Here is a 56,099-nt window from a genome sequence, read left to right on the forward strand (position 1 = left end):
CGCAGCCTGATCGACCAGTACCCGGGCCGCCTGGATCTGGCGCTGGCCGCCTACAATGCGGGCCAGGGCGCGGTGCAGAAGTACGACGGCATTCCGCCCTATGCGGAAACCCAGCAGTACGTGCGCGACGTGATCGCGCTGTATGCGCGCTACAAGGCCGGATGGTAGGCGCGGGGCGCTGGCCGACGAGAGTTGAACCGAAGGTGATGCATGCATGGTTTCTGGATGGCGGTGTCCGCCATGGGCGAGTCCCGCCTGGTCTTGCCGGCCGCGCTGGTCGCGATGGCGTTCGTCGCGATGTCCGAACGTCCGCCGGTGTTCCATTGGCTGTGGGCGCTGGCGATCGCCGGTACGGCGGTGCTGGCGTCCAAGCTGGCCTTCCTGGGGTGGGGCATAGGCTGGGCCGCCATCGACTTCACCGGGTTCAGCGGCCATTCCATGGTGTCGGCGGCGGTGTATCCGGTGCTGGGCTATGCGATCGGCAACCGCCATTCGCGTCGCGTGGCCATGTTGCTGGCTTGCGCCGGCGCGCTGTTCGCGCTCTTGATCGGGGGCTCGCGCCTGGTGCTGGGCGCGCATTCCGTTTCCGAAGTGATATCGGGCCTGGCGGTGGGCGCGGCGGTGTCGGGGGTGGTGCTGGCGCGCTGGCCCGTCGGGCGGCTGGGCTTGCGCCTGGGCGCCGTCGCGCTGGCGTTCCTGCTGTCGACGATGGCCAGTTATTCCGTCGCGCCCAAGGTGCGCACGCACGATGTCGTGATTGCACTGGCGCTGGCCCTGTCGGGGCAGAACACACCCTACACGCGCGACCATTTGCACCGCGCTGCGCACACCGGGGCATGAGGCCGGCGCCTTGCTGACCGGATCCTGAACGAAAGGCGGGGGCGGGGGATGTCATAATCTCGCTCCATCGCAGACTCGCCAGCGTTTTTCCGCCATGCCGCTCGCCCTCGGTGCATTCATTGTCCCGCTTATCGTGGCTTGCGCGTTGTTCATGGAGAACGTCGACGCTACCGTACTGGTAACCGCGCTCCCTTCGCTGGCGCGCGACCTGGGCCAGGATCCCATTACCTTGAAGCTGGCCGTGACCAGCTATGTCGTCGGCCTCGGTGTCTTTATTCCGATCTGCGGCTGGGTCGCGGACCGCTTCGGCCCGCGCACCGTGTTCCGTGCCGCCATCGGCGTGTTCGTCGTCGGTTCGCTGCTGTGCGCGGCCTCCAACTCTTTGTTCACCTTCGTGCTGGCGCGTTTCGTGCAGGGCGTGGGCGGCGCCATGATGGTGCCGGTCGGGCGCATCATCATCTTTCGTTCCGTGGCCCGCGCCGACTTCGTGCGCGCCGTCAATTACCTGACGGTACCGGCCCTGCTGGGGCCCGTCGTCGGGCCGTTGCTGGGCGGCTTTATCACGACGTATCTGCATTGGCGCCTGATGTTCTTCATCAATGTGCCCATCGGCCTGCTGGGCATCTACCTCACGAACCGGCACATCGACGATGTGCGCGATACCGAGCCCGGCCACCTGGATTGGCCGGGGTTCGTGCTGTCGGCGGGTGGCGCCTCGCTGTTCATGCTGGGGATGTCCCTGGTCGGTAGCGATGTGGTCAGCGAGCGCGCGACGGCGGCGATGTGCGTGCTGGGGCTGCTGTTCTCCGGGCTGTACGTGCTGTATGCACGCAAGGTACGCAACCCCTTGCTGGATCTGCGCTTCCTGCGCATTCCCACCTTCCACACGAGCGTGCTGGGCGGCTCGCTGTTTCGCATCGGCCTGGGCGCGGTCCCTTTCCTGCTGCCGCTGGCCCTGCAGGAAGGGCTGGGCATGACGCCGTTCGAGGCGGGCATGATCACTTGCGCCTCGGCATTCGGCGCGCTGTTCATGAAGACGATGGCGCAGCCGTTGCTGCGGCGCTTCGGCTTCCGGCCCGTACTGATGGTCAACGCCGCCCTATCGGGCGTGGCGCTTGCCAGCTATGGCATTTTTCACCCGGAGATGTCGCGCGTGGCGATCTGGGTGATCGTCCTGTTCGGCGGGATTTTCCCGTCCCTGCAATTCACGGCGCTGAATGCGCTGGCCTATGCGGAGATCGATAGCGCCGACGTCGGCCGCGCGACCAGCGTGGCCAGCGTGATCCAGCAGATGTCGCTGGGGCTGGGCGTGACGGTGGCGGGCATCGTGTTGCAACTTTCCCATTATGCGCAAGGCCATGCGCAAATCGTCTGGACGGACTTCTGGCCCGCATTCCTGGTACTGGGGTTGTTTTCCGCCGCTTCCATCCCGGTCACCGCGCGCATGCCGCGCGGCGCGGGCAAGGAACTGACACGCGGGCGTTGACGGCGGCGCTGGGGCCCGGCGTCGTTGCCGGCGTGGACGGCGCGGTGAGCGCCGATACTGGCGGGTGGCGTGGCATTATGCCGTCGCCTTTCCCGAAGGCAAGGCAGCCGCGCTTGCTACAGGAAGGACTTGGCCTGCTGCACGACCGCGTCGCAGGCCTGTTCGGCCATGGCGGCTTTCAGGCCGCCACCCAGGTCGACGCTATTGCCCGTACCGGTTTGCAGGATGCCTTTCGCGCCGGACAGATAACCGCTGTCTTTCTGCGGGGCCTGGCCGGTGCTGGCGCCGAGCTTGCTCATCAACTGGTCCTTCAGCGACGAGGCGCTGCCATCGGACAAATACTTGTTCTTGATGCAGTATTCCAGGATGCCGGCGGCGTTGCCCAGGCTGCCGGCACTCAGGGCGCCGGTGTCCGCGCCCGATCCCCCGCCCAATCCGCCCAATCCGCCCAGGCCTCCCAGTGCGCCCTTGAGGTCCAGCCCCTGGGCCGGCGCGGGCGCGCCGAACCCCGTCATCAGCATGCCCGCGAGCACCGCCGCGCCAGCATGGTTGCGTATCTTCATTGCTATCACTCCTGTCTATATGTCCTTGCACCGTCGGCGCCCCGGCGTTCCGCCGGGTTCGCGCGATAATGACGGCGCCCGTAGCCGCGGCGCAGCCTGTTGCCGACAGCCGCGCGCGCGGCTCGGCGTGATCGACGCGGTCGCTCCGCAGCCGGCGTAAGGATAGGCGGATGGGGAGCTCTTCCAGGTAACGATAGGTGCCATAACACTAGTCATCATGACGATACGTATCTTGCTTTCCCGCAGTACCGCCGAACGCCTGCGCGAACCCATCGCGCGGGTCATGAATGGCCGCCCATACGAGTTGCGCCTTGCCGAGCCCACGCTCGGCCACGCGCATGCCGACATCGATGTCGCGTTCATCTCGCGCGACGTCACGGGCGCTTCCACCAAGCACCGGGTGACGGAGTCCCTGGAGGCCTTCTACGAGTCGCTGCGGGCATCGCAGGGCCTGCGCTGGGTGCACGTGCATTCCGCCGGTTTGGACAGGCCGATATTCCCCGAACTGAAGGCGCGCGGCATCGCGGTCAGCGCGTCGGCCGGCGCCAATTCCGAACCCGTCATGCAGACCGCGCTGGCGGGCCTGCTGGCCCTGAACCGCCGCATGCACGTCCTGATGGATGCGCAACGCCAGGGCCGCTGGCTGAAAGCGACGGAACTGACCGTGCCGCGCGACCTGGCCGGCCAGGTCGCGGTGATCGTCGGCTGGGGAAGCATCGGGCAGCGCCTGGGCGCCGTGCTGCGCCTGCTGGGATTGCGGATCGCAGTGGTACGCAGCAGCGCGGAGCCGGTCGACGCCGACACGCAGACCGTGGCCTTCGAGGATATCGGCACGCTGTTGCCGGGCGCGGACTGGCTGATCCTGGCCTGCCCGCTCAGCGATCGCACGCGCGGGCTGATCGATGCGCGCGCGCTCGCGGCCCTGCCCAAGGGCGCACATCTGGTCAATGTGGCGCGCGGCGAAGTCGTCGTGGAAGCGGACCTGATCGCCGCCTTGCGGTCAGGGCACCTGGGCGGCGCCTATCTGGATGTCTACGAGCACGAACCGCTGGATGCGGCCTCGCCGCTCTGGCACATGCCCAACGTCATCGCCACGCCGCACGCCGCCGGCCATTCCGACGGCAATGCCAGGCGGGTGGATGCGATCTGGCTGGAAAAGCTGGAGCAGTGGCTGGCCGAAAACGCGTAAACCGGCGGGGCGGCAGGGCGGCGGGCCCTGCCGCGTCCGCCGGGGAAGTCCTTCGACGGACGCATGCAAGCCGGCGCCGGCGCTATTCCTGCAGCGTGATGTGGGTTTGCTCGATCACCTTGGCGAACTTCGCCGTTTCCGCGCGGCGGAAGGCGTCGAAATCCTGTCGCGACGAGGGGGCGGGCTCCGCGCCCTGGTCCTTCAGGGCCTGCAACAAGCGCGGGTCGCGCATCGCCGCGAGCGCGGCCTGGTTCAGCTTGTCCAGGATGGGCGCGGGTGTGGTACCGGGGGCGAACAGGCCGAACCAGTTCACGACTTCGTAGCCGGCCAGTTGCGGCGTTTCCGTCAGCGCCGGCACATCCGGCAGGGCTTCGACGCGATGGGCGGAAGTCACGGCGATGGGGCGGACCTGCCCGCTCTTGATGAAGGGCATGGCGGCGGCCACGCTGGTGAAAGTCATGGTGACGTGCCGGGCGACGACGTCGGCGATTTGCTGCGCCGCGCCCTTGTACGGGATGTGGCGGATATCGACACCTGCCATGCGATCCAGCAGTTCGCCGCACACGTGCTGGAGGTTGCCGATGCCGCTGGACGAAAACGTCAGCTTGCCTGGCTGCGATTTTGCATAGGCCAGCAACTCGGCAGTGTTCTTCGCCGGCACCGACGGATTCACCACCAGCACATTGGGAATGCGTGCAACCAGCGTCACCGAGGCCAGCTCGCGTGCGGGGTCGAACATCATTTTTTCCTTGTACAGGGAAGGGTTCACCACGATCTCGCCGGCCGCCGACAAAAGGATGGTGTAGCCGTCGGGCTTGGCCTTGGCCACGTAGTTGGCGCCGATCATGCCGCTGGCACCGGGCTTGTTCTCCACGATGATGGATTGCCCCAGCGTATCGTGCAGGCGTTCGGCCATCAGGCGCGCGATCAGGTCGACGCCGCCGCCGGCGGTGTAGGGCACGATCAGGCGCACGGGCATGGAGGGGTAGCCATCGGCGGCATGGCCGCTGAACGGAGCCACCGCGAGCGCGGCGGCGGCGATGCCCAGCGCGGCGCGCAGGCGTAGGGTCGGGGATGTCATCGTGGTCTCCTCACGGTTGGTGTTCACATCGGGCGCTCGTCGTGTCTTGCATCGAGGCCGTGGCGGTCGGCGCGCTCTCGGGCGTGTTCAGGGCGTCATCAATGGTCAGGGCGCGATCGGGGCGCGAAATACCATGCATACCGGACTGCCGGTTTCGGCGGCCGTGCAGGCCCGCGCCAGTTCGCCGCTGTCCGCATCGACGTGAAAGGCGACGATGGTGTCGCTGTCTTCGTTGGCGGCATACAGAAAGCGCCCGGCGGGGTCCAGGGTGAAAAAGCGCGGGGTGCGTCCGCCGCTGGCATAGGCGCGCACGAAGCGCAGGCGGCCGCTGGCGCCGTCGACGGCGAACAAGACGATGCTGTCGTCGCCCCGGTTCGAGGCGTATACGAAGCGTCCGCCCGCATCGACCACGATCGCCGCGGCGCGGCTGTTGCCGGTGCAGCTATCCGGCAGCGAGGGCAATACCTGGAAGGGTGCCAGCGCGCCGGTGGCGGCGTCATGGCGATAGGCGGTGACCGTGCTGTCCAGTTCGTTGACCGCATAGGCGTAAGGCGCGCGCGGGTGGAAGGCGATATGCCGCGGTCCCGCGCCTTCACGCGCCGCCACGACGGCGTGGGGTTCCGGCGTGAGGCGGCCGTCGCGGAAGGCGAAGCTGAAAATCCGGTCCAGGCCTTTGTCCGGCACGATGACGTGGCGTCCGGCCGGATCGAAGGGATTGAAGTGCGGCTTGGCGTGCTGCTGTTCGACGCGGTGCGGTCCGCGCTCGCCCGGCAGCGGCACTTGCTGGCTGACGGGCAGCAGCGCGCCGTCCTCCGCCAGCGGCAGGACGGCCAGGCTGCCGCTCAGGTGATTCGATACGATGATGTGGCGGCCGTCGGGCGCCAGCGCCAGATGCACCGGATTGCGGCCTTCCGTGCCGCGCCGGTTCAGCGGGCTCAGGCGGCCGCTATCCGGATCGATGCGGAAGGCGCTGATATCGCTGGCGTCCCCATGCACGGCATAGAGCACCCGCCCGCCGGGACCGAGTGCCAGGTAGGAAGGATTCACCAGGCCGTCGACTTCCTGCACCAGGCGCAGTGCCCCCGTCGATGCATCGCGGTGCCAGGCCGTGATGCCGCGGCCGCGCGCGTTGCGTTCGCGGGAGGTACGGCAGCCCACGTAGACATCGGCCTTCATGCGCACGCCTCGCTGGGGAAGGCCATCTTGCGCACCACGTACGGCAGCACGCCACCGTGCGCGAGGTAGCGAACTTCCTGTTCCGCATCCAGGCGCAGGGATACCTGCAGCTCATGGCGTGTCCCGTCGGCGCGGTGCATGCGCAGCGCCAGTGTGTTGTCGCCCGTCGTCAGGCCGTCCAGCCCCAGCAGGTCGAAGGTTTCGCTGCCGTCGATCTCCAGCGTTTCCGCGTGGTCCGCGCCGGTGAAAACCAGCGGCAGCACGCCCATGCCGATCAGGTTGCTGCGATGGATGCGCTCGAAACTGCGCGCCACGACCGCGCGCACGCCCAGCAGTGCCTGCGCCTTGGCCGCCCAGTCGCGGCTGGATCCGGCGCCGTAGTTCCATCCGGCGAAGACCAGCAGCGGAATCCCGCGTGCGGCATAGCTGGCGGCCGCGTCGTAGACCGGCAGTACCTCGCGCCGGTCGGCATCCCAGGCCCAGGCACCCGCGCCGCCTTCGATGCCGGCCAGCCGGTTGCGGACAGCCTTGTTGGTGTACGCGCCGCGCAGCATGACTTCGTGATTGCTGCGGCGGGTGGAATATTGGTTCAGGTCTTCCGGTGCCTCGCCGCGCGCCAGCAGCCATTGGCCGGCGGCGCTGGCGGCCGGTATGGTGCCGGCCGGCGAAATATGGTCGGTCGTCACGTTGTCGCCGAATACCATCAGCGCGCGCGCGCCCCGCAGCGCGGCAAGCGTCGGCGCCGTGGGCGCGACCGATTCCAGGTAGCGCGGCCGGCGCAGATAAGTGGAATCCGGCTCCCAGCCGTAGCGCACGCTGGACGGTGCGGACAGCGCCCGCCATTGCGGCGTACCGGCCCACACGGTGGCGGCGCGTTCCTGGAACAGCCGCGGCCGCAGCACCTGCGTCGCCAGCGCGGCGACCTCTTCGTCCCCGGGCAGCAGGTCGCGCAGCCAGACCGCCCGGCCCGAGGCATCCACGCCCAGCGGCTCGTGTTCCAGGTCGACGCGGATATTGCCGGCGAGGGCATAGGCGATCACCAGCGCCGGCGAGGCAAGATAGCCGGCCGGCAGCCGCGGATTGACGCGGCCTTCGAAATTCCGGTTGCCCGATAGCACGGCGACGCCGCGCAGTCCCCGGTCCACCGCGGCCTCGGCCGCGGCCGCCAGGCTGCCCGAGTTGCCGATACAGGTCATGCAGCCGAAGCCGACCAGGCCGAAACCCAGTGCTTCCAGGTCCCGCAGCAATCCGGCTTCGGCCAGGTAATCGCCCACGGTGCGCGAGCCGGGCGACAGCGAGGTCTTGACCCAGGGCTTGCGCTGCAGGCCCCGTTCGCGCGCGCGGCGCGCCAGCAGGCCGGCCTGGAGCATCAGCAGCGGATTGGCGGTGTTGGTGCAACTGGTGATCGCCGCCACCAGCACGGCGCCGTCCACCGGGCGGTCCGCCGGCAGCGGGCCATCCGCGTCCAGCCCCAGGCGTTCGGTGAAGGAGGCGCCGGCGCGGGCCAGCGGCTGGCGTTCATGCGGCTGATGCGGTCCGGCGACGCTGCGCCGCACCGTCGCCAGGTCGAGCGGGATGACGGTGTCGAAGCGCGGTTCGGGCATATCGTCGCGCCGCCACAAACCCTGGGCCTGCAGGCAGGCCCGGACGCGATCGCGCTGCGCCCGGTCGCGTCCGGACAGTTCCAGAAAGCGCATGGCTTCGTCGTCGAAGGGAAAGAACATCACCGTGGCGCCGTACTCGGGAGCCATATTGGCGACGGTGGCGCGGGCTGCCCAACCCAACGTCGACAATCCCGGGCCGCAGAATTCGACGAATTTGCCGACCACCCCATGGGCACGCAGGATCTCGGCGAGGGTAAGCGCCAGGTCGGTGGCGGTGACGCCGGCCGGCAAACGGTTGCTCAGCCGCACGCCGACGACTTCCGGGTAGGCAATGGGCACCGGCTCGCCCAGCAGGGCGGCCTGGCTTTCCAGGCCGCCTATGCCCCAGGCCAGCACGCCGATACCGTTGATCATCGGCGTGTGGCTGTCGGTGGCCACCATATCGTCCGGATGCAGCAGGGCCTGCCCGTCGGCGGTGCGCGCCGCGCATACGACTTCGGCCACCGCTTCCATGTTCATCTGGTGGATGATGCCGGTCCCGGGCGGGATCACCTTGAAATTCGCCAGACTTTGCTCGGCCCAGCGGATGAAGCGGTAGCGCTCGCCATTGCGGCGGAAGTCGATGTCCAGGTTGGCCTGCACCGCATCCGGCTCGTCATAGTGCTCCACGATGACCGAGTGGTCGATCGTCAGCACCGCCGGAATCAGGGGATTGACGCGGGCCGGATCGCCGCCGAGTTCCGCCACGGCATCGCGCATGCCGGCGAAGTCCGCCAGCGCCGGCAGACAGGTGGTGTCGTGGAACATCAGACGGTTGGGACGGAAAGGCACTTCGCAGGCCGGGCCACGGCCGCCGGCGCGGGCCAGGACCGGGGCCAGGGCGTCGGGCTGGCAGCGCGCGACGTTCTCGATCAGCAGCCGGATGGAATAGGGCAGGGCGGCCAGATCCCCGGCGGGCAGGATGCGGCGCAGCGCGACGTAGGCATAGTCCTGCCCGTTCACGGCAAGATGGTCGAGCAGGGCGGGATCGGGCTGGTTCATGGCAGGCGGTACGGCAGGTGGGCGCGGCTGCGGGATGGCGGCGCGGCATGCAGGCATCGTAAGCGCCCGGCGCGGCAATGAAAATTTCCGCTTTGGCTAGCGAGCGTTTCCATTAAGAGAACGCGCGCCTTTGTTGTCGGATTTCAGTCGCGAAGATAGCCCACCAGGGACCGCGCGGTGGGAGGAAGCGTTTCCATATTGCGCACGCCGATCAACAGATTCCGCCTGGCCCAGGGCTCGGCCAGCGTCAGCGCGCGCAGCTTGCCGCCGCGCAGGTAGGGCACGGCCACGGCGCGCGGCAGGATAGCGATCCCCAATTGCGCCGCCACCAGTTTGCACATGCAATCGAAGCCGCTGATCCGGATGCGCGGGCGCAGCGGCTTGCCGCGTTTCTTGGCCTCTGCCGTCAATAGCGCGTGCACCGAGCTGTCCAGGTGCGGACCGACGAACTCATGGTCCAGCAGCGTGTCGAAGCGCACCTTCTGCCGCTGCGCCAGCACATGACTGGCGGGCACCACCGCCACCAGTTCGTCCTGCCGGTAGGGAAACAGCTGCAAGCCCTGCGCCGGCGTCTGTTCCGCGAAAATGCCCAGGTCGGCATGGCCTTCGGCCACGGCGCGCACCACCGCCGTGCCCACGCCTTCCTCGATATCGAATTTGATCTGCGGGTAGTCGTTGGCGTAGCGCTCGATATCCCCGGGCAGGAACTGCGCCAGGGCCGACGTAATGGCGTGGATGCGCACATGGCCCTTGACGCCGGCGGCGTATCCGCACAGTTCTTCATCCATCAGCGCCAGGGTGTGCTGCAGCTGCCGGGCATAATGCAGCAGGGATTGTCCCGCCGGCGTCAGGTCCACGCCGCGCGCGTAGCGCACGAGCAGGGGCGATCCGGCCTGCGCTTCCAGCTCGGCGATGCGCTTGCTGATGGCCGATACCGCCAGGTGCTTGCGTCGGGCGGCCCGGGTCAGGTTCTTTTCCTCCGCGACGGCGGTGAACAAATCCAGGCTGGTAAGGTCGTAGCGCATGGTCGGGAGGTATCCGCGAGGTATCCAGGTGGGTGGCGGCGAGCCGGGTTGCGCGCGCGCGGCCTTCCGGGCGCATAATTACGCGACTTTGTCATAACCCAGGTGGGATTTCACGACCCCAGCGATGAAAGCGCAACCGCTAAGATTCGACCGTACCGTGATCGACGATGTGCTGGCAGGCCGGAAGGTCCAGACGCGCCGGATCCTGAAACCGCAACCGCCTGACAATACCGTCGGCTGGCTGCGGGAAATCGGGCCCGCCGGCAAATGGATCGCGGTGGAAGAGCCGCCGCCACCGCCTTCGCGCCGGCGCGTGCGGCGCATGGTCTGCCCTTACGGCGAACCGGGCCACGCCATCCGCGTGTATGACGACGGCGGGGTGGCGTTCGCGCAGGTCACGCTGGTCGGCGTGCGCATCCAGCGCCTGCAGGACATCAGCGAAGCCGACATCGTCGCCGAAGGTTGCGCCGAAGGGCAGAGCGGTCGTGGCGGCTTTTTGCCCGGCATGCCCTTGAAATCGGTCTTCGCGCTGGCCTGGTGCGAACTGCACGGCGCGCGCGCCTGGGCGGTCAATCCATGGGTATGGGCCCTGGAGTTCAGGCTCGCGCAGGCTTTGCCGTATTCGCGCCAGACGCCGGCCCAGGATGCGCCGGCGCCTCGAAGCGGGCTGCCAGAAAGTCCATGAAGGTGCGTACCCGCGCCGACAGGTGGCGGCGGCTGGGGTAGTACGCGAAGAGGTCCGCCGGCGGCAGCGTGTAGGCGGGCAGCAGGCGGCGCAGTCGCCCGGTTTCCAGGTATTTGGCCAGGTCCCATTCCGAGCGGACCAGGATGCCGTGCCCGTCCAGGGCCCAGCCCAGCACGATATCGCCATCGTTGCTGGCCAGCGCGCCGCTGACTTTCACCGCCTGGGTTTCGCGGTTGCGGGTAAAGCGCCAGACGCCATAGGCCTCGTCGTTCTGCCGGTGGATGATGCAACGGTGCGCGGCGAGATCGGCGGGGCGCTGCGGCGCGCCATGGCGCGCCAGGTAGGCGGGAGACGCGCACAGGAACCGCCGGTTGCTTTGCAGGCGGCGCGCGCTGAGCCGGCTGTCCGGCAGGGTGCCGAAACGCACCGCCAGGTCCAGGCCGTGCTCCACCAGGTCCACGGGGCGGTCGGTGACCTCCAGGCGCACTTCGACGTCCGGGTGCAGCCTGGCATAGTCCGACACCAGCGGCGCGATAACGGTACGGCCGAAGCCCAGCGTCGCATTGACCCGCAGCAGGCCGCGCGGTTCGGCGCGGGTGCTGGTGACCTGGTCTTCCATTTCGCGGATATCGGCCAGGATGCGGCTGGCGTGGCGCAGATAGGTCTCGCCTTCGCTGGTCAGGCCGACGCGCCGGGTCGTCCGGTTGACCAGCCGTACCCCCAGGCGCTGTTCCAGCTGCGCCAGCCGCTTGGTGGCGGCCGGCGGGGTGATGTCCAATTCCCGCGCCGCCGCCGACAGGTTGCCGTGCTTGGCCAGCAGGACGAAAAACATCAGTTCGGAAGCGGTGTCGGTCTTCATGATTTATTCACTTTGGGTGAATAATAATTTTTCTTCAGGCGAATGGAAAGGCGGCGGGGTTTCGTTAACCTGTGGGCCATGCCTTTACCCGCCCCGCCAGGGCGACCGCGCCAGGAGACCGCCTTGAGAATCGTCGAAATCCGCGAGCAGACCAAGCCCATCAGCTCGCCCATCCGCAATGCCTATATCGACTTCAGCAAAATGACGCTGAGCCTGGTCGCGGTCGTCACGGACGTGATACGCGACGGCAAGCCGGTAGTGGGTTACGGCTTCAACTCCAACGGCCGCTATGGCCAGGGGATGCTGATGCGCGAGCGCTTCATCCCGCGCGTGCTGTCCGCCGAGCCGGACACGCTGCTGGACGACACCGGGCAGAACCTGGATCCGCACAAGATCTGGGACCGCATGTTCATCAACGAGAAGCCCGGCGGGCATGGCGAGCGTTCGGTCGCCATGGGCACGCTGGACATGGCGGTGTGGGATGCCGTCGCCAAGATCGCCGGCAAACCCTTGTTCCAGCTGCTGGCCGAGCGCTACGGCACGGGGCAGCCCGACCGCAAGGTGTTCGTGTACGCGGCCGGCGGCTATTACTACCCGGGGCAGGACCTGGAGAAGCTGAAGGACGAGATGCGCGGCTACCTGGACCGCGGCTATACCGTCGTCAAGAAAAAGATCGGCGGCGCGTCTCTGGACGAGGACCTGCGCCGCATCGATGCGGTATTGAGCGTGCTGCAGGACGGCCAGCGGCTATGCGTGGACGCCAACGGCCGCTTCGACCTGCAGACCGCCGTCGCCTACGCGAAGGCCCTGTCGCAATACGATCTGTTCTGGTACGAGGAAGCCGGCGATCCCCTGGACTACGCCTTGCAGGCGGAGCTGGCGCAGCACTACGAGAAACCCATGGCGACGGGCGAGAACCTGTTTTCCATGCAGGACGCGCGCAACCTGATCCGCTACGGCGGCATGCGGCCGGACCGCGACTGGCTGCAGTTCGACTGCGCGTTGAGCTATGGTCTGGTGGAATATCTGCGCACGCTGGAGATGCTGAAGGAAAACGGCTGGTCGCCCAGCCGCTGCATTCCCCACGGCGGGCACCAGATGTCGCTGAATATCGCGGCCGGATTGGGACTGGGCGGCAACGAATCGTACCCGGATCTGTTCCAGCCCTATGGCGGGTTTCCGGACGGCGTGCGGGTGGAGAACAGCCATATCGTCATGCCGGACCTGCCGGGTATCGGCTTCGAGGGCAAGGCCGATCTGTATGCGGAAATGCGGGCCTTGTCGGCCTAGCGTCGGCAGGCCCTGGCCACTGTCTCACCGACACCGCTTCCTAGGCCATGATGTGGACGCCGCCGTCGATATACACGGTTTCGCCGGTGAGCAGCCTTGCATAGGGCGAGGCCAGGAAGGCGCAGGTCATGCCGACATCCATGATGTCGACCAGTTCGCCCAGGGGCGCGCGGCGCTCGGCCTCCGTCAGCATGACGTCGAAGTTCTTCAGGCCGGAGGCCGCGCGGGTTTTCAGCGGACCGGGCGAGACCGGATGCACCCGGATGCCCTTGGGGCCCAGTTCGTATGCCAGATAGCGGGCGCAGGCCTCCAGGGCGGCTTTGACCGGGCCCATGACGTTGTAATTGGGCACGACGCGGTTGGCGCCGTAGTAGCTCATGGTGAACATCGCGCCGCCGTCCTTCATCAGGGGCGCGGCCCGTCGCGCCATCCGGACGAAGGAATGGCACGAGATATCCATGGCCTGCGCGAAGCCCTCGGCCGAACAGTCCAGCAGCCCCCCCTGCAGGTCGGCTTTCGGCGCCCACGCCACGGAATGGACCAGGATATCCAGGCGGCCCCACTCTTTCTCGATATGGGCGAATACGGCCTCGAGGTCGCCGGGGCGCGTGAAGTCCAGGGGCATGAAAATCGGCGCCTGCAGATCGCGCGCGATCGGCTCCACATACGATTTGGTCTTCTCTCCGGCGTAGGTGATGGCCAGTTCGGCACCGACCTCGCGAAAAGCCTTGGCGCAGCCGTAGGCGATCGAATGCTCGTTGGCGATGCCGCATACCAGGGCCTTGGCGTCTTTCAGGATGCGGCGGGGAGGGTCTTCGGTCATGATGGTGTCCTCGCGGTGTCCGGGCCGGCAACCGGCTCTGCCGCGCGCCCGCCGCGCGCCACCTGGACGGTATGGCGCGCGATCATCAGTTCTTCGTTGGTTGGGATCACCCATACCGATACCCGGCTGGACTGGGCGCTGATGCGCGGACCCTGCGCGGCATTGCCCGCTTCGTCCAGCTGCACGCCCAGCCACGCGGCGCCGCGGCAGACGCGGTCGCGGATGGCCGGCGCGTTTTCGCCGATGCCGGCCGTGAAAACCAGGGTGTCGATGCCGCCGGCCGCGGCGGCGAGCGAGCCGAGCTCGCGTCCGATGCGATAGACATACAGCGCGATCGCGAAGCGCGCGCGTTCGTCCTCGCTGGCGAGCAGGACGCGCATGTCGCTCGATATGCCCGACACGCCCAGCAAACCGGACTGCTTGTAGATCAGGGTTTCGATGGCGCGGGCATCCATGTCCAACTCGTCCATCAGGTAAAGGATGACGCCCGGGTCCAGCGTGCCGCTGCGCGTGCCCATGGGCAGGCCGTCCACGGCGGTGAACCCCATGGTGCTGGCCACGCTGCGGCCATTCACCAGCGCGCACATGCTGGCGCCGTTACCCAGGTGCGCGACGATGGCGCGGCCGCGCGCGCCTTGCGCGTCGAAGCGGGGCAGCGCGCCGGCGATGTATTCGTAGGACAGGCCGTGAAAGCCATAGCGCCGCACGCCGCGTTGCGTGATCGACGGCGGCAGGGCGAAGGCCTGCGCCACCTCGGGCTGCGCACGATGAAACGCCGTATCGAAGCAGGCAACCTGGGGCAGGTCCGGGCGCACCCGCGCCACCGCCTCGATGGGCTTGAGGTTGTGCGGCTGGTGCAGGGGCGCCAGCGGGGCCAGCCGGCCCAGCGCGGCGATCACCTCGGGCGTCACCCGCACGGCCTCCGCGTATTGCTCGCCGCCGTGGACGACGCGATGGCCCACCGCCGCGAGCTGGTGATCGCCTTTATGGGCGCGCAGGAAATCGACCAGCCAGGCCACGGCGCCATCGTGATCCAGGGCCGGCGTTCCGGTCCATTCGCGCGACTCGATTTTTTCGCCCTCGGCATCCAGCACCGTCAGCCGCGCTTTTTCCACATAAAGGCCGGCGACCTGCCCGCGCAGCAGCAGGGGCAGCGACCTGTCGGCGGCATCGAAGACGCTGAACTTGATGCTGGACGAGCCGGCATTCAGGACAAGTATGACGTCGGCCATGGCTTACCCCAGGACCTTGGCGCTTTCGCGGCGGGCCTGCGCGACCAGCACCGCGACGGCGCAGGAAGCCAGCCGCGTCATCACGGAATCCGCCCGGCTGGTCAGGATGATGGGCACGCGCGCGCCCAGCACGATGCCGGCGGCATCGGCTCCCGCCAGGAAAGAAAGACTCTTGGCCAGCATGTTGCCCGCTTCCAGGTCCGGCGCCATCAGGACATTGGCGCGTCCCGCCACCGGCGACGCGATTTGCTTGATGCGCGCGGCTTCCATGTCGATGGCATTGTCCAGCGCGAGCGGGCCGTCGACGAGTGCGCCCTTGATCTGGCCCCGATCGACCATCTTGCACAGGGCCGCCGCCTCGACCGTGGAGGGTACTTTGGCGCTGACGGTTTCCATGGCGGAAAGAATGGCCACGCGGACTTCCGGCAGCCGCAGGATATGCGCGAAGTCGATCGCGTTCTGCAGGATGTCGGCTTTCTCGTCCAGGGTAGGCGCGATATTCACGGCGGCATCGGTGACGATCAGCGGCTCTTCGCGGCCGGGCACGTCCATGACGAAACAATGGCTGATGCGGCGCGCGGTGCGCAGGCCGGCGTCGCGGCCCACCACGGCGGCCATTAGCTCATCCGTATGCAGGCTGCCCTTCATCAACGCTTCGGCCTTGCCTTCCCTGACCAGCGCCACCGCCGCCGCGGCGGCGGCATCGCTGTGGGAGGCATCGACGATTTCGATTCCGGCGATATCGATCCCGGCGTTCGCGGCGACCTCCCGTATGCGTTCGCGCGGACCGACCAGGATAGGAACGATCAAATCCATCCTGGCCGCCTGCACCGCGCCTTCCAGCGACGAGGTGTCGCAGGGATGGACGACCGCGGTGGGCGTAGCCGGGATGGTCTTGCAATAGTCGATCAGGCGCTGGTACTTGAGGTGTTTGGATTCCATATCGCCTCCGCCGCGTGGGCTGGGGATCAGGCACGCTTGAGCGCGGCCTGACGGCGCCGTGGTCCGGCCCCCCGAGTATGGGCCGGGCCGCGTTCGGCTTCCTTGACCTTCGTCATTTTTTCCGAGGCCAGCACGCGCCGGATCCGGCCCAGCATCTCGACCTGGGCATCGCTGGTGGCCAGGCCGCGCACCCGTTCGTCGGCCATGAGCTTCGCCACCAGGTCCAGGAAGCGCTTGCGGTCGGCGGGATCGCGCAGCAATTGCGGCAGTGTCTCGATCGCCCGTTCCGTCTCGTATTGCGCGACGATCTCCTGCTGGCCGCGGATGCTGCGCCATTCGTGCAGCGAGATGCGCGGCAGGTATTCGGCATACTCGGTCGCCAGCTCGTGGCGCAGCTCCAGGCGGGACAAAGGCATGGGCTGGTCCTGCCGGCGCAACAGCGCCGCCACCCGCGCGAGCGCCTCCACGTAGCCGCCTTCCGCGATGGCGTTCAAGGCGTCGCGGACGAAGGGCAGAGTGCGCGCGTCCTGCTGGACTTCTCCACGGAGCGCGGCGCCATTTCTGCCGTCCGCAAGGTAGCGCGAATAGACACTGCCGTACGTTGTGAAAAACGCAGCCTCGGTCAGGGCATCGCGCGTATCCCGGTAGTAGTCCAGCGCAGCGCCGACCATACCGGCGGCGTTGCGCTCGGCGCGGCGCAGCACATCGTCGTCGGGCAGCGCCTGGCGGTTCTCCCTGACCGCCTGCGCCGCGGGCGCCAGCCACCACAGCCAGGGATTCAGGTCCGAGATGGCCCAATTGCGTACCCGCAAGGGGTGAAGTTCCCGCATGCGCCGGGCCGTGTAGTCGTTGGCCATGGCCTGCACCCACGGCTGGGCGAACAGGTTATAGCCTTCCTGCAGGAAGTCCGACACCATGGCCACGGCCTCGAATGGCTTTTCGTCGACACGCTGGAAGCGGTTGAGACGCGCCGCGATATCTTCCAGGCGATGTTCCTGGAATTCCACTTCATACGTGACCTTGCCGTCCTTGTCGCGGCGATCGGCGATCGTCATGCCGTACAGGCCAGGCGGCAGCGACTCGATGGTTTTCAGCACCGAGACGATCTGCGCATGTTCCTTCTTCGCCACCTTGCCGGAGACGAAGATGCCCAGGTGCCCGATGCTTTCGTGAAGCAGCCCGACAATCACCTGCCCGCGGCTTTTGATCTCTTCCGTGCTGCCATACACGTCGACGACCCAGTTGAAGGCCTGTTGCGGCGGTGTGATGTTGTCCCCCAGCGAGGCGAACAGGACGATGGGTGTCTTGATCGAGCGCAGATCCAGGCGCTGTCCATCCTGCTTGATGTCGCCGCCCCAGAGCTTGTTGCCGACGAAGAGGTTGCGCGTGATCCATTCGATCTCTTCGCGGTTCATCAGGTAGAAGCCGCCCCACCAGCGCTCGAATTCCAGGAATCGGGGGGGCTCGGTGTCCACCTTGTCGTAGACGGTGTAATACTTTTCCCACAGGCTGTTGGCGGGATTCAGCTCTTCGAAGTTCTGCACCAGCCAGGCGCCGTCGAACTTGCCGTTGCCCAGGTCGGCCAGCAGGGACGCCGTCCAGGTCCCGCCCAGCATGCCCCCGGCATAGCGCATGGGGTTGTCGCCTTCGCCCTCGCGCCATGCGCCGCCCCAATAGGACATCGGCGCGCCATTGATGACGATGGGACCCGTGTCGTCGGGCCCCGAGGCCGCCAGCATCATGGCCGCCCAGCCGCCCTGGCAGTTGCCGACCAGGGCCGGCTTGGGCGAGTCCGGGTGCAGCGCGCGCACCTTCTGCACGAACAGGCGTTCGGCGTGGCAAACGTCCTGCAGGGTCTGGCCCGGCTCGGGGTCGCGGAAGAACACGACGAAGTACACGGGATGTCCGGCACGCAGCGCGACGCCGACCTGCGAGTCGTCCTTGAAACCGCCGATGCCCGGCCCGTGGCCGGCGCGCGGATCGATGATGATGTACGGGCGCTGCCGGTCGTCGACGACGACGCCCTCCGGCGGCTTGATGCGCAGCAGGGCATAGTTCACCGGGCGGTCGAAGGCGCGCCCGTCGGCGACGATCTCGTAGTCGAAATGCAGGACGGGTTTCAGCCCCTGGGCGGCGTTGGCGATGAAGTTGTTGCCTCGCTGCCGCAAGGTATCCCAGAACAGGATGGAGCGCTGCATCGCGTCGACCGCATAGCCGTACCAGCCCAGGACGCTCATCGCGGCGGCCATGCCGTTGGCGGCTTGTCCTTGGCCCGTTCCGCCGGCCTGCTGGCCGTCGCCGGCCGCTGCCGCCTGGCCATCGCCGGGGATCCCGGCAGCCTGGCGCGCCCGTGTGGCATAGCGTTCGTTGGCTGTCTCCAGGCGCTTGAGCAAAAGCAGCGCGGCCTTGGTGCAGATGTCGTGACTGCGCGCGAGTTGGGTTCCTGCGTCCACGGCGAGAACCTCCTGGGCTCGTTGCCCCTGCGACGGCGGCGATCCTGGGGATGATTGCCTCGCGGATCGGGACGAGTGCATCGGGTAATGAAGAAGATGGTAGAGAGGCGTATGGCGCGGCGCAAGATCGCGGCGGGTATTAGATAACTATGAGGTAGTGCTAAGGATGAGGCATGGCGGGCGGCCGTGCGCTTTTGGCGTGCCGCCTTTTCAAACCGATGTGCGCCGCGAAAAATAGCGGGATGCGGCGTGGCGATACATGGGCGATCGCCGGGAGGAACCGACATGGCAGCGCTGTTGATCAACCACGTGCAGGACAGCACCTCCGACGAGGACGTTCGCGGCTTCCTGATGAAGTACGGTTTCCCGTCCTACGACCGTATTCAGCGCATCCCGGGAGACGGGTCGCGTCCTGCCGTGCTGCTTACGTTCAACGAGCTCAGCGTGGCGGCGCTGCGCAAGCTGGTGCCCCGGATACACGAGATGTACTGGAATAACCACACCATTACCGCGTTGGCGCTGAACGAACCGCCGCGGGTATAGCAGCCTGGCGGACCTGCCCAACGTCCGCCGCGAGGGGGCCATCGTCCCGCGTGCGGAAGGACCGGTGCCCGGGCCGCCCGTGCCGGCCCGCAGCGTTCAGGCATCGCCGCCCGCGGCGTCCCTGTCCAGGTACCACAGCAATTCCCCTTGGGGCCGTACGCGGCCGGAGGGGACGTCGGGATCGTGCGCGCGGGCCCGGCTAACCGCGGACCTTTTTTTGTCGCCCGCGGCCAGGAAGACGACCGCGGCGGCGCTGTCCAGCGCGGGGAAGGTCAGAGAGATACGCGGCTCGTCCTTGACGCCCACCACCGCCACCGTCCAGTCCCGGGTGTCGTCGACCTGCGGCGCGCCGGGGAACAGGGATGCCGTGTGGCCGTCATCGCCTATGCCGAGCAGATTGACGTCGAAGAGCGGGCGGCCGGGCTCCAGCCGCGCGGACCCATAGTATTCGCGCAACAGGTCCGCATAGCGCCTGGCCGCCGATTCCGGCGTGCCGTCCGTGGGCATCGGATGCACGTTTTCCGCGGGAATCGGGATACTGTCGATCATCGCCTGCCGGGCCATGCCGTAGTTGCTGCGCGGATCGTCATAAGGCACGAAGCGCTCGTCGCCCCAGAACAGATGTACGCGCGACCAGTCGATGCGTCGTGCGCGCTCCGGCTCGGCCAGCAGGGCATAAAGGGGCCGGGGCGTGCTGCCGCCGGACAGCGCCAGGGCGAAACGCCCCTCGCAGGCGGCAATGCGCGCCGTCAGCCAGTCGGCCAGATTCGCCACCAGGCTGGTCGCGTTCTCGAAAATACAGGCTTGTTCCTTGTTCATCGATACCTCCTTGGCGCCGCGCGCCGGCCCCGCGCGGGGCGGATCGGGCTAAATGCCCGGCAGAATGAAGCGCTGCACGGCGGCGGCCAGGCCGTCGTCCGCGTTGCTGGCCGTGGTCACAGTCGCCTGTGCCCGCACCTGAGCCGAGGCCTGCCCCATGGCGATGGAAAAACCGGCCCGCTCGAACATCGGCACGTCGTTATCGCCGTCGCCGATTACGGCCGTAGCGGCCAGCGGGATCCCCAGATGGCGCGCCAGGGCTTCCACGGCATCGCCCTTGTTGGCGCGCGCGTGGTTGACGTCCAGGTAGTAGACCTGCGACCGCGATGCGCGCGCATCGGGCGCGATGCGCGGATTGAGCGTTTCCTCCAGGCGGACCAGGCCGGCGGCGTCCGCGCTGGCCGCGACGATCTTGCCGATGCGGTCGAGGTAGGGTTCGAAGCTGTCCACCTGCGTGCCGTCGAAGCCCAGCGTATGCCGCTCCAGCGGCACATACGGGCCGTGCGGGTCGCGCAGCAGCCATTGGTCGTCGGCGAACACCCAGGTTTCCACCGGCGCGCCGCTGAAAAGATCCAGGGCGACGCGCGCGTTGGAGGCGGTCAGGGGGTGCGATTCGATCACCCGACCGGAGGGATCGACGATGGCGCCGCCGTTGAAAGCCGCGGTCGGGGCGGTCAGCCCGAGCATGCGGACCAGCGTCTGCATGCCCCGCGGCGGCCGGCTGCTGACCAGCGTGAATGCCACGTCCGCGTCGCGCAGGCCCTGGATGGCGGCCAGCGTGGCCGCGCTGACCTGCTTGTCCGGGCGCACCAGCGTGCCGTCGACGTCCGACACCAGCAGGCGGATGGGGGGCGCCGGCGTGGCGCCGCCTATTTCAGGCCGTGCCATGCGCGTCCGTCCCGCCGCAGCAGTTCGTCCGCGGCTTCGGGACCGTCCGAGCCGGCCGCGTACAGGTGCACGTCCGTGCAGCCCTGCCATGCATCCAGGAAAGGCTGCACGGCGCGCCAGCCGTTCTCGATGTTGTCCGCCCGCTGGAACAGCGTCTGGTCGCCGATCATGCAGTCGTAGAGCAGGGTTTCGTAGCCGGTGGACGGCTGCATCTTGAAGAAATCGGAGTACGCGAAGCCCATCTGGATGTTGTCGATTTCCAGCGTGGTGCCCGGCTTCTTGGCCTGGAAGTCGAACCACATGCCTTCGTCGGGCTGGATCTGGATGATCAGGTAATTGGGCCGCATGCGATGCACGTGCGTATCGCGGAAGGGCGACATCGGCGCGGGCTTGAAGCAGATGGCGATCTGCGTATTGCGCACGCCCAGGCGCTTGCCGGTACGCAGGTAGAAGGGCACGCCGGCCCAGCGCCAGTTGTCCACCCACAGCTTGAGCGCGGCGTAGGTCTCCGTGCAGCTGTCCGGCGCCACGCGGTTTTCCTCGCGGTAGCCCGGCACCCGCACGCCATTGATCTCGCCGGTGGCATATTGGCCGCGCACCGAATTGCGGCGCGCCTCGTCGGCGGTCTGCGGGCGGATCGCCGCGACCACCTTCGCCTTTTCGCTGCGCACTTCATCGGCGCCGAAGGTGGTCGGCGGCTCCATGGCCACCATGGCCAGCAACTGGAACAGGTGGTTGGGCACCATGTCGCGCAGTGCCCCGGTGCGTTCGTAGAAATTGCCGCGTTGTTCGACGCCGACGGTTTCGGCGGCGGTGATCTGCACGTGGTCGACGTAATGGTTGTTCCAGAACGATTCGAACAGCCCGTTGGAGAAGCGGCTGACCAGGATGTTCTGCACCGTCTCCTTGCCCAGGTAATGGTCGATGCGATAGACCTGGCGCTCATTCATCACCGCCAGGATGCCGGCGTTCAGGTCCTGCGCGGTTTTCAGGTCCGAGCCGAAGGGCTTTTCCACGACGACGCGGCGAAACTGGTCGTCGCCTTCGCGCAGCAGGCCGGCATGCGCCAGGCGGGTGATCACCTCGCAGAAGAAGCGCGGCGCCGTGGCCAGGTAGAACACGGCATTGCGCGTGCCGGAAGCCTCGATGCGCTGGGCGATGGCCTGGTAGGTGGCGTCGTCCAGGAAGTCGCCTTCCAGATAGCTGATGCGCTGGGCCAGGCGGTCCCACAGCTTCTGGTCCAGCGCCGGCTCGCCGCCTTCGGCGCTGCCCCGCTTGGCGGACATTTCCTGCATGAAGTCCGCGAGCTTGCCGCGGTATTCGTCGTCGCTGACCTTGTTGTGGTCCACGCCGATGATGCGCAGGGCGTCGCCGACGAGCCCGTCGCGCGTCAGGTTGTAGAGGGAAGGCACCAGCAGGCGCTTGACCAGGTCGCCATGCGCGCCGAACAGGAAGAGGTTGGCCGGCGGCGCCACCTGCGAGCGCGAGGCGCGGCCGGTCGATTGCGCGGCAGCCATCACTTTTTCTCCTCGACGTGCCCGCCGAAACCGAAGCGCATCGCCGACAGCATCTTGTCGCCGAAGGTGGCGTCCTGGCGCGAGCGGAAGCGGGCGAACAGGGCGCTGGCCAGCACGGGCGCAGGCACCGCCTGTTCCACTGCCGCGTCTATGGTCCAGCGCCCTTCGCCGCTGTCGGCGACGTCGCCGGAGAAGCCGGCCAGCTTGGGGTCCTTGGCCAGCGCGGTGGCGGTCAGATCCAGCAGCCAGGAGGACACCACGCTGCCGCGGCGCCAGACTTCGGCGACGTCGGCGACTTCGATGTTCAGCCGCTGGTCCTCCGGCAATTGTTCCGAACCCTTGGTTTTCAGGATGTCGAAACCCTCGGCATAGGCCTGCATGATGCCGTACTCGATGCCGTTATGGACCATCTTCACGAAATGGCCGGAGCCGGCGGGTCCGGCGTGGATGTAGCCCTGTTCGGCACGCGGATCGCGGCCTTCGCGGCCGGGCGTGCGCGGAATGTCGCCCAATCCCGGGGCCAGGCAGGAGAAGATGGGGTCCAGGTGCTTCACGACCTGATCTTCGCCGCCGATCATCATGCAGTAGCCGCGTTCCAGGCCCCAGATGCCGCCGGACGTGCCCACGTCCACGTATTCGATCTTGCGGGCGGCCAGCGCCTTGGCACGGCGGATGTCGTCCTTGTACATGGTGTTGCCGCCGTCGATGATGATGTCGCCCGGCTCCATCAGCCCGGCCAGCGTATCGATCATGTGTTCGGTGACGGCGCCCGCCGGCAGCATGACCCAGACGGCGCGCGGCTTGGCCAGCTTGGCGATCAGGGCCTCGACGTTGTCCACGCCGGTCGCGCCTTCCGACTGCAGCTCCTTCACCTTGTCCAGGCTGCGGTTGTACACGATGACTTCGTGCTTGTTGCGCATCAGGCGGCGCGCGATGTTGGCGCCCATGCGCCCAAGTCCAATCAATCCGAGTTGCATAGGGGTTCTCCGATTAGTTCGTCACTTGCTTGATGGCTTTGACCAGGCGCGCGAGACCGCTTTCGACATCGCCGCCGCGGATGTGCACCCGCAGGTAGCGGCGGCCGCGTTCGGCCAGTACTTGCAGGTCGCCCAGCGCCTGGGCAGCCTGCACGGTGCCGAAGCTGATCTTGCGCCCCGGCACGGACAAGTCGCGTGCCGGGTCGGCGGTGATCTGCAGGAATACCCCGCTGTTCGGGCCGCCTTTGTAGGCCTGCCCCGTGGAATGCAGGAAGCGCGGCCCGAAGCCGCCCACGGTGGCGACCTTGTAGCGGTCGCGCATCGCCACGCGCAGGCTGGCGATCTGCCGTTCGTGCGCGGCGTTGCGGGCGACATAGGCCAGCACGGCGGCGTAGTCGCCCTTGCCCAGCCGCGCCAGGTGCGCGCGCAGCACGCTCTCCGCCGAGCCATCGGTAGCCAGTGAAGCATCGCCGTAGAAGGCCAGTTCGCCATCCTCGGCGATCGGTGTTTCGGGCGGCAGCTTGCCGGTCTTCTCGTAGGCGTCCGTCAGGGCGCGCGTTTTGACCTTGCTGGCTTCCACATCGGGCTGGTCGAAGGGGTCGATGCCGATCACCGCGCCCGCCACGGCGGTGGCGATCTCCCAGCGGAAGAATTCCTGGCCGATGGCGGCGCGGCGCGGCAGCGTGATGCGGATCACCGGATGGCCGGCGGCCGCCAGGGCCTGCACCTTGGCATCGAGGTGCGCGGTGTCGTCCTCGGCGCAGCGCAGGTAGGCGAACACGCGGTCCTGCCCGTAGACGTCCGGCGTGGCGATGGGTTCGAGGTCCACCGGGACGATGCCCTTGCCGTGCTTGCCGGTGGATTCGGCCAGCAGTTGTTCCAGCCAGGAGCCGATGCTGGCCACGGCGGGGGAGGCGAAGACGGTCAGCTTGTCGCGGCCTGCCCGCGCGGCTTCGCCCAGGATGGCGCCCAGGCGCACGCCGGGATTGACCGAGGGCGGCGACGACGGCCCGCAGGCGCGCACCATGGGCTGGGTGATGTCGAAGAAGTGCGCGACGTTGTGGCCCATGACGCCCAAGGGCACCATGCCGAATACCGATAGCACCGAGTAGCGGCCGCCGATGGCCGGATCGCCGTGGAAGATCGCGCGATAGCCGGCCTGCTTCGCGGCGGCTTCCAGCTTGGATCCCGGGTCTGTGATCGCGACGAAATGCTTGCCGGCGTTTTCCTGGCCCACCGCCGCCACGGTGGCGGCATGGAAGTGCGCGTTCAGGATCTCGGGCTCCAGCGTCGAGCCGGATTTGCTGGAGACGATGAAAAGGGTGCGGGCGATATCGATGCCGCGTTCCACGGCGCCGATTTCTTCCGGGTTGGTGGAATCCAGCGCATGCAGCGCCAGGCCCTGGCCCGATTCGCCCAGGGTGTGCGCCAGCACTTCGGGACCCAGGCTGGAACCGCCCATGCCCAGGAGCACGGCGTGGGTATAGCGTTCCTCTTGCACGTCGCGCGCCAGCGCGGCGATGGCGCCGGCATCGACCTGCTTGCCCTGGCCGGCGGCCAGCCAGCCGAGCCAGCGGTCTTCCTGCTCTCCGGTCCAAATGGAGGCGTCGTGCTGCCACAGGCGGCGCGCCCAGCCGTCCGCACGCGCCCGGTCCAGGCATTTGTCCACGGCGTCGGCCAGCGGTTTGGGCAGTTCGTACGCGACGCCGTTGATCTGCTCGCCCAGGTAGGTCAGCCGTTTGGCGGCCACCGCGCCCAGCAGGGCATCGAATGCGTCGGAGAACTGGCGCGTGCCGTCTTCCACGAGCTCGCGGGTCACTCCGTCCAGATCCAGTCCCAGTGCCTTCGCTTCGTCCAGCTGGCGGTGCGCGGCGTCGATGTCGCGGGTCAGCGCCTGTTCCACGGTGCCGCTCTGGCGGAACGCGTCCATGGTGCCGGTGGGCATCGTGTTGACGGTGTCCGGCCCGATCAGTTCGTCGACATACAGCGTGGCGGGGTAGTCGGGATTCTTGGTGCCGGTGGACGCCCACAGCAGGCGCTGCGGATGGGCGCCCTTCTGCGCCAGGGCCTTCCAGCGGTCCTGGCCGATCAGTTCCAGATAGTCCTGGTAGGCCAGTTTGGCATTGGCGATGGCGATCCGGCCCTTGAGCGCCTTCAGCCGCGCGCTGTCGGGGCCGGCTTGTTTCAATGCGTCGTCGATTTTCTTGTCGATGCGGCTATCGATGCGGCTGACGAAAAAGCTCGCCACGCTGCCCAGCCTGTCCACCGGCTTGCCGGCCTTGGCGCGTGCCTCCAGGCCTTCGATATAGGCCTGCGCGACCGCGCGGTAGGCATCACGGGAAAACAATAGCGTGACGTTGACGTTGATGCCTTCTTCGATCAATTGGCGAATCGCCGGCACGCCGGGCGGCGTGCCCGGCACCTTGATCATCAGGTTGGGCCGGTCCACCGCGCGCCACAGGCGACGCGCTTCGGCCAGCGTGCCTTCGGTATCGTAGGCCAGGTAGGGAGACACCTCCAGGCTGACATAGCCATCCTTGCCGTGGAGCCGGTCGTAGACCGGACGCAGCGCGTCGGCGGCGGTCTGGATGTCGCGCACCGCGAGTTGTTCGTAGACATCGCCCGGCTCGGCATCGCCCTGGTACAGGATGGCATGGAGCTGTTCGTCGTAGGCCTCGCCATGCCCCATCGCCTTTTCGAAGATGGAGGGGTTCGACGTCACGCCTGTCAGGCTGTCCTCGCGCACCAGCTTGTCCAGGCCGCCCTGCGCCAGGAAGTCGCGGCTCAGGAAATCCAGCCAGATGGCCTGTCCGGCCTGCGCCAGCCGGACCAGCGGGTTGTTCGTCGGTTGGTTCATTGCGTACTCCTTTTGTCTAGCGCCTGTTCTCGCGCGGCGAGAACCACATTGTCCACTGTGAAGCCGAATTTCGCTTGCAGCCTGGCGATGGGGGCGGAAGCGCCGAAGGTGTGCATGACGATGGTGGCGCCCGTGGTTCCGACATAGCGGTCCCAACCCATGTAGCCGGCCTGCTCGACAGCCACCCGCCCGGTCACGTCGGGCGGCAGCACGCTGTCGCGATAGGCCTGGTCCTGTTCCTCGAAGAGATCCCAGCTGGGCATGGAAACGACGCGCGCCGCGATCCCGTCGGCCCGCAGGCGATCGTATGCCTGCAGGCACAGCGAGACTTCGCTGCCTGTCGCCATCAGGATCACCTGCGGCCGCTCGGGCGCGCAGTCCGCCAGCACGTAGGCGCCGCGCGCGAGGTTCGAGGCCGGCGCGTACCTGGTGCGGTCCAGCGTCGGCAGCGGCTGGCGCGACAGCACGAGGGCGCTGGGACGGTTCGTCTGCTTCAACGCCACCTTCCATGCTTCGACGGTTTCGTTGGCATCGCATGGACGCAGCACGCGCATGCCCGGGATGCCGCGCAGCTGTGCCAGCTGTTCCACAGGCTGGTGCGTCGGTCCGTCCTCGCCCAGCCCGATGGAATCGTGGGTGAAGACGAATATCACCGGCAATTCCATCAGCGCGGCCAGCCGGATCGGCGGTTTCATGTAATCGCTGAAGATCAGGAAAGTGGCCGTATACGGGCGCACGTGCGAGAGCGCCATGCCGTTGGCGATGGCGCCCATCGCGTGCTCGCGCACGCCGAAATGCATATTGCGGCCGCCATAGCTGCCTTGCTGGAAGCTGCCCGCGCCTTCGAATGTGAGGTTGGTCTTGGTGGATGGCGCCAGATCGGCGGCGCCGCCCATCAGCAGGGGGATGCGCCTGGCGAAGGCGTTCAGGGCCTTGCCGCCGGATTCGCGCGTGGCCATACCCTTGGCGTCCGGCGGGAAGACCGGGGCCTCGCTGTCCCAGCCGTCCGGCAACTGGCCCTGCCGCATGCGTTGCAGTTCCTCATGCAGCGCCGGCGCTTTCGTCTGCAGTGTTTGCATCGCCGCGCACCATTGCGTGTAGGCGGGGGTGGCGCGGGCGGCCAGGGCGTCGCGCAGGCGGTCGCGCACTTCGTCGGGGACCAGGAAATGCGCGTCTTCCGGCCAGCCGTATGCCTTCTTGGTCAGGCGGACTTCTTCTTCGCCCAAGGCTTCGCCGTGGGCCGCCGCGGTGTTGTGCTTGTTCGGCGACCCGAAACCGATCACGCTGTCGACCACGATCAGCGTGGGGCGGTCGGTGGTGGCCTGGAACTGACGCAGTGCCGCCGCCAGCGCCATGCGGTCGTTGGCGTCGGTGACGTGCAAGGTGTTCCAGCCATAGGCGGCGAAGCGCGCCGCGACGTTTTCCGTGAACGCCAGTTCGGTATGGCCCTCGATGCTGATGGTGTTGTTGTCGTAGATCCAGCACAGATTGGACAAGCCCAGGTGGCCCGCCAGCGAGGCGGCTTCGCCGGAGACCCCTTCCATCATGTCGCCGTCGCCGCAGATAACGTAGACGTTGTAGTCGAATACATCCGCGCCATGGCCGTTGAAGCGCTCGGCCAGGTGGCGCTGGGCGATGGCCATGCCGACGCTGTTGGCGCAACCCTGGCCCAGCGGGCCGGTGGTGGTTTCGACGCCGGTGGTCAGGCGGTATTCCGGGTGGCCGGGCGTCTTGGAATCGAGCTGGCGGAACTGCTTGATATCTTCCAGGCTGACGGCCGGATTGCCGCTGGGCTTGCCATCCGCATCGATTTCGACGACGCCGGCCAGATGCAGCAGGCCGTACAGCAGCATGGATGCATGACCGGCCGACAGCACGAAGCGGTCGCGGTTGGGCCAGTCGGGATGCGCGGGGTCGTAGCGCAGGAAATCGTGCCATAGGGTATAGGCCACCGGCGCCAGCGCCATGGGCGTACCGGGGTGGCCGGAGTTGGCTTTCTGTACGGCGTCCATGGCCAGCGTGCGCAGCGTGTCGATGCACAGCAGGTCCAGTCGTTCGTCGTTGCGCGCGGGATCGGGGGACGTTGGGGTGTTCATGGGGCCTCTCTTGCGGAAACGCGGACAAACCGGCTTCGGGAGCAATCGTCATGCCCATATGGCCGCCGGGGGGGCCATGGGGCGTCGTGAGGGCGGCGGTCCGGCGCGCGGACTGTCGCGTCGGCCGTTCAGGGGCCGTTCATGATGGGCGCGCCTTGCGCCACAGCGCGGCGCCGCCTTCCAGGCCGGCGTCGTTGGATCCGATCCTGATATGGCGATCGGCGGTCAGGTCCAGGCGCGCGGAATTGCCGCCGCCGATATAGATGCGGTCCGGCATGAACAGCGTATCGACCAATTCGAGTGCCCGATGCACGCGCCGGTTCCATCTCTTTTTGCCGATGGCTTTACGCTCGGCGTCGCCGAGATATTCATCGTAGGTCTTGTTCTTGCGGATCGGGTGGTGGGCCAGCTCCATGTGCGGCATGAGCTCGCCGTCGCGGAACAGCGCGGTTCCCACGCCGGTCCCGAGGGTGATGACGAATTCCAGTCCGCGTCCGCTGACCAGGCCCAGGCCCTGCATGTCGGCGTCGTTCAACAGATGAGCCGGCTTGTTGCCGAAGGCGCGCGAGACCGCCTGGCGCAGCGGGAAGCCAGCCCACAGGCTGGTATCCAGGTTGGGCGCGGTCAGCACCTTGCCTTCGCGCACGACGCCCGGAAACCCGATAGAGATGCGATCGAAGTCGGGCAGCCCGGCCACCATGCGCTTGAGGTTTTCCAGGAGCACCTTGGGCGGGCAGGGGTGGGGGGTGGGAACCCGCACGCGGTCGGCCAGCATCTGGCCTTTTTCGTTGATGACGGCGGCCTTCAGGCCGGTGCCGCCGATGTCGATGGCCAGTATGCCGGGCTTCATGCGTCAGGGGCTCCTTGGGCGATGAAGCTGCGCGGCAAATCCGCGCAGCGTCGCTCTACGGTACACCAAGAGTTTGACGGATGGTATCGGCCGCGGGGGCCGCCCGGTGTCGCGGGTTATTTCAGGATGGCGATGCCGTCCGCCGCACGTACGCCGCGGCCTTCCTCCTGGACGAAGAGCGGGTTGATTTCCGCTTCCACCAGGCGGTCCCCCAGCTGCGCCGCCATCGACGCGAAGTTCAATACCGCGTCCTCCAGCGCCCTGACGTCGGCCTTGGGGCGGCCGCGATAGCCGTCCAGCAGGGGCCAGGCCTTCAGGGACCGCAGCATGTCGCGTACGGTGGCCCGATCCACGGGCAGCAGGCGCAGCGCCGTGTCCTGGAACAATTCGGCGGTGACCCCGCCCAATCCCACCAGCAGGGTGGGCCCCAGCTGCGGGTCGCGATGCACGCCGACGATCATTTCCACGCCGGAGGCCATTTCCTGCAACAGATAGCCTTCGGGCTCGATACCGGTCCGTTCGCGCACGCGCGCCGCCATGGACTCGATCGCCTCGCCGATCGCCGCGGGCGCCACACCCACGGCGACGCCGCCCGCCTCGGTCTTGTGGGTAATGCGGCTGGACAGCACTTTGAGCACCACGGGACGGTCGAACGCCGCTGCCTCGCGCCGGCCCTGCGCCGCGTCGCTCACCGTCCGTTCGCCGACCGACGGGATGCCGTAGCGTGCGAACAAGGCGCGCGCCTGGGCTTCGTTCAGCGAACCGGCGGGCAGGTCGGCCGGGGGCGCGCCGGCGGGCTCCGCGCCGCCCGCCGCGGCGTCCGTGCCGGCGTCGCCCGCGGTCGCGGTTTCGCGCGCCGTGCGGGCCAGCATGGCGGACAGCACCGCGGCGAAGCTTTCGGGCGCCGTGAACGCCGGCGCGCCGGCCCGGTTGACGTTGGCGAGCACCGTCGGGGCGTAGGGGCTGACGTAGGCCAGCACCGGCTTGTCGCTCTGGCCCAGCGAGGCGGCAATGGCTCCGGCCGCCAGCGTGGGTTGCGCCAGCGCCGACGAACCGACCACGGTAATGACCGCGTCGTAATCGGTGCTGTCCAGCAGGGTGGCGATGGTGTTGCGCAGTAGTTCCGGCTGTAGGCCGGCCAGGGTGACGTCGATGGGATTGCGGTCCAGCACGATCTGGTCGTTCTTCTGCAGATCGCGCAGCCGGGCGGCCGTTTCCGGCCCCGGCGGCGGCGTTTCGAAACCGGCCACGCCCAGGCTATCGGCGACCAGCGTGCCGGCGCCGCCGGTCGACGTCAGGATGGCGATGCGCTTGCCGCGCAGGCGGCGGCGCGTGGCCAGCGCGGCGGGAATATCCAGCAGATCGGCGAAGGTCTGCGCGCGAATGGCCCCCACCTGGCTGAACAGGGCGTCGTAGACGCGGTCTTCGCCGGCCAGTGCGCCGGTATGCGACGCCGCCGACCGCGCGCCGGACTCGGAACGGCCGACCTTGTAGATCACCACGGGCTTGCCCGCGCGCGCGGCCTTGAGCGCGGCGCGGCGGAATTTCTCCGGGTTGTGCAGGCCTTCCATGTACAGCGCGATGACCTGGGTGGCGGCATCGTCGGCCAGGTGGTCCACGAAGTCGGCGGCTTCCAGGTCCACTTCGTTGCCGGTGGATACGAGTTTGGAGAAACCGAGACCTGCCGCGGCGGCGCGCGACAGCAGCGAGCCCAGGATGCCGCCGCTCTGCGACACGACGGCGATGCCGCCGCCCTGCAGCGACTCCATCTCCAGGGCGCCGCTGGCGCACAGCATGATGCGGTCGGTCAGGTTGACCAGCCCGATGGTATTGGGGCCGAGCAGCCGCATGCCACCGGCCGCTTCTTTCAGCGCCTGCTGGCGCCGCGCGCCGCTTTCGCCGGTTTCGCCGAAGCCGCTGGCCAGCACGATGGCGGCCGGCGTGCCGCGGCGGGACAGCGCGGCCACGGCATCGATGGCGCGGTCGGGAGCGACCAGTACCAGGCCGACATCGGGCACGTCCGGCAGGCTGTCGATGTCCGGATAGCAGGTCAGGCCGCCCACCTGGTCGGCGCGCGGGTTGACGGGGTAGATGGTGCCGGCGTAGCCGTGCTTTTGCAGATAGGCCACGGGCCGGCCGGCGGTCTTGCCGGCGTCCGCCGAGGCGCCGATCACGGCGATGCTGCGGGGATGAAGCAGGGTATCGATCGCGCTCATGGCTCAGCCCTTTTTTGCCGATTTTTCCAGGAACGCCTGGACCGAGGCCTGGTGCTGTTCCGTGGTGTAGCAGATGGCTTGCGCCTGGCTGCCCATCTGGAATACCTGTTCCGCCGTCAGCTCGAAGGTCTGGTTCAGGATGGTTTTGCTCAAGGCCAGCGCCGCGCCGGACCCCACGCCCAGCGCGCGGGCCCAGTCGCAGGCCTGGCGCAGCAGCTCGCCCGCGGGCGCCACGCGGTCGGCCATGCCGAGCGTGTGCGCTTCTTCCGCCGATACGGTGCGCCCGGTGTAGATCAATTCCTTGGCGCGCTGCAGGCCGACTCGACGCGGCAGGAAGTACATGCCGCCGCCGTCCGGGATCAGGCCGCGCAGGATGTAGGTCATGGCAAAGGTCGCCGTGTCGGCGGCCATCACGAAATCGCAGCACAGGGCCAGGTCGCAGCCCAGCCCGGTCGCCGCCCCGTTGACCGCCGCGATGGTGGGCTTGGTCAGGTTATGCAGGGCCGCCACGGCGTGGTGGGTGCGTTGCTGGCGGCTCCAGCCGTTGAAGGCCACCTGCCCGGCGGGGGCCGCCATGCGTTCGCGCATGCCGCGGATATCCCCGCCGGCGCAGAACGCCTTGCCGGCGCCCGTCAGTACCAGGGCGCGGATGGCGTTGTCGCGGGTGACCTGGTCCAGCATGGCGATGAAGTCCTGGCGCATTTCATCGTCGATCGCATTGCGGACTTCGGGGCGGTTCAGCGTGATGACGGCCACGCCGTCGTCGATCTGCATCTGTAGGGTGGGATTCTGCATCATGTCTCTGGTGGCGGGCATGGGCCCGCATTGGGTTGGGTTGCGGCGGCCGGCCGCAGGGGATGTCCGCGGCCCGTCCGGCTACTGCTCGGCGATGCCGGCGTCCTTGATGATCTTGTCCCAGCGTTGGGCTTCGCCACGCACGAAGGTATCCAGCTGCCTGGGGTCGCCGACGTCGATCGCCAGGCCTTCCTCTTCCACGTTCCGGCGGAAGCCCGGGGCCTGCACGGCCACCTTCAGCGCGGCGTTCAGGCGCGCGATGACATCGGGCGGCGTGCCGGCGGGCGCGTACACGCCGTACCAGCTCTCCACCACATAGCCAGGCACGCCGGATTCGGCTACCGTCGGCCAGTCCGGGTGCGATGGCGAACGCTGGGCCGAGGTCACGGCCAGCGCGCGCAACCGGCCGGTCTTCACCAGCTGGGCGACGCTGGACACCGTCGAGAACATCGTATCGATCTGGCCACCCATCAAATCGGTCAGCGCGGGGCCGGAGCCGCGATAGGGCACGTGCACCATGTTGACGTGCGCCAGGCTCTTGAACATTTCGCCGGCCAGATGGGCCGATGTGCCGTTGCCATAGGAGCCGAAGGTCAGCTTGCCGGGATGCGCGCGGGCGTACGCCAGCAATTCCTGGACGCTCTTGAAGGGGGCTTTCGGCGATACCACCAGTACGTTCGGCGACCGGCCGACCAGCGCCACGGGCGCGAAGGCGTCGAACGTGGAGTAGGGCAGCTTTTTGTGCAGGGCCGGGTTGACCGCGTGGGCGAAGGTCGCCAGCAGGATCGTATAGCCGTCGGGCTGCGCCTTGGCGACGGCCTCCGTGCCGATGATGGTGCTGCCGCCGCCGCGGTTTTCCACCACCACGGTCTGGCCCAGGTTCTGCGTCATCCCCTCGGCCAGCTGGCGGCCGATCAGGTCGGTGCCGCCGCCCGGCGGGAAGGGCACGATCAGGCGGATGGGTCGTTCGGGAAAGGCTGCGCGGGCGGCGGGCGATGCCAGTCCGCAAAGCGCCAGGCAGCAGGCGGCCAGGGCGGCAACGCGGCGCCGCGAGAAGGGCAGGGAAAAAATCATCGATGTCTCCAGGAACGCGCCCGCGCGTATGGGTAAGGCAGCTCGGGGAAATGCGGCTGCGAGGCCGGGCACGATCGTCTTTGCGATGCGGCCAGTTTAGGTGACAATGTCGCGCCCGGTTTGCATTCATTTCCACCTGATGGAAATGCCGGGGTTCCATGCCACCATCCCGCCGCCCCTCTTCCGCTCCCGTCAAAACCGTCGTCCGCCGCACGCCCGACGCTGCGCCGGCCAATCGCTCGCTGGAGCGCGGCATCGCCTTGCTGCGCGCGTTCCGGCCCGGGCTGGAGATTCTCGGCAATGGCGAGCTGGCCGAACGCACCGGCCTGTCGCGCGCCACCGTCAGCCGATTGACCCAGACGCTGGTGCGCACCGGCTTCCTGCAGCATGAGCCGGCCCTGCGCGCCTATCGCCTGGGGGCGCCGGTGCTCAGTCTGGCGCATGCCATGCGCAGCGGGTCGCCGGTGTTGAAGGTCGCCGCGCCCTGCATGCGCGAACTCGCCCAGGCGCGCCGCATCAATGTCGGCATCGCGGTGGCCGATGGGGACGACATGGTCTACCTGGAGTCGGTGCGCTACAGCCGGAAGGTGTCGTTGCGCAGCGTCGTGGCCGGCCAGCGCGTGCCCATCGAGCTGACCTCGCTGGGCCGCGCCTACCTGGCGGCGCTGCCCGATGCGCGGCGCGAAGCCTGGATCGCCGCCATGAAGCGCCGCCGCCCGGGGCAGGGCCGGGCGCTGGCCGACGATATCGATGCCGCGCGCGCCAGCGTGCGCGCGGGCGGCTACTGCGTCGCCGCCTGGCAGCCGGCGGTGGTGGCACTGTCGACGCCGCTGGTCCTGGCCAACGGCGCCATCTACGCCCTGAATGTCAGCGTGGCGACCGCCGAAGCGCCGGAGACCGTGGCGGGTTCGCTCGCCGCGGACCTGCTGGACCTGAAGCGGCGCATCCTGGCCGCGCTGGGCTGAGGCTCAATCCCGCGCCGGGACGACGCGCGTCGACAGGGTACGGCCCAGGAACTGCGCGCTCAGGTCCGTTTCCCCGGGCGCGATGTCGAAGGGCTTCGCCACGGCGCCGGTCGTGACGACATCGCCGGCGCGCAGCGTCAGGCCGTGGTAACAGGCGTGATCGAACAAGTGGCGCAGCATCTGTACCGGCTCGATCGCGTCGTCCCCGCTCAGCCCGCCGCCCATCGCCTGGCCGTTCGCCTGCACCGATACCGACGCGATGCCGCGGTGGATGGCGGCAGCGTCGATCTGCGGGCCCAGGATAGAGGCTTCGAAACCCACGCTGTCGCCCACGAAGCTGGGCCAGCCGACCGCGCGGCGATTGACGAAGCGCGACAGGACCAGTTCGAAGGCAATATGGGTCGACGCTACCGCCTGCATCGGATCGGCCGGCGCCGCGCCGGGCGCGATATCGCGGCCCAGCACGAAGGCCACTTCGAATTCCACGGTGATCGGCGCCTGGCACAGCACCTTGACCGTCGCACCGTTGTCATAGCGGTGTCCCGACAGGACCCGCCCGACCAGGGGGCGCTCCGTGCCGGCCGCCTGCATCGCGGCGACGCTGCCCACGCCCAGCTTCCATCCCGCCTCGCGGTCGCCCGTCTCGGCGGCGTAGGTCTTGATGAACGCGTCCTGCAGGGCATAACCCTCCAGCAGATTGCGGGGCCGGATATCGGCGGGGATCTCGCTCAGCTGGCGTCCCTCGCGCCAGGCCTGAGTCAACAAGGCGGCCGCTGGGGCCGGATCGAAAACGTCGGTCACGATGTGCTCCTCTCACTGTGATGGCATGCCGTCATGCATCCATATCGGCTGACGATCGGCTTCCATCTTAATCCTGTCCCGATATTCGATCGCGCCCGAAGTATTCCGTTGCGGGGGCGCGCTGGCGATGGCCGGCGGCCTTTTGCTCCAGCTTGAGAAAGTAAACAAAGGTGAGATGCAATATCATTAGCGTTTTTCAATCCCTGACAGTCGCGCTGCGCCCGCAAGCCATCGCGGCAAACCGACCGACGAACCATGAGCCACATCCTCACTCCCGCGCCGCGCCGCGCCGATCCCGCGCACGCCGCGGCCCATCGCCGGGGCCTATTCCTGAAATGGTTGCGCAAAACGCACAGCTGGATCGGCCTGTGGGGCGCGCTGCTGGGCCTGCTCTTCGGACTGACGGGATTCTTCCAGAACCACCGCGCCGTCATGAGGATCGATACCGGCGCCGCGCAGGTATCCGATATCCGTCTGGAACTGCCTGTGCCCCCGCCCGCCACGCCGCAGGCGATGGCCGCCTGGCTGCAGCAGGAACTGACCTTGTCCAGGCCCCCGGAGCGCATCCAGCGCGAACCGGCCAAGCCCGTGGCCTGGGGCGACAGGACAGTCGCCCAGCCGGAACATTGGCAACTGCGTTTCCGTTCCCCGACGGCGACGGTGCAGGCCGAATACTGGGTCGGCGCGGGACAGGTCAATGTCCGCCGGGTCGAACCGGGGCTGCTCGCCGTGCTGGAGAACCTGCACAAAGCCAACGGGGTCACGGCCGCCTGGGTGCTGATTGCCGACACCATCGCCGGCGGCATGGTCCTGCTGTCCATTACCGGCGTCCTGCTATGGACCGGCCTGAACCGCCGTCGCACGGTCGGTGCCGCCATCCTGGGCGTCTCGCTGGTCGTCACACTCGCATTGGCGGCGCAAACCTTGTAGCGCGTCCGCAGGGCGCCGGATGCCGGCGGATCCGTGGCGTCGGCGCGAAACCGGCGAAGTCAGGCCGGCCGCGGGCCGCGCCGCAAGCGCCACAGCGAGGTGATTTCCCGCGAGCGCGCGGCGTGCAGCGGATCGCCAGCGTCTTCCGCCTTGCCATGCCGTGGGCGGATATCCATTCTGTCCACGACGTCCAGTCCCGCGGCGGCAATCCATTCGAGCAGGGCCTCGCGGCTGCGCAGCCGCAGGTGTTCCGCCAGGTCCGACAGTATCAGCCAGCCTTCTCCTCCGGGGGCCAGATGGGGCGCCAGCCCATCGAGGAATGACCGCAGCATCCTGGAGTCCGGGTCGTACACCGCATGTTCGACCGGCGCCGTCGCGCGGGCTGGTACCCAAGGGGGATTGCAGACCACCAGTTGCGCCTGGCCCGGCGGGAAAAGATCGGCCTGCCGCAGGCGGACGCGTTCCGCCAGGCCCAGCCGGTCCAGATTGTCCCGCGCGCAGGCCAGCGCGCGCGGGTCCTGATCCGTCGCCACTATCGTTCGCACGCCGCGCCGTGCCAGCAAGGCCGCGATTACGCCCGTTCCCGTGCCGATGTCGAACGCCAGGTCCGTTCCGGGCAGGGGCGCGCGCGCCACCAGGTCGAGATATTCCCCGCGCACCGGCGAGTAGACACCGTAGTGCGGAAATATGCGTGCGCCGAGCGCGGCAATCTCCACGCCTTTTTCACGCCATTGCCGGGCGCCGATCAGGCCCAGCAGTTCGCGCAGCGACGCCACGTAAGGCAGGTCCGCGGCTCCATGGACGTCCTGGCAGGCGCGCGCCACATCGGGCGCGCGCCGTAGCGGCACGATGTGACCCGGTTCGAATGGGATCAGCAGCATCCCCAGCGTGCGGGCGCGCTGGGCGCGCGCCTGGCGATGCATATGGAAAGCTTCCGGGAAGGGCTGGGGCGCCTTGCGGCCGGCCGGCCGCCTGTCGATGCGCCGGGCCAGGGCCTGGAGCAACTGGCGGGCGTTCTGGAAATCGCCGCGCCACAGCAGCGCCGTTCCTTCGCAGGCCAGCCGGTAGGCCGTGTCCGCACTCATGGCGTCGTCGGCGCGCACGACCCGCCGCGGAACCGGTGCGCCGCTTTCGGACCGCCAGTCCGCATGATGTTCGACGCCGTCCTCGATCCAGGACAGCTGAGCAGGCGCAAGCGGTTCGGGCAGGGACATGTTGTCGGGTTTGGAAGAATCGGACATTTTACGCATCGTGCGAACTTTTCCGCGGCGGGCTACTCCAACGGCCGGCTGCTGTATGTCAAAATTCAGGGCGCTTTCACCTGCTACTGCGAGATCCCTTTTGAACCGTCTGTCGTTTGCCTGTGGCGCGCTCTTCGCCGCCTGTCTCGCGTTCGTCGCACCCGTCCAGGCCCAAGGCCAGGCTTCCCGGTCCGGTCATGACGACCCGATCTTCGTCCTCAATTCACTGGACGCCAACATCAGCGTCATCGACCCGGTCACGTACAAGGAGCTGCGCCGCATACCCACCGGCAAGGAGCCGCATCACCTGTACTTTTCGCCCGACCAGAAATCCCTGATCGTCGCCAATTCCGTCGGCGACTCCCTGACCTTGCTGGATCCGCGTACGGCCGAGGTGCAGCGCACGCTCACCGGCATCGTGGATCCTTACCAACTGCGGTTCTCACCCGACATGAAATGGTTCGTTACCGCGGCCAACCGCCTGAACCATATCGATATCTACCAATACATTCCCAGCGCCAAGGGCTTCGATCTCAAACTGATGAAGCGGGTGCCCGCCGGCAAGACGCCCAGCCATATCGGTATCGACAGCAAGAGCACCACCGCCTATGTCTCCCTGCAGGACAGCGACGAAGTCATTGCCATCGACCTGGCCACGCAGCAGGTGCGCTGGACGCTGCCCGTGGGCAAGACACCGGCCGATGTGTATATCGTCCCGGGCGACAAGGTCATGCTGGTGGCCCTTACCGGCGACCACTACGTCGAGGCCTACGACCTGACCAGTCCGGGCAAGCCCAGGCTGATCACGCGCATCAAGACCAACGAGGGCGCCCATGCCTTCCGCGTGCAGGGCGATGGCAAGCATCTTTTCGTCAGCAACCGCGCCGCCAATACCATCAGCCGCATCGATTTCACCACCTTGAAGGTCGTGGCCGAATACCCCGCCCCCGGCGGTCCGGATTGCATGGACCTGATGGCGGACGGCAAGACGCTGCTGGTCACCTCGCGCTGGGCGCGCAAGCTGACGTTCATCGATATCGACAAGAAGGAAGTCGTGCGGCAGATCAACGTGGGCCGCTCGCCGCACGGCGTTTGGACGCTCGATCATGTCGCGATGCACTAAAACCGCTTCCGCCGCCTTGTGCGGCCTGCTGGCCGCGGCCCTGGCGTCCGGCGCCGCAGCCGCGCCGGCACCGGTTTGCGCCAGGCCGGTCTACCTGACCTTCGATACCGGGCATATGGGCGTGGCCCCGCTGGTCGCGGACGTGCTCAAGCGCCACGGCGTCAAGGTCACCTTCTTCCTGGCCAACGAGCGCACGCAGACCAACGGCACCTCGCTGGACGATCAATGGGCACCCTGGTGGCGTGCCCGCGTCGCCGACGGCGACGTCTTCGGCAGCCATACCTACGATCACGTTCATTGGTTGAAGGACCTGCCGGGCGATAGATTCGAGATGCGGCCCGACTTCGGCCCGCAGGCCGGCACGCGTGAAGTCCTTACTGCGCAACAGTACTGCGACGAACTGCAGCGCTCCGCCGCGCGCTTCCGGCAGATGACGGGCCATGCCATGTTGCCGCTGTTCCGCGCGCCGGGGGGCCGTACTTCCGCGGCGCTGCTGAAAGCCGCGCAAACCTGCGGCTATCGCCACGTGGGGTGGACGTCGGCCGGTTTCCTGGGCGACGAACTGCCCAGCGATAAATATCCCAACAAACAATTGCTGTCGCGGGCGCTGGCCAACATCAAGCCGGGCGACATCCTCCTGGCGCACCTGGGCATCTGGTCGCGCCAGGATCCCTGGGCGCCCGCCGTGCTCGAACCCCTGATCACCGGACTGCAGGCCAAGGGCTATTGCTTCGCCACGATGGACCAGCATCCGGCCTATCGCGCCTGGATCGCGGCGCACCGTCACTAAGTTTCAAGCGATGGATACGTTCAATCATCTGATCGGCATGGCCCAGGAAGGGCTGTTCGAATCTGTCATCCAACCCGTGCTGTACAAGCTGGGCCTGTCCGGTGTCATCGAAGACGCCTACGACGCGACGCTGTGGCTGATCGCCGGCCTGCTGCAGCTTGCCGTGCTGATCTGCGTGATCGGACCGCTGCAGCGCTGGCGCCCGGTCGAACCCGTCATGGATCGCCGCGCGGTGCGCCTGGACATTCTCTACACGGTCATCCACCGCCTCGGTATCTTCCGCGTGGCGCTGTTCTTTGCCATCGACCCGTTCTGGGACAGCATTTTCGGCAGCCTGCATGTATGGGGCCTGCCCACCCTGCAACTGGACTACCTCTGGCCCGGCGTAACCGACAATGCGCTGGTAAGCCTGGCCATCTATCTGGTCGTCTTCGACCTGGTCGAATACCTGTATCACCGCGCCCAGCACAACGTCGAATGGATGTGGACCTTGCACGCGGTGCATCACAGCCAGCGCCAGATGACCATGTGGAGCGACAACCGCAATCATCTGCTGGACGATCTGCTGCACGATGTCGTCATCGTCGTCGTCTCGCAACTGATCGGCGTGGCGCCGGCGCAGTTCGTCGCCATCGTGGCCATCCTGCAATTGGTCGAAAGCTTTTCGCACGCCAATCTGCGGCTGCACTTCGGCAGGCTGGGCGAACGCCTGCTCGTCAGTCCGCGCTTTCACCGCGAGCATCACGGCATTGCCTACGAAACGACGCCTACCGGCAAGGTCGTGGGCAGCAACTATGCCGTCATCTTCCCGATCTGGGACGTCCTGTTCCGTACCGCCCGCTTCGATGGCAACTACGGCCCCACCGGCATCGCGGACCAACTGCCCGATGCCGGCGGCCACGATTACGGCGAGACTTTCCTGTCCCAGCAGTGGCTGGGGTTCAAGCGGCTGTTCGCCTCGCGGCGGCGGCGCGCTCGCGCGGCATGACGATGTCGAAAGCCGTGCCCTCGCTGGCCGTGGAGCGCACGGCGACCGTGCCGCCATGCTCGTCGATGAACTTCTTCACGATATAAAGCCCCAGGCCCAGCCCGTTTTTCGATAAGCGGCTTTCCATGCTTGCCTGGAAGGGGTTGAACAGATCGGGTAGCTGCGCGGCCGGGATCACGCCCTGGTTGGCCACCTGCAAGACGATGCGCGCGGGCGCCTGGCCATCGATCCGCAGGACCACCGGGTATGCCGGATCGCCGTGCTGCAGCGCGTTGCCCAGCAGGTTGGAAACGACCTGCGAGAACCGATCGACATCGATGTCGCCGTGCGTGTCGCCCTCGATGCGTAACTGCACGCGTTCGCGCTGCGCAGGGTCGGCGATCTCGTCCACGATGGCACGGCAGACACTCGCGTAGTCCGTGCGGACCCATTGCAGGGCCAGGCCGTTGGAGCGGATCCGCGCCACATCCAGCAGTTGTTCCACCATGCGCGCCATGCGTCCGGCGCTGAAACGGATCCGTTGCGCGTTGGTCCGTACCTTGGGGTCGTCGGAACCGCGCAGCAGCAGTTCGGACCCGTGCAGCACCGCGGACAAGGGATTGCGCAGGTCGTGCCCGAGCACGGCGGTGAACATGTCGTTCAGCGTGAGAGCCTGGCGCAATTCCTCCAACTGGCGCGCCATCACTTTCTTCTGGTTATGCATTTCGACGAAGACGTTGACCTTGCTGATCAGGACGTCCGCATCCAGCGGCTTGTACAGGAAATCGACGGCGCCGGCCTCGTAGCCGCGGAAATGCGCCTCGCGCTCTTTCGTGCCGGCCGTCAGGAAGATCAGGGGCACGCTGCGCGTGCGCTCGCTGCCCCGGATCAGTTCGGCCAGTTCGAAGCCGTCCATCTGCGGCATCTGCACATCGATCAGGGCCAGCGCCACTTCGTTGACCAGCAGCAGTTCCAGTGCCTGCACGCCGGAGCGCGCCTGCAGCACCTGAATGCCGGGTCTGGCCAGCAGGGCTTCGACCGCCACGAGATTCTGCTCGATGTCGTCGACGACCAGGATGTTGACGTTCTCAGTCACGGTCCTTGTTCCCGTTTTTCCCAGGGGCTTTGCCCATATCGGCCAGCGCGCGCGCCAGCGTAAGTTTGTCCATGATGCGGTCGGCCCCCGCCAGCGCTATGGCGCTGGCCGGCATGGCCGGTACATCGGCGTTGTCCGGATCCTGGACCCATGCCTGCCCGCCCAGGGCGCGCACGCGCCGCAGGCCGGCCGAGCCATCCTGGCTGGCACCGGTCAGCACGATGCCCAGCAGCCGCTCCCGATAGGCGATCGCCGCCGATTCCAGCAGCAGATCGATGGAGGGACGCGAAAAGTTCACCGCCTCATCGTGCGACAGGGCGAACGACCGGTCCGGTTCCACCAGCATGTGGTAGTCGGGCGCCGCGACGTAGACGACCCCAGGCACGATGAATTCCTTGTCTTCCACTTCCTTGACGGGCAGGGCGCAGCGCGCCCCGAACAATTCCGGCAGCAGGCTGTCCCGGTCCGGGGGCAGGTGCAGCACGATGGCCACCGCCGCGGGAAAGCGGGCGGGCAGGGCTTGCAGCACCGTGCCGATGGCGTCCACGCCGCCGGCGGATGCGCCGATGGCCACGAGTTCCACGGGCGAAGGGGGGAGGCGGGCCGGGGTATTCATAGGCGCTGGTAGATGCGCTGGCGCGGCGCCACTTCGGCGAATCGCCCGGACTGCGATGAAAAGCGCAGGCTTTCGCGCGAGCCCAGGCCCAGGAACCCACGCCGTATCAGGGCTTCGTGGAACAGCTGGGTGGCGCGGTCCTGCAGCTCGCGGTTGAAGTAGATCAGCACATTGCGGCAGGAAATGAAATGCACCTCCGAAAATACACTATCGGTCGCCAGGCTGTGGTCGGCAAATACGATATGTTCGCGCAGGCGTCGGTCCAGACGCGCATCGTGCAGGTTCGCCGTGTAGTAGTCCGACAGCGACCGCGTACCGCCGCTGTCCCGATAGTTGCGGCTGAACTGCGCGAAGCGGTCCACCGGATAGATACCGCTTTCGGCCACGCGCAGGGCCTCGCTATTGATGTCCGTGGCGTAGATCAGCGTGCGCGACAGCAGGTCCTCTTCGTCCAGCAGGATGGCCAGGGACCAGACTTCCTCGCCGCTGCTGCAGCCGGCCACCCAGAACTTCACCGACGGGTACGTCCGCAGCACCGGAACCACATGCTCGCGTACCGCGCGGAAGTAATCCGGGTCGCGGAACATGTCGCTGACCTGTACCGTGAAGTACTGCAGCATCTGCGCGAATATCGGCGGCTGGTGCAGCACCCTGTCCTGCAACTGGCTGACGGTGGCACAGCCGAAATGCACCATGGCTTGCCTCACGCGGCGGCGCATCGACGCGACGGCATAGCCGCGGAAGTCGTGCTGATAGCGAAGATAGACCGCCTCGAGCAGGAGCTTGAGCTCCAGGTCGAACAGCGCGTCCATCGCGGCCGGGCCGCTTATTTGGGCATCCAGACTCGGCATAGTGAAACCAGCTTGTCCACGTCGATCGGCTTGGCGATATAGTCGTTGGCACCCGCCTCCAGGCAGTTGCGGCGGTCGTCCGCCATCGCCTTGGCGGTCAGCGCAATAATGGGCAGATCGCGCAGTTCCGGACGCTTGCGGATCTCGCGGGTGGCGGTCAGGCCGTCCATTTCGGGCATCATCAAGTCCATCAGGATGATATCGACGTGCGCGTCGGCGGCCAGCGCATCCAGTGCCTCGCGGCCATTGCGCGCCACCAGAAGCTGCGCGCCCAGGGGCTCCAGCACGCTGGACAAGGCAAAAATATTGCGCACGTCGTCTTCCACCAGCAGGATGCGGCGGCCTTCGAACACCATATCGCGTTGCCGGGCCTGCATCAAAAGCTTTTGCTGGTCCGGCGGCAGCGTGGCCTCCACGCGGTGCAGGAATAGCGTGACCTCGTCGACCAGCCTCTCCGGCGATTTCGCCCCCTTGATGATGATGGAACGCGAGTAGCGGCGCAAACGCTGCTCTTCGTCGCGCGTCAGGGCGCGTCCCGTATAGACGATGACGGGCGGGAAGGCGTACTTGCGGCCGGCGCCCATTTGTTCCAGCAGGTCGTATCCGGAGGCGTCCGGCAACATCAGGTCCATGACCATGCAGTCGAAGGTGCGCGCGGATAGATGCTCCAGGGCCTCGGCGACGGTTCCCGCGGTCGTGATCTCGATGTCGTCGGCCCTCAGCAGCAGCGATATGCTGGCGCGCAGGTCCGGGTCGTCCTCCACCACCAGCACGCGGCTCGCGCGTCTTTGCAGTTTTTCCTCCACGCGCTGGAAGGCCTCCACCAGTTCTTCACGGGCGACCGGCTTCAGCGCGTATCCCACGGCGCCGAGCTCCAGCGCGGTTTGTATGTGGTCGGCCACCGAAATGACGTGGATGGGAATGTGCCGTGTGGCCGGATCGTGCTTGAGCTGGTCCAGCACGCTCAGCCCCGATTGATCCGGCAGGCCGACGTCCAGCAGGATGCCGCTGGGGCGCAGTTCGCGAGCCAGCCGCATGGCTTCGGCGCCGTGCGAGACCAGAACGCAATCGAAGTCCAGTTCATGCGCCAGTTCGTACAGAATGTCGGCGAATCGCTCGTCGTCTTCGATGACCATGACCAGCCGTTCGCGGCGCCGCTCGTCGATGTCGCCGCGCGCCGGCTTGAACACCCCGATGTGCGCCGGTGCCGCTGCCCGCGCGGCATCCGCCTCGGCCTGGCGCTCGTCCCTGGACGCGACGTTGCCGGAATGAACGGGCCGCGCCCGCGCGCTGGCGATCGCCGCCGCGTCGCGGCCGGTGGCCTCGGTGGGGGCTGTCGCGCCCCCGCCGGCCGCGCGCGTCGCGGCGTCCTCCGTCTCGTCGGCCGGCAGGTGCTGGCGCAGGTCCGCGGCGATCTCGGCGGTGAAGGTGCTGCCCTGGCCTTCCGCGCTGGTCACGCGCAGCTCGCCGCCCAGCAGGCGCGTCAATTCGCGCGAGATCGACAGCCCCAGGCCGGTGCCGCCGTACTTGCGGCTGGTCGTGCCGTCGGCCTGGCGGAACGCCTCGAAGATGACCTCCTGCTGCTGTGGCGGGATGCCGATGCCCGTGTCGCGCACGGCAAAGGCGACGCGGCCTTCGGCGCCGCTTTGCACCGACAGCACCACCTCGCCCCGGTCCGTGAACTTGAATGCGTTGGCCAGCAGGTTCTTCAGTACCTGTTGGACCTTCGCCGCGTCGGTGACGTAGGTGGTGGGGGCACTGTCGTGGATGTCGATGCGGAAGTTCAGCTGCTTGCCGGCCGCGATGGGCTCGAACATCTGGCGGAGGGGCTCCAGTATGCCGGCGGCCGATACGGTTTCCGGCGCCAGGTCGACATGGCCCGCCTCGATCTTGGACAGGTCCAGGATGTCGTTGATGAGCGTCAGCAGGTCCGCGTTGGAGGCGTGGATGGTGCGCGCGTAGCGCTGGATTTCCCCCGCCGGCAAGCCGGCCGACTTGGGGTCGGCCAGCATCTGCGACAGGATCAGCGAGCTGTTTAGCGGCGTGCGCAGCTCGTGCGACATATTGGCCAGGAACTCCGACTTATAACGGCTGGCGCGGGACAGTTCGCGCGCATTGGTTTCCAGCGTCTCTCGCGCGCGCTGCAGCTCGCGCTTCTGCTGCTCCAGCGTTTGGGTATGTTCTTCCAGGCGGGCGTTGCTTTGCATCAGGTCGGTCTGCTGCTGCTCCAGGCGGCTTTGCGATTCCCGCAGGGCGCGGCCCTGTTCTTCCAGCTCCTCGTTGGAGACGCGCAGCTCTTCCTGCTGTGTCTGCAGTTCCTCGCTCTGGCGCTGCGTCTCTTCCAGCAATTCCTTCAGGTGTTCGCGATACAGGGCCGAGCGCAGCGCCATGCCGATAACCTCGCCCGCCGCCCGCAGCAGTTCCAGCTCGCGTTCGAAGTCGCCGCTATCGCTCAGGAAGCCCAGCTCCACGACGCCCTGCACCCGGCCGTCGGCCGTAACGGGCGCGATGATCAGCGCGCGGGGCGGGGCGTCGCCCACCCCCGAATTGACGCGCAGGTAATCGGCCGGCAGGTCGCGCACCACCAGCGGGCTCCCCTGCGCCGCGACTTCCAGCGCCATGCCACGCCCGGAAGCCGCGGATTCATCGTCGGGGCTTCGGTCATCGCCATAGCCGCCCACGTGGGACAAGGCGCCTCGCTGCAGCCGGTACAGGGCGCCGACCTGTGCGTTCATCACCCGGGCCAGCGCGCGCATCGCGTTGCGCCCGATATCCTGCACGCTCTGTTCGCCCAGCAGGTCCTGCGCCAGCGCGCTTTCGCCCTGCTGCAACCACATCAGGCGCTGGGCGTTCAGGCGCGCCCCGATGACCTGCACGACCAGCCCCGCCGTGGCGAACAGCGTCACGACGCCGAAGGCGCGGTTCATCATGTTCTGCAGGGAGATCCCATAACCCACGGGCAGAAAAGTCCCGGCAACGATAAAGACCAGTTCCAGCGTGGCGATCATCAGCGGCAGGTATTTATGTCGCTGGAACACGCAAAGCACCACGGGCAGCATGTAGAAGACCCACACGGCGACACCGATCGGCAGCACGATGTCGATGACAAAGATCAGCACGCTGAGAACCGCGATGCCGAGATGAATCGGCATTTCGTCTTTAAGTGTGGGTGGCATGATTACGAATGAAAGGGATTCGCTATTCGGCGGGCGGCAGAAATAGTACCGCAGGTTACTTCCTGTATCGTAGCGGGCGGCGCATCAGCAAATACCGTGCCTGGCTGGACAAGCCGGCCTTCCAGCCCCCGGACTGCCGCCATAAACTGATGTGGTCCCGGTCGCGCGGAACTGGAACTGATGCGGTCCGCCGCGGCGAGATTCCCCCAGCACACCCCCATCCACACATGGCAGATTCCTCCAGCGAACCGGCGCCGCTCAAACGCTATGAAGCCGTCGCCGCCGACATCGCCCGGTCCATCGAAGCCGGCACCCTGCGCGCCGGCGACCGGCTGCCCTCCGTGCGGCAGGCCAGCGCGGCGCGGCGCGTCAGCGTCTCCACCATCTTCCAGGCGTATTACCTGCTGGAAGCGCGCGGCTACATCCAGGCGCGCGATCGCTCCGGCTACTACGTCAACCCGCGCCGCCGCGCGCCGCCCGAGCCCGAAGTCTCCCGGCCGGATGGCAATCCGGCCCAGGTGGACGTGGCGGCACTCGCGTTCGAAGTGCTGGGCTCGGTGCGGGATCCCGATACGGTCCCGTTCGGCTCCGCCTTCCCGTCGCCGAGCCTGTTTCCACTGGTGCGCCTGGCCTCCGCCTTGAAGGCCGGACTGCGGCGCATGGACGCCCGCAGCACGATCGGCGATATGTTCACCGGCAACGCCGCGCTGCGCCGCCAGATCGCCGTGCGGTATTTGATCGACGGCATGGACGTGCACGGCGATGACCTGGTGATCACCAACGGCGCAATGGAGGCCCTGCAACTGGCCTTGATGTCGGTGACGCGGCCAGGAGACACGGTGTTGATCGAATCGCCGGCGTTCTACGCGACCCTGCAGGCGCTGGAGCGCATGAAACTGCACGCGGTCGAGGTGCCGACCAGTCCGCGCACCGGCATCCAGCTGGACGCGCTGGCGCAGGCGATACGCCGGCATCGGCCGCAGGCCTGCTGGATCATGTCGAATTTCCAGAACCCCACCGGCAGCCTTATGCCGGAATCCGGCAAGCAGGCGCTGGTCGCGCTGCTGGCCCGGCATGGCATTCCCTTGATCGAAGACGACGTCTACGGCGAGCTCTACTTCAGCCGCGCGCGCCCGCTGCCCGCCAAGGCCTACGACCGCGATGGCCTGGTCCTGCATTGCGCGTCGTTCTCCAAATGCCTGGCGCCGGGCTATCGGGTGGGATGGGTGGCCGCCGGGCGCTACGCCCGGGATGTCGAGCGCCAGAAGCTGATGACCACCCTGGCGTCGCCCAGCCCCAATCAGCTCGCGCTGGCCGAATACCTGGATCACGGCGGCTACGATCGCCATCTGCGCCAGCTGCGCGCCACGCTGGGGCGGCAGCAGCAGATGATGATGGCCGCGCTGGCGCGCTACTTTCCCGAGGGAACGCGAGCCTCGCGTCCCCAGGGTGGCTATTTCCTGTGGGTGCAATTGCCGCCGGGCGCCGACGCGCTGGCGGTATATAGAGAGGCGCTGGCGCGGCGCATCAGCGTGGCGCCAGGGCCGATTTTTTCGCCGCGGGGGGAATATCGCGATTGCCTGCGGCTGAACTACGGCCACCCGTGGGACGACACCCTGGAGGACGCGATGCGCGTGCTGGGCGAGATCGTCGCGGGGGAGGTAGCCCGGCAGCGTTGACGGGCGCTCAGGGCGTCCCGTTGCCGATGCGCCGCTCCAGCCGGTGCAGCAGATCCAGGATCGCCAGCGCCAGCAGGGCGCTTACGATGGCCAGGACTTCCTTGCCCATGCCGGTCGCGATGCCGATGGCGGCGGTCAGCCAGATGCTGGCGGCCGTCGTCAGTCCCTTGATCTCGCCTTGCGCGCTGGACTTGATGATGGCACCGGCGCCCAGGAAGCCAATACCTGAAATGATGCCTTGCAGGACGCGCCCCACGTCGTCCACCGCCATGCCGGCCTGCACCGGCGCCAGCACGAACAGCGCCGCGCCCAGCGCGACCAGCATATGCGTTCTCAGGCCCGCCGCCTTGCCGCTGCGTTCGCGTTCATAGCCGATCATGCCGCCCAGCAGCAGGGCGAGGACCAGGCGGATGACGATGCGGGTATAGGCCGCCGCATCGCCAATGTCGGAAAATTCTTCCTGCAGCGTCTGCCAAATGGTGCTGGTAAGGGTGTCCATGCCGTCCTCGGGATCGGATCCTTCTGGTTATTGTCGCCGTGTTGTAGCACGAGCACCGTGAATCGGTCCTACATGCGGTCATTGCGTCCTACAGCGCAAGGCGATTGCAGGAAGCTTGCGCCGGCGCGGCTTCCGTGGCGAAAGCCGCGCCGGGCACTTCCTGACGCGCTCCCGGCTGACAGACCGGGGCCCACCTCGCCGCTATAGTGGCCGGGTCCTGGAGATTCATCAGATGGCTATACACCACAACACCATATCGCCGTCCGTGCCTGGCGCGGCTGGCATGGGGGGCGTCGAGCCGCCGCGAGGCAGGCTGAGCGAACGCTTGTTCAGGGCATGCAAGGGACGTGCGACGCGTGCCGCGCGGTCCGTCAGCCGCATGGTCGGCCGCATTATGCGTCCGCGGTCGTCGAGTCCGCCGCCCATGCGCAGCGCCACGCCGGGCGCGCCGCGTGCCAGCCTGCGCAAGCTGGACTTCGCCGCCGTCGATTCGAGCCGGTGCCGCGGCCTGCAGATTTCCCCGGGCTCGCTCTCCAGCAAGTCCATGCCGGATTTCGCCGTGCGCGGCACGTCCGCCACGCCGTCGCCGTCCGCATCGCTGCCGCCCATCGAGGGGGTGCGCCTGAAGCCGGGCCGTTCCGCCGGCAGTCTGCCCACCCGCAAGCCTTCATTCGACGGCCCGCCGGCATTGCCGCCGCGTCCGCCGGGGCTGGGCAGCCCATTCCATGTTAGGCACGGCGGCGCGAGCCCGCCATCGAGTCCCTCTGCCAGTCTCGCGCCGGCATCCATCGAAAGCGGCGGCGCGGCCTCGACGGCGCCCAGCCTGGTCTTCCAGCGCCGGGATCCGGCCGGCCCGCCCATCACCGCGCGCGTGGCTCCGGAGGGGCCCCCGCCTACGCCGCCAGGAAGCGACGGACCGCTTCGTTGAACGCGCGCGGGTTCCCCAGGTTCATGCCATGGGATGAACCCGCGATGCGCAAGGTTTGCGCGTGCGGCAGCCAGTTCTGCAAGGTATCCAGAATGGCGGGATAGGGATGCGGACTCAGGGCGCCGCCGATCAGCAACGTCGGATGCGTGACGGCGCGCGCGTCCTTTTCGGTCAGCACGTAGGGGGCTTCCTGCGACTGCGCCGCCAGGGTGTGGGCGTTGGCGATCGCCATTTCCTTGAACCAGGGCACCATGCGGCGCCAGGTCTGTTCGCCGCTGACCGTATCGATGAATAGCGCCAGGCCCTGTTCCACGTTGCCCGCGCGTATGCATTCCTGCGCGCGCCGGCGAAAGTCGTCACGGCTGTCGTCCTGCTCGTTCAGCATCAGGCCGGGGTCGGCCAGCACCAGCGCGCGCACCTTATCCGGATGGCGGCGGGCCAGTTCGAAGGCGATGCGGCCGCCGCGCGAATGCCCCACCACGTGGGCGTTGCCCTCGCAATGCCTGTCGATGAACGATGCCAGGGCCGTGGCATGGTTCTCCACCGAGAAGCCCGCCAGGTCCGTCGCCGGGCCGTCCGGCCAATACCCCGGAAGGCTAATGGAAAAAACCCGGAAGTCCCGTGCCAGCGCCGGCGCCTGCGCTTTCCAGTAGCGCAGGTCGCACAGCGATCCATGCACCAGCAGCAGTGGCTGTCCATTGCCGCCGGCGGCATGGACCAAGCCGGCTTCGGCAGGACGGGGAACATGAATCGGATGCGGGAATTCGGCGGACATGAGCGGTGTGGACGGCTGGACGACTGCGGGCGCCTCGATTCTAGCCGCTGTCGCTTCAAGGATTGTCGCCTTTTTGTCCGCCTCAGATTTCTCGGATATTTGAGCGCCCGCTCCACGCATAAAGTTTCGGTCGTCGGCGTGCATCCCACCGGATGTACCTGGCGCAGCCCGCATCGCCGGATCGAGGCAACCCGCTTCGTATCGATGCAGCCCTAGTCACAAGCCAACGAGCTGCTGTCAAGAGAGACATTATCGTGTCGATTATGGATGTTCTTCCTGATGAAGACGCTTCCACGGAATGCACTTCCCAGGCGGGTATCTCGACGATGCCCGGAGCGCACCCGGTTCTTGGCGGCGATGCGGGCTACCTCCGGCCGCGGGCGCCGACCATAGACCTGGAAAATTTTCTGGCCGACATTGCCGCGGATGCGCCATGCGGCCCGGACCTGCAATACGACCCGGACTATGTCGAACTCGCGCACGTCATGCAGGGCAAGCCGGATGTCGAGTACGGCGACATGCATATCGATGCGGCCGAGCCCGATTGGAAGGCCGCCAAGGCGCTGGCCCTGAAACTGCTGGCTCGCACCCATGACTTGACGCTGGCCGTGTGGCTGAGCCGCATCCTGCTGAGCCTGCACGGCTTCGCCGGCCTGGATGACGGGCTGGCGCTGGTCGAGGCCTGCATAGAGCGTCACTGGGACCACGTCCATCCTGTCCTGGAGTCCGACAACGATCCGACCGAGCGGCTGAACATCCTGATGGGGCTGGACGATATGGACGGCGTGCTGGGCGCGGCGCGCCGTGCCCCGCTGGTTCGCAGCCCCATGTTCGGGCAGGTCTGCCTGCGCGATATCGATATCGCCACGGGAGAGCTGCCGCCCCGCCCGAATGACGAACGCAAGTCGCTGAAGGACATCGGGACGATATTCAGTACGGCCGATGCAGCACAACTGGAAGCCGCCCTGGGTGCCATCGAACAGGCGCTGGTGCGCCTGGACCGCATCGCGGCCCTGCTCGATGACCGTGTCGACTCGCAGTATGCCTGCGAGCTGGAGAAGCTGCCCAGGACCCTGCAGCATGCCGCGCGCGCGGTGCGCGAGCATCTATCCAGCCATTCCGGCAGCGCGACCCGAATCGACACCATGGACCTGGAGCACGTACCGTCCGATGCGGATGGCACGAACGGCAGCCAGGACACGACCGGCGCCGGCAGTGGCGACATCCGCAATCGCGACGACGTCGCCTACCAGATAGACCGCATTTGCGAGTACTACGCGGCCGAGGAACCGGGTAGCCCAGTCCCCGTCCTGCTGCAGCGTGCGAAGCGGCTCATCAATATGAACTTCATCGAAATCATGTCTGAGCTGTCTCCGCAAGGATTCGCGGAAATCAGCTTTCTTGCCGGCATCCGTCCCGACGGCCCTCGTTCTGACGCCGATGCCTCGGAAGCCTATATAAACCCCTAACGGAGATATCCGGATGACCAAGGAAAGTAGCCAAAAATTTCTCGGCCGCACGCGACCGCCCCGTGTGCAGATCGAGTACGACGTCGAAGTGAACGGCTCGCAAAAGAAAGTAAACCTGCCGTTCGTCATGGGCGTGATGTCCGACTTGTCCGGGCAATCGCTCGATGCGCTGCCGCCGGTGGCGGATCGCAAGTTCCTGGAGTTCGACAGCGAGAACTTCGATGACCGCATGGGCGCGATCAAGCCCCGCGTCGCGGCTTCCGTGCCCAATGCGTTGACCGGCGAGGGCAACCTCGGCGTGGACCTGACATTCGAATGCATGGACGACTTCTCGCCGGCCGCCATCGCGCGCAAGATCGAGCCGCTGCGACGGCTGTTGGAAGCGCGCAGCCACCTGTCCAACCTGTTGACCTACATGGACGGCAAGGTATCGGCCGAGGACATGGTGTCGAAGCTGCTGTCCGATCCCTCGTTGATGCAGACCCTGGCACAAGCCGCGAAGACGGCCGAACCGCAGGCCGAGGATGGCACGCCGCCGGCGGCTTCCGATACCGCCGATGCCCCCGAAGACGGCTCCGCGCCGCAGTCGTAACCATATCGAAGCAACTAGGACCGACCAATGAGTGAAACAGTGGCGATGGCCGGACAGGCCAACGGGCAAACAACGACCGAAACCGGCGGCATGGATTTTTCGGCGCTTCTGCTGAAGGAATTCAAGCCCAAGAACGATGACGCGAAACGCGCGGTCGAGCAATCGATCACGACCCTGGCCGAATATGCCTTGCAGGATGCGCGGCTGATCTCCAGCGATGTCATGGACACCGTCCAGGCCATGGTCGCGGAAATCGATCGCAAGCTGACGCTGCAGATCAACGCCATCCTGAACTGCCCGGAATTCCGCAGCGTGGAAGGCGCATGGCGCGGCCTGCATTACCTGGTCAGCAATACCGAGACCACGGAGCAGCTCAAGATCCGCGTCATGAACCTGTCCAAATCGGACCTGTACAAGACCTTGAAGAAATACAAAGGGTCGGCCTGGGACCAGAGCCCGCTTTTCAAGAAAATCTACGAGGAGGAGTTCGGGCAGTTCGGCGGCCAGCCGTACGGCGCGTTGGTGGGCGATTATTACTTCGACAACAGCGCCCGCGATGTCGATCTGCTGGCGCAAGTCGGCAAGATTTGCGCGGCGGCCCATACGCCCTTTATTTCGGGCGCGTCGCCCGCGGTAATGCTGCTGGATTCGTGGCGCGACCTCGCCAACCCGCGCGATATCAACAAACTCTTCCAGACGCCCGAGCATGCCGCCTGGCGTGCCCTGCGGGAGTCCGAGGATTCCCGCTATATCGGGTTGACCCTGCCGCGCTTTCTCGCGAGAGCGCCTTATGGCGCGAAGTCGAACCCCGTGGACGAATTCGCGTTTGAAGAAGATACCTGCGGCGGAAATCCGGAGAACTTCACATGGGCCAATGCCGCCTATGCCATGGCGGTGAACATCAATCGTTCCTTCGCCGAATACGGATGGTGCTCGCGTATCCGCGGTATCGAGTCCGGCGGTGCGGTCGAAGACCTGCCCGTGCATCTCTTCCCCACCGATGACGGCGGCGTCGATGTCGTGTGTCCCACGGAAATCGCCATCAGCGACCGCCGCGAGGCGGAGCTGTCCAAGGCGGGCTTCCTGCCGTTGGTGCATATGAAGAATAGCGGCATGGCAGCGTTCATCGGCGCGCAGTCGCTGCAGAAGCCGGCCGAGTATGACGAGCCCGAGGCGACGGCCAACGCCAATCTGGCGGCACGCCTGCCCTATCTGTTTGCCTGCTGCCGCTTCGCGCATTACTTGAAGTGCATCGCCCGCGACAAGATCGGTTCGTTCAAATCCAAGGAGGACATGCAGAAATGGCTGTATCGCTGGATCCTGAAGTACCTGGACGGGATGCCGACGCATTCGTCCGAGGTCGTCAAGGCGATGAAGCCGCTGAGCGATGTCGCCGTAAGCGTCGAAGATGTCGAGGGCAATCCGGGGTACTACACCTCCAGGATCTATTTGAAGCCTCACTACCAACTTGAAGGACTGACCGTTTCGTTGCGGTTGGTCAGCAAGCTTCCCGCTGTCGAAGGGAAGTAAACGCGACGGAGGCCACTCGGCACCGTCGTCATCGCCGCCGGTATCCCGTGCCGGTCGGCCGCATCTCGACATTTTTGAATCCCAAGTACTAGGAGTAGCACAATGAGTGGCAATGCAAACCATGCCATATGGACATCGGATTTCGGCTCGGAGATCCAGGGCAGCTCGGCCATCGTGGAGAATCATCTGGATCTCTTGAACGCCAGCTACGGCTCCAGCAATACGCAGCACATGGCGTTGGGGGGGCATGTACGCGGTCCCGGCTCGGTGGAATTTTCCGACATCATGGTTGCCCGGATGAAATGCGCGGCCAGCACGAAATTGGCCTCGAGCGCCGCCAAGCGTACCGAGATCCCCAAGATCCAGATTTTCCAGTACACCCGCGACGGCACCGCCAAGCCGGTGGTCAAGGAAATCTGGACGCTGACGAACTGCTACGTTGCGGATTTCCAGAAGGCCACGGACTTCAACGACGAATCGTTCCGCATCTGGTACGAGTTGATCATGGTCGACGAATACCAAATGGAGAAAGACGGCACATTGAAGCCCTGCGGGACCTGGGGATATAACCGCCTGACGCACGAAGTCTTCTAAGAAGCGGCAGGGCGGACACGCTCCGTTTCTGAATTGCCGGAAGGGGCGGGGCCGGCGCTAAGCCGGTCCCGCTCCGCATGCCAGGTTGGGATTGGGCTCGGAACATGGCGGAACTCATCAGCAGGAACCGGCTGCAGCCTGCGCTGCTCGACCGGTTGACCGATCTGCATCCCGAGTGCGCGTCGGAGTCGCGCGATCGTCGGGTGATTTCGCTACGCCAGCTGCGGGAAGGCGTGCTGCGCGACATCACTCATGTGTTGAACAGTCGGCGCTTGTACGGAGCGGATCTGCACGCGTATTCCGCCGTCGCGGACTCGGTGCTGAATGCCGGCTTGCCCGATTTCGCGGGTAGGCCGGCATCCAACGTGGACAAGACGGTGCTTGCCGAAGAGATCGCCGGGACGCTGCGGCGCTTCGAACCCAGGATCCTTGCCGACAGCCTGCGCGTGTCCCCGGTGCTCGGGACGTCCGACACGCGGGGCAACGTCGTGGCATTTCTGGTCGAGGGCGATCTCTGGGCGCAGCCCTATCCGGAGCGGCTATACCTGATGACGGAACTGGACCTGGAAGACGGACAGATATCGATAAGCGAAGGACACGCGCGGGCGTAGGGATGAATTCGACCTTATTGCGCTATTACAACGAGGAACTCCAGTACCTGCGCGAAATGGGCGGCGAGTTCGCGCAAGCCTATCCCAAGATCGCCGGGCGGCTGGGAATGGATGGATTCGAATGCGCGGATCCCTACGTCGAGCGCCTGCTGGAGGGCTTCAGCTTTCTGTCGGCGCGTACGCGGATGAAGCTCGAAGCCGAGTTTCCGCGTTTCACACGGCACCTGGCGGAGATGATCTATCCGCAGTATCTGGCGCCGACGCCATCGATGGCGGTGGTGCAGTTCCAGCCGGATTGGGGGCATCCCGGATTGGCCAGGGGGCATCGCGTCCCCCGGCATAGCGTATTGAAGAGCAACAAGGACAAGCATACGACGACACGTTGCCAGTACCGGACCGCGCACGACGTGACGCTGTGGCCGCTGCGGTTGCGGGCGGCCGAGTACACGCCCTATATGGGCAATGTCTGCGGCGTCATCCCGGATCCGCGCTGTCACCCCGAAGCCGTGCTGCGCCTGCGTTTCGAAGTGTCCGCCAGGGTGGCGCCGGCCGCGCTGGCCCTGGATCGGCTGCCGCTCTTCCTGCGCGGGGCCGATGCCCTGCCGGCAAAGCTGTACGAGATCCTCGCCGGGCACGTACTGCATGGGTGGGCGGTGGCGCCGGGTCCCGGCGCGGCCTGGCATGTGTCGCTCGGCAATCCCTGCGTCGTGCCGATGGGATTCTCGGACGAGGAGGCATTGCTGCCGCCGTCGAGGCGGGCATTTCGCGGTTATCGCCTGATACAGGAGTACTTCGCGTTTCCCGAGCGTTATCACTTCGTCGAGCTGCGGGGACTGCAGGCGGCGATGCGCCGTTGCGATGCCACCGGTTTCGATGTAGTCCTGGTGCTGGATTCCTACGACCCGCAGCTCGGGAAAGTCGTCGACGCGTCGAACTTCTGCCTGAATTGCACGCCGGCGATCAACCTGTTCACCCATCGCGCCGACCGGGTGGTGCTGGAGCCGGGCAGGTTCGAGTTCCACGTGGTCCCGGATCGCAGCCGGCCCATCGATTTCGAGATATACAGCATCGAATCGGCGCACGGCTATGCCGCGCCGGACGATGAACCGCGCTTGTTCGAGTCGTTCTTCAGCGCACGCGATCCGGAAGCACGGCGCGCGTCCGCCGGAGCATTCTTCCAGCTGCGGCGGGAACCCAGAAAGCCCACGGAGCGCGAACGGCGCGATGGGCCGCGGTCGCGTTATCTGGGCAGCGACGTCCATATCGCGCTGGTCGATATGCATGACGCGCCGCTGCATCTGAATCTGCTGCAGTTGGGCGTCGACGCCCTGTGTACCAATCGCGACCTGCCTTTGTGCATGCCCGTCGGCGTGGGCGCCACGGATTTTTTCTTCGACGATGAATTGCCCGTGCAAAGCGTCCGCTGCGTGGCCGGCCCCAGCGAACCCAGGCCCGGCATGGAGGATGGCGCGGCGGCGTGGCGGTTATTGAGCCACTTATCGCTGAACCACCGTTCTTTGCTGGAAGACGGCGCCGGCAGGGGCGCGCGAACCATGCGGGAACTGCTCGATCTGTATTGCCATGAGACCGATGCCGTGGGCAGACGCCAGATCGCCGGTGTCCTGGACATCGCATCGCGGGGCGTGACGCGGCGCTTGCCGTTGCCGGGACCGGCCTGCTTCGGCCGCGGACTGGAAGTCACATTGACGCTGGATGACGGCGCCTTCCAGGGCGGCGGCGCCTTTCTGTTCTCCGCCGTGCTGCAGGCATTCTTTGCAGGCTACGTATCGATCAACAATTTCGCCGAGACCGCCGTGCGCACGCCTGCCCGTGGCGAAATCATGCGCTGGCGCGCGAGGGAGGGCCTGTGTCAGACGCTTTGAGCGCCGCGGGCGCCCTTGCGCTCGACACCGCGCGCTTCGATCTTTTCCAGGCCTTGCGGCTG

General features: G+C 66.9%; 49 protein-coding genes (2 of these 49 only partly in view). 20 read left to right on the plus strand and 29 right to left on the minus strand.

Annotated features, from left to right (window positions below):
* From ACO1P8_RS03750 to ACO1P8_RS03760, 3 genes are all read left to right on the plus strand, one after another.
* Window positions 1–168, plus strand: partial view of a lytic transglycosylase domain-containing protein gene (locus ACO1P8_RS03750; RefSeq protein ID WP_486294577.1) — the 3' portion only. The gene continues 519 nt to the left of window position 1, outside the view; only the last 168 of its 687 coding nucleotides appear in the window; its start codon lies beyond the left edge, outside the window; its stop codon occupies window positions 166–168.
* Window positions 169–210: 42 nt separating this feature from the next.
* Entirely contained in the window at window positions 211–840 is a 630-nt protein-coding gene (locus ACO1P8_RS03755) for a phosphatase PAP2 family protein (protein WP_486294578.1), read from the plus strand.
* 94 nt (window positions 841–934) lie between these two features.
* Window positions 935–2,326: an MFS transporter gene (locus ACO1P8_RS03760; protein ID WP_486294579.1), complete on the plus strand. Its 1,392-nt coding sequence runs from the start codon at window positions 935–937 to the stop codon at window positions 2,324–2,326.
* Window positions 2,327–2,442: 116 nt separating this feature from the next.
* Here ACO1P8_RS03760 and ACO1P8_RS03765 read toward each other — a convergent pair whose 3' ends face one another.
* Window positions 2,443–2,889: a DUF2501 domain-containing protein gene (locus ACO1P8_RS03765; protein ID WP_486294580.1), complete on the minus strand. Its 447-nt coding sequence runs from the start codon at window positions 2,887–2,889 to the stop codon at window positions 2,443–2,445.
* A 217-nt stretch (window positions 2,890–3,106) separates the two neighbouring features.
* On the opposite strand from ACO1P8_RS03765, the gene ACO1P8_RS03770 reads away from it, so the two are divergent.
* Complete coding sequence (locus tag ACO1P8_RS03770) at window positions 3,107–4,078, plus strand: D-2-hydroxyacid dehydrogenase (RefSeq protein WP_486294581.1); 972 nt, start codon at window positions 3,107–3,109, stop codon at window positions 4,076–4,078.
* 82 nt (window positions 4,079–4,160) lie between these two features.
* Here ACO1P8_RS03770 and ACO1P8_RS03775 read toward each other — a convergent pair whose 3' ends face one another.
* The 4 genes from ACO1P8_RS03775 to ACO1P8_RS03790 all read right to left on the minus strand — a co-directional run bounded on the left by ACO1P8_RS03775 (window position 4,161) and on the right by ACO1P8_RS03790 (window position 10,005).
* The gene (locus tag ACO1P8_RS03775; RefSeq protein WP_486294582.1) at window positions 4,161–5,159 is read right to left on the minus strand and encodes a tripartite tricarboxylate transporter substrate binding protein; all 999 of its coding nucleotides are present in this window, start codon (window positions 5,157–5,159) and stop codon (window positions 4,161–4,163) included.
* A 105-nt stretch (window positions 5,160–5,264) separates the two neighbouring features.
* Window positions 5,265–6,335, minus strand: coding sequence for a lactonase family protein (locus tag ACO1P8_RS03780; RefSeq protein WP_486294583.1), 1,071 nt, complete (start codon window positions 6,333–6,335; stop codon window positions 5,265–5,267).
* Window positions 6,332–8,980, minus strand: a complete 2,649-nt coding sequence (gene acnA, locus ACO1P8_RS03785; protein ID WP_486294584.1) for an aconitate hydratase AcnA — start codon at window positions 8,978–8,980, stop codon at window positions 6,332–6,334. Before acnA ends, ACO1P8_RS03780 begins: the two co-directional genes overlap by 4 nt.
* A 143-nt stretch (window positions 8,981–9,123) precedes the next feature.
* Window positions 9,124–10,005 carry a LysR family transcriptional regulator gene (locus ACO1P8_RS03790; RefSeq protein WP_486294585.1) on the minus strand — a complete coding sequence of 294 codons (882 nt, stop codon included), beginning with the start codon at window positions 10,003–10,005 and terminating at the stop codon, window positions 9,124–9,126.
* Window positions 10,006–10,129: 124 nt separating this feature from the next.
* Here ACO1P8_RS03790 and ACO1P8_RS03795 point away from each other — a divergent pair, with 124 nt between their 5' ends.
* The gene (locus ACO1P8_RS03795; protein WP_486294586.1) at window positions 10,130–10,690 is read left to right on the plus strand and encodes a hypothetical protein; all 561 of its coding nucleotides are present in this window, start codon (window positions 10,130–10,132) and stop codon (window positions 10,688–10,690) included.
* Here the strand turns inward: ACO1P8_RS03795 and ACO1P8_RS03800 are convergent.
* Window positions 10,602–11,549 (minus strand): LysR family transcriptional regulator, encoded by a 948-nt coding sequence (locus tag ACO1P8_RS03800; RefSeq protein ID WP_486294587.1) that lies wholly within the window; start codon window positions 11,547–11,549, stop codon window positions 10,602–10,604. The genes ACO1P8_RS03795 and ACO1P8_RS03800 overlap by 89 nt on opposite strands.
* A 123-nt stretch (window positions 11,550–11,672) precedes the next feature.
* On the opposite strand from ACO1P8_RS03800, the gene ACO1P8_RS03805 reads away from it, so the two are divergent.
* Window positions 11,673–12,839 carry a mandelate racemase/muconate lactonizing enzyme family protein gene (locus ACO1P8_RS03805; protein WP_486294588.1) on the plus strand — a complete coding sequence of 389 codons (1,167 nt, stop codon included), beginning with the start codon at window positions 11,673–11,675 and terminating at the stop codon, window positions 12,837–12,839.
* A 40-nt stretch (window positions 12,840–12,879) separates the two neighbouring features.
* Here the strand turns inward: ACO1P8_RS03805 and fabI are convergent, their stop codons facing one another.
* The 4 genes from fabI to ACO1P8_RS03825 are packed head-to-tail and all read right to left on the minus strand — an operon-like array spanning window position 12,880 to window position 18,289.
* The gene (gene fabI / locus ACO1P8_RS03810) at window positions 12,880–13,662 is read right to left on the minus strand and encodes an enoyl-ACP reductase FabI (RefSeq protein ID WP_486294589.1); all 783 of its coding nucleotides are present in this window, start codon (window positions 13,660–13,662) and stop codon (window positions 12,880–12,882) included.
* The gene (locus tag ACO1P8_RS03815; RefSeq protein ID WP_486294590.1) at window positions 13,659–14,894 is read right to left on the minus strand and encodes an acetate/propionate family kinase; all 1,236 of its coding nucleotides are present in this window, start codon (window positions 14,892–14,894) and stop codon (window positions 13,659–13,661) included. The genes fabI and ACO1P8_RS03815 overlap by 4 nt, the downstream gene beginning before the upstream one ends.
* Before the next feature lie 3 nt (window positions 14,895–14,897).
* Window positions 14,898–15,836 carry a phosphate acetyltransferase gene (locus ACO1P8_RS03820; protein ID WP_486294591.1) on the minus strand — a complete coding sequence of 313 codons (939 nt, stop codon included), beginning with the start codon at window positions 15,834–15,836 and terminating at the stop codon, window positions 14,898–14,900.
* 26 nt (window positions 15,837–15,862) lie between these two features.
* Entirely contained in the window at window positions 15,863–18,289 is a 2,427-nt protein-coding gene (locus tag ACO1P8_RS03825) for a DUF3141 domain-containing protein (RefSeq protein WP_486294592.1), read from the minus strand.
* A 285-nt stretch (window positions 18,290–18,574) separates the two neighbouring features.
* On the opposite strand from ACO1P8_RS03825, the gene ACO1P8_RS03830 reads away from it, so the two are divergent.
* Entirely contained in the window at window positions 18,575–18,832 is a 258-nt protein-coding gene (locus tag ACO1P8_RS03830) for an RNA-binding protein (RefSeq protein WP_486294593.1), read from the plus strand.
* Window positions 18,833–18,928: 96 nt separating this feature from the next.
* On the opposite strand, the gene pgl is transcribed toward ACO1P8_RS03830, so the two are convergent.
* The 10 genes from pgl to ACO1P8_RS03880 all read right to left on the minus strand — a co-directional run bounded on the left by pgl (window position 18,929) and on the right by ACO1P8_RS03880 (window position 32,921).
* Entirely contained in the window at window positions 18,929–19,651 is a 723-nt protein-coding gene (gene pgl / locus ACO1P8_RS03835) for a 6-phosphogluconolactonase (protein ID WP_486294594.1), read from the minus strand.
* 48 nt (window positions 19,652–19,699) lie between these two features.
* Window positions 19,700–20,539, minus strand: coding sequence for an HAD family hydrolase (locus ACO1P8_RS03840; RefSeq protein ID WP_486294595.1), 840 nt, complete (start codon window positions 20,537–20,539; stop codon window positions 19,700–19,702).
* On the minus strand, window positions 20,521–22,056 hold the full coding sequence (gene zwf, locus ACO1P8_RS03845; protein WP_486294596.1) for a glucose-6-phosphate dehydrogenase: 1,536 nt from the start codon (window positions 22,054–22,056) through the stop codon (window positions 20,521–20,523). Before zwf ends, ACO1P8_RS03840 begins: the two co-directional genes overlap by 19 nt.
* The gene (gene gnd, locus ACO1P8_RS03850) at window positions 22,056–23,033 is read right to left on the minus strand and encodes a phosphogluconate dehydrogenase (NAD(+)-dependent, decarboxylating) (protein ID WP_486294597.1); all 978 of its coding nucleotides are present in this window, start codon (window positions 23,031–23,033) and stop codon (window positions 22,056–22,058) included. The genes zwf and gnd overlap by 1 nt, the downstream gene beginning before the upstream one ends.
* Before the next feature lie 13 nt (window positions 23,034–23,046).
* Entirely contained in the window at window positions 23,047–25,890 is a 2,844-nt protein-coding gene (locus tag ACO1P8_RS03855) for a bifunctional transaldolase/phosoglucose isomerase (protein ID WP_486294598.1), read from the minus strand.
* Window positions 25,887–27,986, minus strand: a complete 2,100-nt coding sequence (gene tkt / locus ACO1P8_RS03860) for a transketolase (protein ID WP_486294599.1) — start codon at window positions 27,984–27,986, stop codon at window positions 25,887–25,889. Before tkt ends, ACO1P8_RS03855 begins: the two co-directional genes overlap by 4 nt.
* A 139-nt stretch (window positions 27,987–28,125) precedes the next feature.
* Window positions 28,126–28,836 (minus strand): ROK family protein, encoded by a 711-nt coding sequence (locus tag ACO1P8_RS03865; RefSeq protein ID WP_486294600.1) that lies wholly within the window; start codon window positions 28,834–28,836, stop codon window positions 28,126–28,128.
* 116 nt (window positions 28,837–28,952) lie between these two features.
* On the minus strand, window positions 28,953–31,052 hold the full coding sequence (locus ACO1P8_RS03870) for an acetate--CoA ligase family protein (RefSeq protein WP_486294601.1): 2,100 nt from the start codon (window positions 31,050–31,052) through the stop codon (window positions 28,953–28,955).
* Between the two features lie 3 nt (window positions 31,053–31,055).
* A complete protein-coding gene (locus tag ACO1P8_RS03875; protein WP_486294602.1) occupies window positions 31,056–31,868 on the minus strand; it encodes an enoyl-CoA hydratase/isomerase family protein in 813 nt (270 codons plus the stop codon).
* Between the two features lie 60 nt (window positions 31,869–31,928).
* On the minus strand, window positions 31,929–32,921 hold the full coding sequence (locus tag ACO1P8_RS03880) for a tripartite tricarboxylate transporter substrate binding protein (protein ID WP_486294603.1): 993 nt from the start codon (window positions 32,919–32,921) through the stop codon (window positions 31,929–31,931).
* Window positions 32,922–33,079: 158 nt separating this feature from the next.
* Here ACO1P8_RS03880 and ACO1P8_RS03885 point away from each other — a divergent pair, with 158 nt between their 5' ends.
* Complete coding sequence (locus ACO1P8_RS03885; RefSeq protein WP_486294604.1) at window positions 33,080–33,886, plus strand: IclR family transcriptional regulator; 807 nt, start codon at window positions 33,080–33,082, stop codon at window positions 33,884–33,886.
* Window positions 33,887–33,889: 3 nt separating this feature from the next.
* Here ACO1P8_RS03885 and ACO1P8_RS03890 read toward each other — a convergent pair whose 3' ends face one another.
* Window positions 33,890–34,687 carry a 2-keto-4-pentenoate hydratase gene (locus tag ACO1P8_RS03890; protein ID WP_486294605.1) on the minus strand — a complete coding sequence of 266 codons (798 nt, stop codon included), beginning with the start codon at window positions 34,685–34,687 and terminating at the stop codon, window positions 33,890–33,892.
* Between the two features lie 255 nt (window positions 34,688–34,942).
* On the opposite strand from ACO1P8_RS03890, the gene ACO1P8_RS03895 reads away from it, so the two are divergent.
* Window positions 34,943–35,617 carry a PepSY-associated TM helix domain-containing protein gene (locus tag ACO1P8_RS03895; RefSeq protein ID WP_486294606.1) on the plus strand — a complete coding sequence of 225 codons (675 nt, stop codon included), beginning with the start codon at window positions 34,943–34,945 and terminating at the stop codon, window positions 35,615–35,617.
* 59 nt (window positions 35,618–35,676) lie between these two features.
* Here ACO1P8_RS03895 and ACO1P8_RS03900 read toward each other — a convergent pair whose 3' ends face one another.
* Window positions 35,677–36,858, minus strand: a complete 1,182-nt coding sequence (locus ACO1P8_RS03900) for a methyltransferase (RefSeq protein ID WP_486294607.1) — start codon at window positions 36,856–36,858, stop codon at window positions 35,677–35,679.
* A gap of 100 nt (window positions 36,859–36,958) precedes the next feature.
* On the opposite strand from ACO1P8_RS03900, the gene ACO1P8_RS03905 reads away from it, so the two are divergent.
* From ACO1P8_RS03905 to ACO1P8_RS03915, 3 genes are read left to right on the plus strand one after another with little or no spacing between them, the layout of a single operon-like run.
* Complete coding sequence (locus ACO1P8_RS03905; protein ID WP_486294608.1) at window positions 36,959–37,981, plus strand: YVTN family beta-propeller repeat protein; 1,023 nt, start codon at window positions 36,959–36,961, stop codon at window positions 37,979–37,981.
* A complete protein-coding gene (locus tag ACO1P8_RS03910; protein ID WP_486294609.1) occupies window positions 37,965–38,771 on the plus strand; it encodes a polysaccharide deacetylase family protein in 807 nt (268 codons plus the stop codon). The genes ACO1P8_RS03905 and ACO1P8_RS03910 overlap by 17 nt, the downstream gene beginning before the upstream one ends.
* A 10-nt stretch (window positions 38,772–38,781) precedes the next feature.
* Window positions 38,782–39,759 (plus strand): sterol desaturase family protein, encoded by a 978-nt coding sequence (locus ACO1P8_RS03915; RefSeq protein WP_486294610.1) that lies wholly within the window; start codon window positions 38,782–38,784, stop codon window positions 39,757–39,759.
* Here the strand turns inward: ACO1P8_RS03915 and ACO1P8_RS03920 are convergent.
* From ACO1P8_RS03920 to ACO1P8_RS03935, 4 genes are read right to left on the minus strand one after another with little or no spacing between them, the layout of a single operon-like run.
* Window positions 39,713–40,834 carry a hybrid sensor histidine kinase/response regulator gene (locus ACO1P8_RS03920; protein WP_486294611.1) on the minus strand — a complete coding sequence of 374 codons (1,122 nt, stop codon included), beginning with the start codon at window positions 40,832–40,834 and terminating at the stop codon, window positions 39,713–39,715. The genes ACO1P8_RS03915 and ACO1P8_RS03920 overlap by 47 nt on opposite strands.
* Window positions 40,827–41,450 (minus strand): chemotaxis protein CheB, encoded by a 624-nt coding sequence (locus ACO1P8_RS03925; protein ID WP_486294612.1) that lies wholly within the window; start codon window positions 41,448–41,450, stop codon window positions 40,827–40,829. Before ACO1P8_RS03925 ends, ACO1P8_RS03920 begins: the two co-directional genes overlap by 8 nt.
* Window positions 41,447–42,301, minus strand: a complete 855-nt coding sequence (locus ACO1P8_RS03930) for a CheR family methyltransferase (RefSeq protein WP_486294613.1) — start codon at window positions 42,299–42,301, stop codon at window positions 41,447–41,449. Before ACO1P8_RS03930 ends, ACO1P8_RS03925 begins: the two co-directional genes overlap by 4 nt.
* Window positions 42,277–45,453: a response regulator gene (locus tag ACO1P8_RS03935; RefSeq protein ID WP_486294614.1), complete on the minus strand. Its 3,177-nt coding sequence runs from the start codon at window positions 45,451–45,453 to the stop codon at window positions 42,277–42,279. Before ACO1P8_RS03935 ends, ACO1P8_RS03930 begins: the two co-directional genes overlap by 25 nt.
* A gap of 251 nt (window positions 45,454–45,704) precedes the next feature.
* Here ACO1P8_RS03935 and ACO1P8_RS03940 point away from each other — a divergent pair, with 251 nt between their 5' ends.
* A complete protein-coding gene (locus tag ACO1P8_RS03940) occupies window positions 45,705–47,156 on the plus strand; it encodes an aminotransferase-like domain-containing protein (protein ID WP_486294615.1) in 1,452 nt (483 codons plus the stop codon).
* A 7-nt stretch (window positions 47,157–47,163) separates the two neighbouring features.
* Here the strand turns inward: ACO1P8_RS03940 and ACO1P8_RS03945 are convergent, their stop codons facing one another.
* The 3 genes from ACO1P8_RS03945 to ACO1P8_RS03955 form a co-directional block, all read right to left on the minus strand.
* Entirely contained in the window at window positions 47,164–47,655 is a 492-nt protein-coding gene (locus ACO1P8_RS03945) for an MgtC/SapB family protein (protein ID WP_486294616.1), read from the minus strand.
* 228 nt (window positions 47,656–47,883) lie between these two features.
* The gene (locus ACO1P8_RS03950) at window positions 47,884–48,312 is read right to left on the minus strand and encodes a hypothetical protein (protein ID WP_486294617.1); all 429 of its coding nucleotides are present in this window, start codon (window positions 48,310–48,312) and stop codon (window positions 47,884–47,886) included.
* Between the two features lie 236 nt (window positions 48,313–48,548).
* A complete protein-coding gene (locus ACO1P8_RS03955; protein ID WP_486294618.1) occupies window positions 48,549–49,358 on the minus strand; it encodes an alpha/beta fold hydrolase in 810 nt (269 codons plus the stop codon).
* 326 nt (window positions 49,359–49,684) lie between these two features.
* Here ACO1P8_RS03955 and tssA point away from each other — a divergent pair, with 326 nt between their 5' ends.
* The 7 genes from tssA to tssG all read left to right on the plus strand — a co-directional run.
* A complete protein-coding gene (gene tssA, locus ACO1P8_RS03960; protein WP_486294619.1) occupies window positions 49,685–50,827 on the plus strand; it encodes a type VI secretion system protein TssA in 1,143 nt (380 codons plus the stop codon).
* A gap of 13 nt (window positions 50,828–50,840) precedes the next feature.
* Window positions 50,841–51,419, plus strand: coding sequence for a type VI secretion system contractile sheath small subunit (tssB, locus tag ACO1P8_RS03965; RefSeq protein WP_486294620.1), 579 nt, complete (start codon window positions 50,841–50,843; stop codon window positions 51,417–51,419).
* A gap of 27 nt (window positions 51,420–51,446) precedes the next feature.
* A complete protein-coding gene (gene tssC / locus ACO1P8_RS03970; protein ID WP_486294621.1) occupies window positions 51,447–52,949 on the plus strand; it encodes a type VI secretion system contractile sheath large subunit in 1,503 nt (500 codons plus the stop codon).
* A 102-nt stretch (window positions 52,950–53,051) separates the two neighbouring features.
* Window positions 53,052–53,543, plus strand: a complete 492-nt coding sequence (locus tag ACO1P8_RS03975; protein WP_486294622.1) for a type VI secretion system tube protein Hcp — start codon at window positions 53,052–53,054, stop codon at window positions 53,541–53,543.
* Between the two features lie 104 nt (window positions 53,544–53,647).
* Window positions 53,648–54,154 carry a type VI secretion system baseplate subunit TssE gene (tssE, locus tag ACO1P8_RS03980; RefSeq protein ID WP_486294623.1) on the plus strand — a complete coding sequence of 169 codons (507 nt, stop codon included), beginning with the start codon at window positions 53,648–53,650 and terminating at the stop codon, window positions 54,152–54,154.
* A gap of 2 nt (window positions 54,155–54,156) precedes the next feature.
* Window positions 54,157–56,037, plus strand: a complete 1,881-nt coding sequence (tssF, locus tag ACO1P8_RS03985; RefSeq protein WP_486294624.1) for a type VI secretion system baseplate subunit TssF — start codon at window positions 54,157–54,159, stop codon at window positions 56,035–56,037.
* On the plus strand, window positions 56,022–56,099 hold the 5' end (the start) of the coding sequence (gene tssG, locus ACO1P8_RS03990) for a type VI secretion system baseplate subunit TssG (RefSeq protein ID WP_486294625.1). The gene runs 945 nt beyond the window's last position; only the first 78 of its 1,023 coding nucleotides appear in the window; its start codon is at window positions 56,022–56,024; the stop codon falls past the right edge of the window. Before tssF ends, tssG begins: the two co-directional genes overlap by 16 nt.

The sequence above is a fragment of the Bordetella sp. genome, from assembly GCF_057362025.1.

What these genes read in the sequence shown, in the direction of transcription:
- ACO1P8_RS03855 (WP_486294598.1), bottom strand. Translation starts at nt 25,890, where the DNA reads ATGAACCAACCGACGAACAACCCGCTGGTCCGGCTGGCGCAGGCCGGA.
- ACO1P8_RS03915 (WP_486294610.1), top strand. Translation starts at nt 38,782, where the DNA reads ATGGATACGTTCAATCATCTGATCGGCATGGCCCAGGAAGGGCTGTTC.
- ACO1P8_RS03875 (WP_486294602.1), bottom strand. Translation starts at nt 31,868, where the DNA reads ATGCCCGCCACCAGAGACATGATGCAGAATCCCACCCTACAGATGCAG.
- ACO1P8_RS03895 (WP_486294606.1), top strand. Translation starts at nt 34,943, where the DNA reads ATGAGCCACATCCTCACTCCCGCGCCGCGCCGCGCCGATCCCGCGCAC.
- ACO1P8_RS03765 (WP_486294580.1), bottom strand. Translation starts at nt 2,889, where the DNA reads ATGAAGATACGCAACCATGCTGGCGCGGCGGTGCTCGCGGGCATGCTG.
- acnA (WP_486294584.1), bottom strand. Translation starts at nt 8,980, where the DNA reads ATGAACCAGCCCGATCCCGCCCTGCTCGACCATCTTGCCGTGAACGGG.
- ACO1P8_RS03795 (WP_486294586.1), top strand. Translation starts at nt 10,130, where the DNA reads ATGAAAGCGCAACCGCTAAGATTCGACCGTACCGTGATCGACGATGTG.
- ACO1P8_RS03760 (WP_486294579.1), top strand. Translation starts at nt 935, where the DNA reads ATGCCGCTCGCCCTCGGTGCATTCATTGTCCCGCTTATCGTGGCTTGC.
- ACO1P8_RS03865 (WP_486294600.1), bottom strand. Translation starts at nt 28,836, where the DNA reads ATGAAGCCCGGCATACTGGCCATCGACATCGGCGGCACCGGCCTGAAG.
- ACO1P8_RS03780 (WP_486294583.1), bottom strand. Translation starts at nt 6,335, where the DNA reads ATGAAGGCCGATGTCTACGTGGGCTGCCGTACCTCCCGCGAACGCAAC.
- tssF (WP_486294624.1), top strand. Translation starts at nt 54,157, where the DNA reads ATGAATTCGACCTTATTGCGCTATTACAACGAGGAACTCCAGTACCTG.
- ACO1P8_RS03840 (WP_486294595.1), bottom strand. Translation starts at nt 20,539, where the DNA reads ATGGCACGGCCTGAAATAGGCGGCGCCACGCCGGCGCCCCCCATCCGC.
- ACO1P8_RS03775 (WP_486294582.1), bottom strand. Translation starts at nt 5,159, where the DNA reads ATGACATCCCCGACCCTACGCCTGCGCGCCGCGCTGGGCATCGCCGCC.
- ACO1P8_RS03830 (WP_486294593.1), top strand. Translation starts at nt 18,575, where the DNA reads ATGGCAGCGCTGTTGATCAACCACGTGCAGGACAGCACCTCCGACGAG.
- tssC (WP_486294621.1), top strand. Translation starts at nt 51,447, where the DNA reads ATGAGTGAAACAGTGGCGATGGCCGGACAGGCCAACGGGCAAACAACG.
- zwf (WP_486294596.1), bottom strand. Translation starts at nt 22,056, where the DNA reads ATGGCTGCCGCGCAATCGACCGGCCGCGCCTCGCGCTCGCAGGTGGCG.
- ACO1P8_RS03975 (WP_486294622.1), top strand. Translation starts at nt 53,052, where the DNA reads ATGAGTGGCAATGCAAACCATGCCATATGGACATCGGATTTCGGCTCG.
- ACO1P8_RS03910 (WP_486294609.1), top strand. Translation starts at nt 37,965, where the DNA reads ATGTCGCGATGCACTAAAACCGCTTCCGCCGCCTTGTGCGGCCTGCTG.
- ACO1P8_RS03880 (WP_486294603.1), bottom strand. Translation starts at nt 32,921, where the DNA reads ATGATTTTTTCCCTGCCCTTCTCGCGGCGCCGCGTTGCCGCCCTGGCC.
- ACO1P8_RS03925 (WP_486294612.1), bottom strand. Translation starts at nt 41,450, where the DNA reads ATGAATACCCCGGCCCGCCTCCCCCCTTCGCCCGTGGAACTCGTGGCC.
- ACO1P8_RS03770 (WP_486294581.1), top strand. Translation starts at nt 3,107, where the DNA reads ATGACGATACGTATCTTGCTTTCCCGCAGTACCGCCGAACGCCTGCGC.
- gnd (WP_486294597.1), bottom strand. Translation starts at nt 23,033, where the DNA reads ATGCAACTCGGATTGATTGGACTTGGGCGCATGGGCGCCAACATCGCG.
- ACO1P8_RS03820 (WP_486294591.1), bottom strand. Translation starts at nt 15,836, where the DNA reads ATGGAATCCAAACACCTCAAGTACCAGCGCCTGATCGACTATTGCAAG.
- tssB (WP_486294620.1), top strand. Translation starts at nt 50,841, where the DNA reads ATGACCAAGGAAAGTAGCCAAAAATTTCTCGGCCGCACGCGACCGCCC.
- ACO1P8_RS03800 (WP_486294587.1), bottom strand. Translation starts at nt 11,549, where the DNA reads ATGAAGACCGACACCGCTTCCGAACTGATGTTTTTCGTCCTGCTGGCC.
- ACO1P8_RS03870 (WP_486294601.1), bottom strand. Translation starts at nt 31,052, where the DNA reads ATGAGCGCGATCGATACCCTGCTTCATCCCCGCAGCATCGCCGTGATC.
- ACO1P8_RS03930 (WP_486294613.1), bottom strand. Translation starts at nt 42,301, where the DNA reads ATGCCGAGTCTGGATGCCCAAATAAGCGGCCCGGCCGCGATGGACGCG.
- ACO1P8_RS03790 (WP_486294585.1), bottom strand. Translation starts at nt 10,005, where the DNA reads ATGCGCTACGACCTTACCAGCCTGGATTTGTTCACCGCCGTCGCGGAG.
- pgl (WP_486294594.1), bottom strand. Translation starts at nt 19,651, where the DNA reads ATGAACAAGGAACAAGCCTGTATTTTCGAGAACGCGACCAGCCTGGTG.
- ACO1P8_RS03815 (WP_486294590.1), bottom strand. Translation starts at nt 14,894, where the DNA reads ATGGCCGACGTCATACTTGTCCTGAATGCCGGCTCGTCCAGCATCAAG.
- ACO1P8_RS03755 (WP_486294578.1), top strand. Translation starts at nt 211, where the DNA reads ATGCATGGTTTCTGGATGGCGGTGTCCGCCATGGGCGAGTCCCGCCTG.
- ACO1P8_RS03955 (WP_486294618.1), bottom strand. Translation starts at nt 49,358, where the DNA reads ATGTCCGCCGAATTCCCGCATCCGATTCATGTTCCCCGTCCTGCCGAA.
- tkt (WP_486294599.1), bottom strand. Translation starts at nt 27,986, where the DNA reads ATGAACACCCCAACGTCCCCCGATCCCGCGCGCAACGACGAACGACTG.
- fabI (WP_486294589.1), bottom strand. Translation starts at nt 13,662, where the DNA reads ATGACCGAAGACCCTCCCCGCCGCATCCTGAAAGACGCCAAGGCCCTG.
- tssA (WP_486294619.1), top strand. Translation starts at nt 49,685, where the DNA reads ATGCCCGGAGCGCACCCGGTTCTTGGCGGCGATGCGGGCTACCTCCGG.
- ACO1P8_RS03900 (WP_486294607.1), bottom strand. Translation starts at nt 36,858, where the DNA reads ATGTCCGATTCTTCCAAACCCGACAACATGTCCCTGCCCGAACCGCTT.
- ACO1P8_RS03935 (WP_486294614.1), bottom strand. Translation starts at nt 45,453, where the DNA reads ATGCCGATTCATCTCGGCATCGCGGTTCTCAGCGTGCTGATCTTTGTC.
- ACO1P8_RS03885 (WP_486294604.1), top strand. Translation starts at nt 33,080, where the DNA reads ATGCCACCATCCCGCCGCCCCTCTTCCGCTCCCGTCAAAACCGTCGTC.
- ACO1P8_RS03945 (WP_486294616.1), bottom strand. Translation starts at nt 47,655, where the DNA reads ATGGACACCCTTACCAGCACCATTTGGCAGACGCTGCAGGAAGAATTT.
- ACO1P8_RS03940 (WP_486294615.1), top strand. Translation starts at nt 45,705, where the DNA reads ATGGCAGATTCCTCCAGCGAACCGGCGCCGCTCAAACGCTATGAAGCC.
- tssE (WP_486294623.1), top strand. Translation starts at nt 53,648, where the DNA reads ATGGCGGAACTCATCAGCAGGAACCGGCTGCAGCCTGCGCTGCTCGAC.